This is a genomic window from Roseomonas fluvialis (genome assembly GCF_022846615.1).
In the GTDB taxonomy this organism is placed as follows: Bacteria; Pseudomonadota; Alphaproteobacteria; order Acetobacterales; family Acetobacteraceae; genus Neoroseomonas; species Neoroseomonas fluvialis.
In genome coordinates this window covers 4,416,219-4,473,889 of the sequence record NZ_AP025637.1, presented here as the reverse complement: position 1 = coordinate 4,473,889, position 57,671 = coordinate 4,416,219, and the positions used below count along the sequence as shown (strand labels likewise).

The following is a 57,671-nucleotide window of genomic DNA, read 5'->3' as shown; positions in this document are numbered from 1 at the left end:
CGGCCCTGCAGGGCGTTCCGTCGTGAGCCGGCTCAGTCTTCCGGTCGGTCCCGGCGACCATGCGCAGGGGCCGGCCACGGCAGCCGTGACGCTCGTCGAGTACGGCGACTACGAATGCCCCTATTGCGGCGAGGCCTATCCGACCCTGAAGGACGTGCAGCGCGCGATGGGGGACGAACTGCGCTTCGTCTTTCGCAATTTCCCGCTGACGGAAATGCACGCCCATGCCCTGCAGGCAGCCGAGTTCGCCGAGATGGCGGCCACCGCAGGGATGTTCTGGCAGGCCCACGACCTGCTCTACGAGAACCAGGACGCGCTAAGCCAGCGCGACCTGGTGAGCCTTGGCCATCGGCTGGGCCTGCCGGAGCCGATGGTGGTGCAGGCCTTCGATGGTCGCTTCGATCGCAAGATCCGCGACGACTTCCGCGGCGGCATCCGCAGCGGGGTCAATGGCACGCCGACCCTTTTCATCAACGGCCTGCGCTACGACGGGCCGCGCGATCCCGAGGCACTTCTCATCGCCCTGCGCCAGGCAGCACGCATCCGACAGGCCGCCCCGGCCGACGGCGGGACCTGACCGAGCAATCCAAGCCACCCTTTCACCCTCAACCGAAAGTCCATGCAGCCATGACCACCTCCTTCGTCACCACCTCAGACGGCGTCTCGATCTTCTACAAGGACTGGGGCCCGAGGGACGCCCAGCCCATCGTGTTCCATCACGGCTGGCCCCTGTCGTCGGACGACTGGGACGCGCAGGTCCTGTTCTTCCTTCAGGCGGGCTACCGCGTCGTCGCGCATGACCGCCGCGGGCATGGAAGGTCCCAGCAGGTGGATTCCGGTCACGACATCGACCACTACGCGGCGGATGCGGCGGCCGTGGCGCAGCACCTCGACCTGCGCAATGCCGTCCACATCGGTCACTCGACCGGCGGCGGCGAGGTCGCGCGCTATGTGGCGCGCTTCGGCGAGCCGCACGGGCGCGTGGCCAAGGCCGTGCTGGTCAGCGCCATCCCGCCGCTGATGGTCAGGACGACCAGCAATCCGGGTGGCCTCCCGATCGAGGTCTTCGACGGCTTCCGCAGTGCGCTCGCGGCGAACCGCGCGCAGTTCTTCGTCGATGTCCCGGCAGGACCCTTCTACGGCTTCAACCGCGACGGCGTGGCGACGCTCACGGGCGTCGTGAACAACTGGTGGCGGCAGGGGATGATGGGATCCGCGAAGGCCCACTACGACGGCATCAAGGCATTCTCCGAGACCGACCAGACGGAGGATCTCAAGGCCATCGGCGTTCCGGTTCTGGTGATGCACGGCGAGGACGACCAGATCGTTCCGATCGCCGCCAGCGCCCTGCTCTCGGTGAAGCTGCTCAAGGCGGGGCAGCTCAAGACCTATCCCGGCTATCCCCACGGCATGCTGACCACGCATGCCGAGGTGCTCAACGCGGACCTGCTCGCCTTCATCCGCGGCTGACCCGCCGCGGGACCTGGCCTGGCATGACACGAAGGCCGCGACGGCAGCGCCCGTCGCGGCCGCGGCATCAGACTTCCGTATAGTTCCACCAGGCCGGTGCCTGCGGCATCATTCCGGAAGGGGCCTGCCAGACCGGGTCCTGCAACTGGGACCCGGCATCGACCCCTTGAGCGAACCGCGAACACCTGAGCCGCAACCCGTCCGATCGCCGGCCGATCCGCCGATCGCGCGGCAGGCGGAGGATGCGCACAGCCGCAACGCGCTGTTGGCGACGGCGCTGCTGCTGGCGATCGCCATCTTCATCTTCGACACCTTCTCGCCGCTCGAGGGCGCGGTGGCCGTCCTTTATGTCGTGGTGGTCGTTCTGGCGGCGCGCACCGGGCGGCGCCGCGACATCGTCGTGGCCGCCGCCGGCACGCTCGCACTTACCCTGTATGCCTATTTCGACACCCATGGCGCGCGGGAGGCCGGGGCATGGACGCTGCGGGCCATTGTCAGCATCGCGGCGATCGTCATGACGGGCGTGCTGGCGTTGCAGGGTTGCGCGGCGACTGCGGCCCTGGTGCGGAGTGAAAGCCGCTACCGCCGAATCTTCGATGCGAGCCGGATCGGCATCATCGAGCAAGATTGGCGCGCCCTGCGCAGCGCCGTCTCGGCCCAAGGGCTGCCGTCATCGATACATCGTGGGGCGCGCGATGTCGCGCAGTTGCGCAGCTTGGTCCGGACGATCGACACCAATCCTGCAATGCTTGCCATGCTGCGCCGCGGCGCGGACGCGGAGGGCCTGCGCGCAGTCAGCGACAGGTTCTTCGCGGATACCCGGGACGCTTTCGTGCGGGGCGAAATGTTCGTCGAAGGCGAGTCCGAGCTGCTGCGCAGCGACGGCAGCCGCACGCCTTTCCTCTACACGGTCATCTTCCCGCCGCCGGACGATCCCGATGGCAGCGTGCTTGTCTTCATCGTCGACATCACAGAGCGGCGGCAGGCACAGGACGCACTGCTGGCGGCGCAGGCCGACCTGGCCCATGCCGCCCGCACGGCGACGCTCGGCGAGCTCTCCGCATCCATCGCGCATGAAGTGAACCAGCCGCTGATGGCCGTCGTCACCGATGGGCAGGCCGGCCTGCGCTGGCTCCGGCGCGCGACGCCGGATCTGGCGGAAGTCGAGCAGGCGCTGACGCGCATCGTGGCCGAGGGCAACCGCGCCGGCCAGATCGTCACGCGAATCCGGTCCTTCGTGAAGAAGATGCCGGCGCAGCACGAGGTGCTGAGCATCGCTACAATCATCGAGGATGCCGTCCTGCTGGTCGAACGAGAGCTGCTCGCAACGCAGGTCGAGCTGAAGGTAGAGATCGCACCGGACCTTCCCATGCTGCGCGGCGACCGGATCCAGCTCCAGCAGATCCTGGTGAACCTGATGGTCAATGCGGCCCAGGCTCTCGCCGCATCAGACACGCCACGCCGGCTGCGCGTGGCCGCGGGGCTCGAGGACAGTGGCCGGATCGCGGTCTGCGTCGAGGATAACGGGCCGGGCATCGGCCCTGGCGAGCAGTCACGGATTTTCGAGCCGTTCTTCACCACGCGGCAGGCCGGCATGGGGATGGGCCTCGCCATCTGCCGTACCACCGCCGAGGCGCATGGCGGGCGGCTCTCGGTCGACAGCGTGCCGGGCGCCGGAGCCGCCTTCCACCTGATCCTGCCCGTCGCAGCCCTCGAGGATGCCGAGACATGATGACGCAAGGTCGGGCCCGCAGCGGCGAAGATGCGACGGCCGCGCACGGCATGGTGATCATCGTCGATGACGATCCGTCCGTACGCGCCTCTCTCGACAGCCTGCTGCGCTCCGTGGGCTTTGTCACGCGGCAGCATGCTTCCCCCGCCGAGCTTCTGGCCATGCCCGTGCCGGACATGCCCGGCTGCATCATCCTCGACGTGCGCCTGCCGGGTATCAGCGGCCTCGACCTGCAGCGGCAGCTGGTGGCGAGCGGCGTCGCGATGCCGATCGTGTTCATGACCGGCTACGCCGACGTCCCGATGACCGTGCGGGCGATGAAGGCGGGAGCGCTGGATTTCCTGCCGAAGCCCTTTCGGGACCAGGAGATGCTGGACGCCGTGGCGGCGGCGGTGGCCAGCGACCGGGAACGCCGCAAGGCGGCTGCGGCGACCGATGAGCTGCGCAAACGCTACGAGACGCTGTCCCAGCGGGAGCGGGAAGTGATGGGGCATGTCGTCGCCGGGCTGATGAACAAGCAGGTCGCCGGCCGCATCGGCCTCAGCGAGATCACGGTGAAGATCCATCGCGGCAACGCGATGCGAAAGATGAAGGCCCGGTCGCTCGCCGAGCTCGTCCGGCAGGCCGAGGCGCTCGGGTTGCCGTAGCCACACGCCAAACCTGTGTATGATTCACGGCAGGCTTCGCGGCCGCGATAGTACAAGCGACGCACGGACGACCACTCGCCCTGCACAGCGTACGAAGGTTTCCTGTTCTGATGAGCCATGCCGCTCAGATCGCCATCGTCGACGATGACGACGCCGTACGAAATGCGCTCTCCAGCCTGCTGCGGTCCTTCGGCTACGCCATCCGGGGGTACCAGTCGGCCGAGGCATTCCTGGACGATCGAGATCATCCCGATCCCGCCTGCATGATCGTGGACGTGCAGATGCCGGGCGTGAGCGGGTCCGACCTTCAGGCGCAGCTGCTGGCGCATGGCAGGCGCTTCCCGATGATCTTCATGACCGCCTTTCCCACCGACGCGATCCGGCGCCAGGTGATGGAGGCGGGCGCACACGCCTACCTCAGCAAGCCCGTGGACGGGGATACGATGGCGCGCTGTGTCGACCTGGCGCTGTCGACGACCCCTGGCCGAAAAGGGTCTATCCGATCGTCGCCGGAATCCTCGGCATGAGGAGCGCGACCCTCCCCCCAGCACCGCTGTCGAGGCGACACGCGCCTAAGCGTCGTCCGCAGGATCGACGTCCGGGTACCGTGGCCGTCCTGCGGAACCGGCCGTGCGGTGCCAATGCGCGGGATGTCCGCGGCCATCGCGGAATCACATTGGAATGGAGTTGATCATGACCGTACGATCCAACGACGGATCCGCGTCGGCGCAGGCAGGGCAGGCACGCGTGTCTGCCGACGATCGTCGCCTTGACGAGGCGCTCGACGAAACCTTCCCGGCCAGCGATGCCGTCTCGTTCGTGCAGCTTGCGCCGGACAGGGGCGAGGCCCATGGCACCGACAGCGTTTCCGGCGCATCGAAGGCTTGTGTCCGCGCGACCCTGTCCTGCCCGCCTGAAGGAACGACGGACGGGAGCCGCCCGCCGCGGTGGCAGGGCGCGCGTGGCCGATCCGTCGTGAATGACGCGCCGCAAATCACGTCGACCCGTGCATGAGCCATCGCGCCCTGAAGTGATGCGGGCGCGTCATATGTCGGCTGCCGCCGGCATCGCATCCAAGATCGACGCCTTCCATCCAATCCAGGACCGGCGGACGCCGGGGAAACTGGGCCACGGAATGGGGCGGCACCTGCCGATCGTCTCATGACAGCCGGCGGAGAGGCTCCATGGTTCTGGTACGTCCTGACGATACGGCCCCTGTCTTGAACGGGAGGGGCGACGGGGACGCCACATGCCGCCCGGCGGCCGCGCCGGATTGCCCCCGCGCGACTGCCCAGGTGGCGGATGCGATGACCGTGATCGCGCTCGGCATCGACGCGGCCCGTCATTGGCTCAGCCGGTCGCCCGCGAATGTCTGCGAGGCCCTGCAGGCATTGTCGCTCGTGCGCACGGCCGCCGGCACGGTCGGCGAAGCGATAGCGCGGCAACTGACAGGGGACGAGCGAGGAGATGGGTCGTCACTGGTTAAGGGGCGGCATCGCCCATTCGATGCCCCCGCTGCAGACACGGAATCCTGCGTCGGATGATTCATGAGTGCCGCGCGACTCTGTCGTCGATGCGCATGGTCTCGTGCGCTGGCGGGCACGCGGCAAACCAAGCGTGTGGGCACCGACCGGCGACATCGATGCTAAAGTGGAGTGGCCAGCAGGCCGGCGAAGGGCCGCCCGCCGAAACGCGCGTACGATGCTGACGAAAGGACAAACGCGATGCGACGGGTCGCGCTGATCATCGATGACGGCTTCCAGCCGATGGTGCTCGCCGCGCTGACGGCGTTCGAGTTCGCGAATCGCGAGCTCGGCCCGAAGGGATATGCCGTATCCGTTCACTCGGAACGCGGCGGCCCGGTTCGAACATCGCTCGGCATGACCTTGGAAACGGCGCCACTGGGGGCGATGCCCGACACGCTTCTGGTGGCCGGGCTGATCGCGCCGCCGCAGCCGGCCGCGCCCGCGGTCATCGCCTATATCCAGAGCGCTGCCGCACAGGCGCGACGCGTCGCGGCACTCTGCACGGGCGCCTTCGTGTTGGCGCAATCCGGCGTGCTCGAGGGGCGCGCGGCAACCACGCATTGGGCCCATGCACGCCATCTGCAGCAGCTCCATCCCGGCATTCATGTCGATGACGACCGCATCTTCATCAAGGAAGGGAACATCTGGACCTCGGCGGGTATGTCGGCCGCCATCGACCTCTCCCTCGCCTTGATCGAGGAGGATCACGGCGCAGCCCTGGCGCGCACCGTGGCGCGTCGGCTCGTCGTCTATCATCGCCGTCCCGGCGGCCAGTCGCAGTATTCGGCCCTGCTCGATCTCGAACCGCGATCGGACCGGGTGATGCGGGCACTGACCTATGCGCGTGAGAACCTGCGGAATCCGCTCACGGTCGAGGAGCTTGCGGACGCCGCCAGCCTGTCGCCCCGGCAGTTCAGCCGCGTCTTTCGCGACGAGACCGGACGCTCCCCGGCCAAGGCCGTGGAGTTGCTGCGCCTCGAGGCGGCGCGGGCGATGATGGAGGATGGCCGCCACCCGCTCGACATTGTGGCGCGAGAGGCCGGCTTCGCGGACCGGGATCGGATGCGTCGCGCCTTCCTGCGCACCTTCGGCCGGTCGCCCGCGAGCCTGAAGCGCAGCCCGCAAGGCGAGGAAGCCTCGAATGCGGCATGACCGAAATTGCCGCTTTTGTGTCATTCTGGACGCGCGTCTTCCCCGCTAGCCTCCGCCCACCCTCGACGATCGGAGATGAGCGATGGCGGGTGCGGCGGCATTGCAATGGCTGGACACGGAGCTGGGCCGCATCGCCATCGCGTCCGATGGCCCGCAGGGCGGCGTGCCGCTGCTGCTCCTGCAGCGCTTCCGGGGCACCCTCGACGATTGGGATCCGGACTTCATCGCGGCTATCGCCGCCAACCGCCGCGTCATCCGCTTCGACAGCCTTGGCATCGGGCGCTCGGGCGGCCAGGTGCCGGAGACGATCTCCGGTATGGCGGGCGTGGCGGCCCATCTGATCCGGGCGCTGGGCATAGAACAGGTCGACATCCTGGGATGGTCGCTGGGCGGCGCGGTTGGTCAGCAGCTCGCGCTCGACTGGCCAGCGCTGGTGCGTCGCCTGGTGGTGGCGGGATCGAGCCCGGGCACCATCACCGAGGGACCGCAGCCCCACCCGCGCGTTGCGCAGGTCATGACGAAGCCGGCCAACGGCCCGGAGGACTTCCTCTTTCTTTTCTACCCGGAGACGGACTCGGCGATCGCCGCCGGCAGGGCCTCCCTCGGTCGGATCGCGGGACAGCCCGACCGCGGACCGCCCGTCACCGCCGAGGCCCTCATGGCGCAGGTCAGGGCGATCGCCGCGTGGCCGGGCGTGCTCCATCGCGCGACAGAGCTGCGGATGCCGCTGCTCGTCGCCAATGGGGCGCATGACGTGATGCTGCCCGCCTATCGTTCCTTCGTCCTGTCGCAACAGGCACCTGACGCGAAGCTCGTGCTTTATCCGGGCGCCGGCCACGCATTCCTATTTCAGGAGATCGACGACTTTGCGGCGCAGCTCGATCTGTTCCTGGCCTGATCCGGATCGCGCAACCGCCTCAGGCCGGATCACGCAGCAGGAGACGTCCGATCATGTGCGCTGACCATCGGGGATACTGGTGATGCGGTGCATTCCCGGCATCCGGAAGGCAGCGAACGTCGATACCGGCATTGCAGGCACTTATCGCCTGCCAGTTCTCGGCCGGAAAGCCGATATCCCTTGCGCCGCACAGGCAAAGAACCGGCTGCCGGCATCGCAGCATGGCGTCGCGCACCTCAGGTGCCGGGAAGATGGGATTGCGCGGCTCATCGCCGAGCTGCGCGGCGGCCCATGCTGGCGGGACCGGCACCATGCCGGTCGTGTCCCAGCGCGCCAGGCGTTGCATCGAACGTCGTGCCGCGCGCCGGCTCCGCTCGGAGGACGGGTCGAAGGCGATCGCCAGCTGCGCCCGCTCATCCCCTTCAGGTGCGGCCGCGAGGTCGAAAAAGAGCTGCTGCGCGGCGGACCTGCACGGTCCGGGCGGTGCCGTCCCGATCAGCGCGAGGTGCGACAATCGCGGGCTGAGCGTCGTCAGCGCGGCCTGCGCGACCATGCCGCCGAGCGACCAGCCGAGCAGCGCCACGCGATCCAATCCAAGGCCATCCAGCAGATTGCGCACATCATCGACCATCTCGATCGGATTGTAGCGGCGCCGGCCCTCGGAATATCCGAGACCGGCGGGATCAAAGAGGATGACGCGGCAGCCCTGCCGCGCCAGCACGTCGAGGAATGCGGGATCCCAGCTCGCCATCGTCCCTCGGAAACGCGTGCACAGGACGATCGGCTGGCCCTCTCCGAAGCTGCGCCACGCCAGTCTCGCGCCACCCGTCTCGATAAACCGCACTGTCGTTCGCAACGCGCGATACGCAACCGCCTCCGGCAATCCTGCCATGTCCACCTTCAAAGGATGCCTGGCGCCTGCCCGGTGCATTGGAACGCCATCCGGTTCCGCTGCCATGTCGCCTGCCCAAGATCTAGGCGAGATCACACATCGCGCCTTGGACCCACGGAGCGCGATTTGGCGATGACGCGCGCCCTCAAGGCCGCCCGAGATTTTGCATCGCTTTACTCACGGACCGCCCCTGCATCGATGATGAATGGTCTCCGAAGCCACAAGCCCCGGCTCGCGAGCCCGGACCAGGAGATCGAGATGCACGCCGCCATACCCCCCGTCGCTGCGGCGGCGTACGTCCCGCGAGGGTTCAACGCGGCAGTGGAGCTCGGTCGGCTGCAGAAGGTCCTGGAGCAGGTCCAGGCACGCCGGCTCGTGCACGCGCCGGCCTTGATGGACGCGGTCCTCCCGGCGATCGTGGCGCTCGAGGGAATTCTGAGCGCCGCCCTGCCAGCCCGGCAGGAGCAGCTCGCCGGCCTAGCGCCCTGGCAGAGGCGCAAGGTGGCGCAGATGGTCGAGGAGCACCTGCATGGTCCGCTTGCCGTTTCGGACATGGCGGCGACGGCGCGGCTCAGCCGCAGCGCCTTCACGCGGGCCTTCACCGCCTCCTTCGGCCAGCCCCCGCATTCCTACGTCGTGGGCCGTCGCATCGCCCGCGCGCAGGACCTGATGGTCACCACCAACGAGCCCCTGGCGCAGATCGCGCTCGCCTGCGGCCTCGCCGACCAGGCGCACCTTTCGCGTGTTTTCCGGCAGCGCATCGGTACGACGCCGCGCTCGTGGCGCCGGACGGCAAGCGCGGCCGACATGGCTGCGTGATGCGCGGCGCGGTGTGCCCAGGTGCCCACTCGCGCGCCGCGCGCCGACCCGGTGGACCGCTGGTGCCCATGACCGTGCGTGATCCGACGGGGCGCATGACGCATCAGGCGGGACATCCCGGCTTCCGTCGCCGGGAGGGTGTCGCGCTGCGTGCGCGGCCGCGCCGCGCCTCGATGACGCGGCGCTGACGTGCCTGATACCCCCCTCCAGTTCGGCCCCTTCGTGCTGCGCCCCGGCCGCGGCAGCCTCACGCGCCAGGGTGTTGCCGTCCCGCTCGGCGCACGCGCCATGTCCATCCTCCATCTGCTGGCCCGCAGCGCGCCCCGGACGGTGAGCAACGCCGACATCCTCGCCACGGTCTGGCCGAACCTCCATGTCGAGGAGGCGAACATCAGGGTGCATGTCTCTGCCCTGCGCCGCGCGCTCGGGCAGGGCCATGCCATCGTCAATCGTCCCGGCGAGGGCTATTCGCTTGCCACCCCGGTCGTGCCGGCGTCGCAGGACGATGACGCGCTGCCCGCGCCGGCGGTGCCGCTCATCGGTCGTGAGAGCGATCTCGTGCGGCTCGACAGGATGCTCGCGGAGCACCGCCTGGTGACACTGGTCGGCGCCGGCGGCATCGGCAAGACGAGCCTTGCCGTCGCGGCAGCTGCCAGGTGGATCGGAGCGGCATCTGCAGGTCCAGCCTTCGTCGATCTTGCCCCGCTGATCGATCCCGCCCTCGTGGCCGATGCGGTCGCGCGGGCGCTCGGCGTCTCCATGACGCAGGCAGCGCCCGTTCAAGCGCTGGTCGATGCGCTGCGCGAACGCCCCCGTCTCCTCGTACTGGACAATTGCGAGCATCTTTCGGGAAGCGTCGCGGATCTCGCCGAGCAACTCCTCACCGAGGCTCGCGAGGTGCGCATCCTGGCCACCAGCCGCGAGCCTCTGCGGATCGCCGGGGAAGCCCTCCACCGGCTCCGACCGCTCGAACTGCCGGTCGCCGGCCTGCCCGACGCCACGGCCCGTGACACGCCGGCCCTGCGTCTCCTGCTGGACCGGGCCGCCGCCAACGATCCGCCCTTCGAGCCGGCGCCGGAGGAAATCGGGGACCTGGCCCGCCTGTGCAGCGCGTTGGACGGGTTGCCGCTTGCCATCGAGCTCGTCGCGGCGCATCTCGGCCCGCATTCCGCGGCCGAGGTTCTCGTGAATCTCGGCGAACACTTGGCCCGGCCGCGACCCTTGCCGGACCAGCGACAGCCACGGCACCGCTCGCTCCAAGCCGCGATCGATTGGAGCTTCGAGCTCCTGCGCCCGGCAGAGCGCTCGCTCTTGCTTCGCCTTGGGGTGTTCCGCGCCCACATGTCGCTCGAAAGCATCGTCGCCGTCGCCGGCGCCGGCGACGGGGTGGATGTCGATGCGTCGGCGCAGGACGGCGCGCCGCTCCCTCCCCCTCTGGCGCGCGAGTCGCTCGCCGAGCTTGTCGACAGGTCGTTGGTCGCGGTGACGCTGGATGGCGCGGCACCCACCTACCGGCTGCTCGACACCATGCGCGATTATGCGTCGCGACGGCTGCGCGAGACGGTGTGGGAGGATGACGTCAGGCGCTGCCACCTCCAGCGTGTCCACCAGCGCCTCGATCGCCTCAGGACGGCGGGGCCTGCGGAGTACGCGCAGGCATGGCGCGACAGCCTCCTCGATGACCTGCGCGCCGCGCTCGACTGGGCCTTCTCGCCGGGCGGCGATCCGGCTCTGGGCGTGCGCCTGACGGCCGCCGCCGGGCAGTTCTTCATGCAGACATCGATGGTCGCCGAATTCCGGCGCCATGCCGAACGCGCGCTTGTCGCGCTCGCCGCCACGCCCGATGCGGCTGCCGAGATGCAGCTGCTCGGCACGCTCGGCATGGCCCTCTTTCACGCGGAGGGGCCGGGGACGGCGATCCTTGCAACCCATGAACGCGCGCTCGAACTCGCCGGGCAGTTGGGCGATCTCGCGGCGCGGCGACGCAGCCTCTGGGGCATCTGGCTGTATCACTTCGGCCAAGGCCAGTACGCGGAAGGGCTATCCTTCGCCGCGGCCTACCGCGCCTGCACGCCGGCCGAGGACGACCCGCTGCATGTGGCCGATCGATGCACCGCGATGTCGCTCACCTATCTGGGACGACTGGCCGAGGCACGCGTCTACATGGATCGCGTGCTCGCACGACCGGCGCAACCCCAGGAGAGAGTGGTCGGCCAGTTTCAGTTCGAGCCCCGCGTCGCGACGCGCGCATTGCTGGCACGGACCCTATGGCTCCAAGGCCTGGCGGATCAGGCGCGCGCCGCTGCCGAGCAAAGCCTGGAGGAGGCCCTGGCCGGCGGCCATGCGCTTTCCATCTGCTTCTCGCTCGTCATCGGGCGCTGCTTCGTGGCGCAGATGACGGGCGATGCCGCAACGCTGAAGGACGGCATCGCGCGGTTGCTCGCCACGGCACGTCTGTACGCGCTGCCGCGCTGGGAGGGGCATGGGCTGATCCTGGCGGAGGCGAGCGCATTCGAGGGGCGGCGCGGGCACATCGATCTTGACGATGCGATGAAGGGCGGCGCGGCGCACCGCGAGGCGCTCGCCTGGCTCGGGCTAAGGCTCCCGCCAGATGACGAGATCCTGCTCCCGGCGCCGATCTGGGCGACGCCCGAGATGCTCCGCCTCGCGGCCCTGCGCGGGCCGTCCGATCGCGCGCCGGGCCTGCTTGATCGCGCGGATGCCCTCGCACGCGACCAGGGCGCCTTGGCGTGGCGGCTTCGGATCGCGCTCACGCGCCGGCGCCTGGCGCGGGATGCCGGGGAACGTGCCGATGCGGCCCGCGCGCTGGACGCCGTCCTGCCGTGCTTCACGGAAGGCTTCGACACCCCAGATCTCATCGACGCCCTGCACCGCCCATAGCCCCGCGTCACCAAGGCATCCTGGAGCCCCGTCATGCCCTCGATCGCACATCGCCGGCGCGACCTGCTCGCCACCGTCCTGTGCTGCGCCGCGCCAGGTATCGCCCGGGCCGCCCATCCGCCTATCCGCATCATCGTCCCGGCGGCGCCCGGCACCCAGATCGATGTCCTTGGCCGGGCGCTCGCGCTGCAACTCGGGGAGATCCTCGGCCGCACGGCCATCACCGATGCGCGCCCCGGCGCCAATGGCGTCGTCGCCATCGAGGCGCTGAAGCGCCTTCCCCGAGACGGCAGCGCGATGCTGATCGCCGGAGGCTCGCTGATGACCTACGGACCCGCGCTGAATCGGTCGCTGACCTACGATCCGACGCGTGACTTCGCGAGCATCGGGCTGATCGCCACCACGCCGCTCGTCCTGGTGTCCAGTGGACGCAGTCCCATCGATTCGCTTGCCCGTCTTGTCGATGCCGCGCGCGCCGAGCCCGGGCGCCTGACCTACGCCAGCGGCGGCCATGGCCATGCCAGCCATGTGGCGACCGCCATGCTGGCCGATGTGATGGGCATCTCGCTGACCCATGTGCCCTACGCGACCCGGCTGCCCTTCCCGGACCTTGTGGCAGGAACGATCGACCTGCTCGCGGCGCCGGTCGGCGCCGTGCTGCCGTACCTGCGCGACCGGCAACTGGTGCCGCTCGGCTTGCTCGGCGCCGAACACGATCCGGATCTTCCCGGGGTGCCCTCGTTTCGCGACGCCGGCTACGATGCGCCGGCTTTTCCGGGGTGGTACGCCCTGTTCGCGTCATCGGGCACGCCGACTGAGAAGGTAACGCTTCTCAATGATGCGCTGCGCCAGGCCCTGGCTAGGCCCGCGTTGCGCGACTGGTTGGCACAGGTGCGGCTGACACCGCTGGGCGGGCCGCCCACGGCGGTCGACCGGACACGCCACGCCGATGCCGAGGCCTGGATTCCGGTGATCCACAGGCTTGGCCTCGGCAACGGATAGGCGCGCCAGTGCACCTCTACGCGCATCCATCGAGCAGGGCTTGCGCGATGCGGAAGTCGGGCATCGCGAAACCTTCGGTGACGCGCGCCATCACCGGCTCGAGCAGCCGCCGCGCCGCGGCGTGCTCGCCCTTGAGACAAAGGACGCGGGCAAGGCTGGTGGCGCTGCGCAACGCCCAGCCCCGCATGCCACGGTGCTCCGCCAGGTCGAGCGCCTGGCGCAGGATCCGTTCGGCAGGGCGCAGCACGCCGGGTTCGCTTGCAGCGCGAATCAGCAGGCGCTCTGCCTTGGCGCGCAGCAATTCCGGCGCGCACCAACCCGCCTGGCCCGCATCCACGCGCGCAATGGTGGCGGGCTCGGCGAGGGTGGGATGGAGCGTGCCCAGCATCTCCAGGTGGAACGGCGTCGGGTCGATGTCCTTCGGGAGTCCCGGCGGCAGGCCTCCAGACAGGGGTACAGCGCCTTCGAAGCAGCGACCCCAGTCGCGCCAGTATGGCATGCGATGCGACTGCCCGATCGCGATGAGGTCCCGGACATGCGTCATCGCCGTCGCCTCGCCATTCCATAGTGCGATCGGGCACAGGGCGAAGCAGAGCGCGAAGGCCAACGACAGCGCATGGTCCACGGCCCTGGCGGAATGATGGGCAACCTGCGCGGCCTCCCACGCCTTCTCGGGAAAGCCCTCGACCCACAGCAGGCGTGCCTCAAGGGCGCGCGTGACGACCGTGTGATCGATCAGCGTGCCCGGCAGCATCACGTCGGGCGCATGACGCAGGGTCACCCCAAGGCGGCGGCGTGATTCCTGGATGTCGCCGGCCATGAAGCGGGTCAGGCCAACCATCCGGCCATGCACCACCACGACCGGATCGTCGTCGGGCGTGCCAGGGGCAATGCGGCGTTCGACGTCTTCGGCCAGGCGTGCGGCGGCGGCGCCATCGGCTTCCATGACCGTTGCCATCCAGAGCAGCACCGTCGCACTCAAGGCGGTCGCGTCGTCGCCATGCGCATCGGATACTTCCACCGCACGGCGCAGATGCTCGCCGATAACCAGGACCTCGCCCGTATTGTGCAGGATGGCAATGGCCGCGCTCAGATGCAGCCGCGCGACCTCGGGCGTGCCGCCGACCCCTTCCGCATCGATGGCCCGCTCCACGCGCCGACGGAACTCGGCTGCATGCCCGAGCGCAAGCCAGGCCGGCGCGGACTCGGCGATCAGGCCCAGCGCAAGCCGGCGATCGCCATCCGGCCCCAGCGCCCAGTCGACGGCCACGCGCAGGTCCTCCGGCAGCGCCTGGTGCGCCGCGCGCCACGCTGCAGGATCGGTGCGCTGCCGCTCCGCCAGCGCCGCGCGCACCTCCCGCAGCATGTGGCGCGCATGGCGCTCGCGCAGCTTTGGCGCTTCCCCGGCTTCCGCCAGCAGCTCGGCCGCGAAGGCACGCGTGATGTGCAGCAGACGCCAGCGCGGGACACCGCCCGCATCCTCGGCCCGGCTGATGAGCGACTTGCGCTCCAGTCGTTCGAGGCCGCGCAGGAGCGGCTCCTGGTCCTGCTCTGCCGCCATGATCGCCGCGGTGGCGGCGGTAAAGGGGCCGTGCAGCACGGACAGCCGCCGCAACCGTCGCTGATCCGTCGGCAGCAGCGCCCGGTAGCTCCAGTCCAGTGTACTGCGCATCGTGCGGTGGCGGTCGCTGCGGCCACGCCTCGCGAGGTTCTGGACAGAGAGCAGGCTGCTCGAATCGGCCGCAAGTCCCGCAATGCCGAACATGTCGATCCGCGAGGCCGCGAGCGTGATCGCCAGCGGCAGACCGTCGAGCCGATGGCAGAGCCGCGCAAGGTCCGCCGCATCGGATTCGCGCGGCTGGAAGTCGCCAAGGCGCGCCGCCGCCCGCTCGACCAGCAGTTGCGCGGCCGGGTAGCGAAGGACCTGCGCCAGGCCACCCGGCGCGTCGACCGGCGGCAGCCGCAGGGGGCGCAGGAGCTGCACGCACTCGCCCTCCGACTGCAGCGGCTCGCGACTGGTGACGAGGATGCGCAGGCGCGGCAGGCGCTGCAGCAAGGCGCGCGTCAGCTGCGCCGTCGCGGGCAGCAGGTGTTCGACATTGTCGAGCACCAGGAGCGTCCCGGCCTGACCCAGGGCGGCGGCCATCTCCTCCACCGGGTCGAAGCCTGGGGTGCCGAGCCCCACCGCGCCAGCCACCGCGGCAGGCAGCAGGGATCCGTCCGCAATGGTGGTGACGTCGAGGAAGCGCGGACGCTCGCCGGTGTCCGCCGCCCAGCCATGGGCCGCGGCGACGGCGAGGCTTGTCTTGCCGATGCCACCCACGCCGACCAGGGTGACCAGGCGATGACGTGCGAGCCGCGCATGCAGGCCGGCGAGTTCCTCGTCCCGTCCGATCAGCCCGCCCAGCATCGGCGGCAGCCGCCCGGACGACTCATCCGGTGCACCGGACATCGCCTGCACCGTTCCCGCCGGCCGGACCGGCAGCACGAACTGGTAGCCGCGGCCGGGAATGTTGAGGATAGCCCCGCGCATGTCCGGCGCAGTACCCAGGACTCGCCTCAGGGCGGAGATCTGGACGCGCAGATTGGCTTCCCCGCGGACCTGGCCGGGCCAGGCGCGCTCCGCAAGGTATTGCGCGCTGACCACCGCGCCGGGGTCTTCCATCAGGGCCGCCAGCAGGGCGCGTGCCGGACCACCCAGCGTCACCGGGACACCGTGGCGGGTCAGCGTTCCGGACTGGGGATAGAAGGCGAAGTCGCCAAACAGCAACGCGGCTCGGCTCCCGGAGCGACCAGCCCCGTCAGGCATGGCAATATGGCGCGGCACGGCGGGAGATCAGCACAGTCGAGGGTCGGCGGCCAAGCCAACGCCGCAGCAAGGCCTGGCACGGCGCAGTCACGCCGCTTCCGGGCGGGGCAGGCTGTATCGCGGGGCCGGCTGCGCGTGACCCAGATGCGGCGCCATCGCGACCCGCTGCGCTTCGTAGCGCGTCCATTCCGTCCCATCCTGCAGGGGCGGGATGGTGACGACTTCGCCTGAGTCGAGGCCCGCCAGTGCGGCATCGACGAGGTTCTCGGCGGTCATCACGATGGCCGACGGAAGATCACTGGAATCGCCCAGCCCCGCGGTGCCCCAGAACGCGGTGGCGGTGGCGCCCGGCAGCACGGCCTGGATGCGCAGCCCCTGGTTGCCGAGCTCGTGCTGCAGGGATTGTGTGAAGGCAAGGACATAGGCCTTGGTGGCCCCATAGACCCCGTTCAGGAGTTCCGGCGCGAGGGCCGCGATGGAGGCGATGTTGACGATGGTGCCGCCACCGCGGGCCAGGAATGCCGGCGCCGCGGCGTAGGTCAGGCGCGTCAGTGCCGTGACGTTCACCGCGATCATCGCTTCCATCCGGTCGACGTCGCTCTTGGCCAGCGAGGTGACGCCGCCAAAGCCCGCATTGTTCACCAGCATGCCGATGCGCGGCGCGTCCCGCAGCAGCGCCTCGACGCGGTGAAGGTCAGAGGCATCGCCGAGATCCGCGACGACGATGGTCACGTTCCGGCCCGAGGCGGCCGCGACGCGATCGGCCACTGCACGCAGCGGCGCTTCCTGCCGCGCCACCAGGACAAGGTCGTATCCGCGGCGGGCCAGGCGATCCGCATAGACGGATCCGATGCCACCGGACGCCCCGGTGATCAGGGCCGTACGCGGTGCATTCGAAACATGTGACATGGGTTCTACCTCTGCTGGATCCGTGGGGCGTGCGGCCGACCTGTCAGGGCGCCTGCGTCGTCGCGAGGAACGCGATCAGGTCGTCGCGGTCGGTCGCGTTCGGCACGCGGTTCGTCATCCGCGACCCGCGCACCTTCACCGCGGGGTTGGCGAGGAACTCATTCAGATCCTCGGCCGTCCAGGTGATGCCGGATTGCCGCATCGCGGGCGAGTAGTTCGCACCGCCGACGCTTGCTGCGGGACGCCCGACCACGCCTTGCAGATAAGGGCCGACGCCGTTGCGTGGCTGCGCGACCTGGTGGCAGGACGCGCATTGGCGCTGGAACAGCGTCCTGCCGTGATCGGCGTCCGCTGCCGAGGCGGGTGTCGCGGCGAGCAGTGTCGTAAGCGTGGCAAGGATGGGAAAGGGTCGCATCAGCTGGCTCCGAGGCGGGTCTTCGAGAGGGGAAGCGAGCGCACGCGCTGGCCGGTCAGGGCGGCGACCGCATTGACGACGGCGGGCGGCACGCCGGGCAGGCCGGGCTCCCCGATGCCGCCCATCGGCGCACCGCTCGCAACAATGCGCACATGCACGCGCGGCATGCGGTCGCGTGCCATGATGGGATAGGCATCGAAGTTGCGGGCCTGGGGCGCGCCATTCTCGTAGACCACCTGTTCGAGCAGGGCGGACGAGAGGCCGAGCGTCACGGCCGACTGCACCTGCCGCTCGATGATGGCGGGGTTGACGATGGAGCCCGGGTCGATCGCGACCCAGATGTCATGCACCACGACCTCGCCATCCTTGACCGAGACCTCGGCGATCGTCGCGACCTCGCTGTTGAAGGGCGATGCCATGGCGACGCCGCGCGCACGCTGCGCGCCATCGACCGCGAAGGGTCCACGGCGCCAGCCGCCCGACAGATCCGCCACCGCTTCGAGAAGGGCGCGCTGGCGCGGCTTGTCCTTCAAAAGCTCAAGCCGCAGCGCATAGGGGTCCTGTCCCCCGGCAGCCGCCATCTCGTCGAAGAAGCATTCGTGGAAGAAGTCATTCATCGAGTGGCCGACCGACCGCCAGAAGGCGATCACCGCCGGCTGCGGATGCTTCACGTAATCGGTACGGCGGTTGGGGATGGCGTAGTGGCGCCCGACGATGCCTTCCACGGCCGAGGAATCAACCGGCGGATTCCCCATGGCCGGGCCGAAGTAGCGGCCGAGCGGCCCTTCGCCGATGACCCGCGCGTGAAAGGCGACCGGCTTGCCCTGCGCGTCAAGACCGGCACGGAAGCGCGCGTAGCCGATGGGGCGCACGGCGTCGCGGGCGAATTCCTCCTCTCGGCTCCAGATCAGTTTGATCGGCAGGCCCGTAGCCTTGGCGAGGAGGATCGCCTGCGGGAAGGGGCTTGCATTGTTGTAGAGGAAGTGGCGGCCGAAGAAGCCACCCAGCATCGGGGAATGCAGGACCACCTTGGACGGATCGATCCCGGCGACCTGCGCGGCCACACCCTGGAACAGGTCCGGCATCTGGTTGGGCAGCCACAGGTGCAGGCGCCCATCGGCGTCGAACCGCGCCAGCGCCGAAGGGGGTTCGAGCTGCGCGTGTGACAGGTAGGGGGCGTCGTACTCGGCCTCGATGACCCGCGCGGCGCCGCGCAGCGCGGCATCGGCATCGCCGATCGTCTCGGCGGCCAAGCCGGCGCCGGTATCCGCCTTCAGGGCGGCGAGCATGCCGGCCGAGGAGAAATCCGCCGGAATGCCGCCCTGGCCAGCAACCCAATCGACCTCCAGCGCCTCGACCGCCTTGCGGGCCCGCCACCAACTGTCGGCAACGACGGCGACGGCGTCGCCCAGCCGGTGCACGGAATGCACCCCGGGCATGGACTTCACCGCAGCCTCGTTGCGCAATGCGCCGGCGACTGTGCCGATGCGTGGGGCATGCTGCACCGCTGCCAGCTTCATGCCCGGCACCGCGGCATCGATGCTGTACTGCGCGCGCCCGGTCGATTTGTCGCGGACGTCGAGCCGCGGATACGGCTTGCCGATGTAGCGGAAGCTTGCCGGGTCGCGCAGCGGCACATCCGGTGACTGCGGCAGCGCCATGGCGGCGGCGGCGAGCTCGCCATAGCTCAGCAGACTGTTGGTCGCGGCATGGATGACCATGCCGTTCTCAGTGCGGAGCTGCGCCGCCGGAACTCGCAGCCGCGTCGCGGCCGCACGGATGAGCATGTCACGCGCGGTCGCGCCGAGCCGGCGCATCGCATCATAGGAGTAGCGCGTGGAGGAAGATCCGCCGGTCACGCGGAGGCCATCGACCAGCACGTAGTCCGGGCCGGGCGGCGCGCATTCGACCGTGAAGCGCGCGGGGTCGAGATCGAGCTCCTCGCCGAGGATCTGTGCCATCGCGGTGTTGATGCCCTGGCCGCCTTCGACATAGGGGCTGAGCAACTTGAAGCCGCCATCCGGGTGGATCTCGAGGAAGGCTGTGACGCGCGTGCCAGGTTGCACGGCCGCCGCCTGGGCGCGGGCCAACCGGCCACCGCCGGGGAGCGCGACGCCAAGCACCAGCGCCCCGAGCAGCGCGCGCCGTGGCAGCGACGGATTGAGCGGCATGCCATCCATGGTGATGCTCCTCAGCCTTGCGCGGCGGCGCTGCGAATGGCGTCCGCGATGTTGTTGTAGGTTCCGCAGCGGCAGAGGTTGGTCATCGCGGCCCCGATGTCCTCCTCGGTCGGCTTCGGGGTCTGTTGCAGCAGCGCCGTCGCCGCCATCACCTGGCCCGACTGGCAGTAGCCGCATTGCGGCACCTGCTGCCCAACCCAGGCCTCTACGACGCGGCGGCCGACGGGATCCTGCTCGATCGCCTCGATGGTCGTGATGCGGGCGCCGACCACGCTGTCCGCCTGGGTCACGCAGGATCGCGTCGCCTGCCCATCCACCAGGACGGTGCAGGCACCGCATTGCGCGATGCCGCAGCCATACTTCGTCCCGGTCATGCCGAGCGTATCGCGGATCACCCACAACAGCGGAGTGTCCGGCTCGACGTCGACACGACGAACGGTTCCATTGATTGTCAGCTCGATCATGCGGCCTCCATCTGGCGGCGCACGGGCCACCACCTTGTGCGACAGCATCATCGTTCGCGGTTATCGCGGCTTGTCGATTTGGTGCGCCGCGGTGCGTCGCGCGGTGAGGCGATCGATCGTGGCTTCGCGCAGAGGGCGGGGACCGAACGTCCAATCCTCGCTGCGGTGTCGTCGGCATCCTCGCCGCTTTCCACGAAGCAGCGGATGACCCGATCCATGGACACGAACATCACATCACTGCAGCGATCCAGCGCGGCAATGCCTGAGCGCACGATGCGCCCGATCCTGCAGCTCGCGCTCGGCACCTTCGCGGTCGGGACGGAGGCCTTCATGATCGCCCCGCTACTGCCCGACATGTCGCGTGATCTCGGCGTCGGGCTCGGCGCGGTCGGACAGCTCGTGACCATCTACACCTTCGCCTACGCGATCGGATCGCCGGTGCTGACGGTCCTCACCGCGGCCATGGATCGCCGCCGCATGCTCTTCGGCGCGATGCTCGTTTTCGCGCTCGGCAATTTCGTCGCAACCCTGGCCGGCAGCTTCGAGGCCCTGCTCGCTTCACGCGTGCTGCTTGCGCTGGCAGCCGGGCTGTTTGTTCCCAATGCCAATGCGCTCGCCGCGACCATCGTGCCGCCGGCGCGGCGCGGGCGGGCGCTTGCCATCGTCAATGGCGGCTCCACCATCGCGATCGCGCTGGGCGTGCCGATCGGCGCCTTGCTGGGGCATCAGCTCGGCTGGCGCACGACCTTCGCGGCCGTCGGCGCGCTGGCCATCGTCGCGGCGTTCGCCGTGCGCTTCGGGTTGCCGCGTGATGTGGGCGGCCCGGCGCAGCGGAGCCCCGATCTCGGCGCCCGCCTGGCGCTGCTCGGCCGCGCCTCCGCGGTGCCGACGCTGCTGGCGACGATGTTCTGGGCCATGGGCGCCTACAGCGTCTACACCTACCTCGCGCCGATCGCCGCGATCACAGCCGACGTGCCGCCAAGCTGGGTGCCGGCCCTGGTGCTGCTGTGGGGCGCGTCGGCCGGGCTCGGGCTGGTTATCGGGGGGATCGGCACGGATCGCTTGGGAACGGCCGCGATCATTGTGCCAAGCCTCGGCATCCTCTCACTCGTCTTCGTCTCGCTTTCGGCGATGGCAGCGTGGCTACCACCCGCAACGGCGCTGCTGCCCTTCATTGTCGCGATCGCGGTGTGGGGGATCTCGGTCTGGGCGTTCTTCCCGGCACAGCAGTCGCGCCTCATCGGCATTGCCGGCGCCGAGAATGCCGCGTTGATGTTGTCGCTGAACGCAACCTTCATGTTCCTCGGCTTCTCGATCGGCGCCGCGCTGGGCGGCCTGACCGTGGAGCATGTCTCGGTCCGCGCGAACGGCGCACTTGGCGCGGCCTGCGAACTGCTGGCGCTGCTGCTTTCCTGGCTCGCATTGCGACGCCATGTGGCAGCGGGGTCGGGGCGCTGAGCCCCGACCCATGGCGTCAGGAGCGGATGGCCAGACGCAAGGGCCGCCGCTCGAGGCCCAGGCCGCTGCCGAGGATCCGCGCGAGCGTGCCGACCACGAGCATGAGGATGACCAGCACCGAAGCGCCAAACAGCCAAGGCGCCAGGGTGGGGACGGCACCAACGGCACCGCGTTCCGTCATGATGAGGCTGGCGTTGGCGAGCGCCGTCACGCCGAAGCTGAACGCCCAGTAGGACGGAGCGAAGGGCTGCTCCAGGATCCACGGCAGCAGGCGCAGCAGCAGCAACGCCTGCATCAGCCCGTAGCCGAGCATGGCCTGCGCCATGACATCGGGCGGACCGGGATGGACGGACAGGTAGCTGATCGCTCCGACAACCGGCGGAGCGAGTTGGATGCCGAGCGTCGGGCGCAGCGCGGGCGGCAAGGCAGGGCCGGTGTAGAGCCTGTGCAGCAGCACAGATTCGATCGCCAGCCAGGCGAAGAAGCCCATGCCAAAGGCGAGCGCGCCCCAGTCGGCGTAGCCGAGCGTGCTTGCCACCGTGGCTGAGACGAAGCTGCCTGCGACCAGCGGCAGGTAGAGCACCGGCGTGCTCGTGGTGCCGTCCCGCCCGCCATGCCAGAGCTGCCCCGACCGCCACACGCCGAAGGCCAGGGTGAACACCGCTCCGAGGGCATAGAGGATCAAGGCGAGTTCGCGGCTCAGCGGTATTGCGGCGCCCGCGACCAGCATCGTCGCGACGCCGACCAGGCCGACGAAGCAGCACTGAACGGGGTGCGCGGCCTCGGCCAACGCCGCATCGCGGGCCAAGAGCCATTTGCCAACATAAAGGATCAGCAGGATGGCCCAGACGGCCGCGGCGAGCAGCAGGATGGCCTCGCCGACGATAGCAGGCAGGCCCCACAATCGGGTGGCGATGCGCCAGCCGGTGCCGAGGCCGACCAGGCCCAACACCATGCCGAAGAAGGAGGCGGGGACGAGTGGCATCACACGCCTCACGCCGCGACCTTGCCACGCGCCAGCGTGGCGATGCGATCGACGGCGTCCCGCGTGTACCAGAGTCCGTTCGCGAACCAACGGAAGTTGACGAGGGCGGCAAGGTAGCCGTCGCCCTCCGGCACCTTGCTGCCGGCGGTCGCGTCGCGCACGACGGCGACCTCGAACCCCTTCTCGACCAGGTCGCGAAGGTGGGATTCCACGCAGAAGTTCGCGGCCATGCCTGCGAGAATCACCTGGTCGACGCGCTTCTTCCGCAGCTGGAAGACGACGTCGTTGGTCTGCGGGCCGGCGATCTTGTGCGGGGAGCAGACCACGGTGCGGCCATCCTGAATGTAGGGCTTGTACTCGGGCACCCAGTCGGCGCCCGATCCGTCGAAGCCCTTGAGTGACAGGGGATCCGGCCGGTCGAACATGCGCAGCTTGTGCATCAGCGTCTCGCCGCCGGCGGCGAAATCCCAGCGATGATCGTAGGGATAGTAGTAGTGAGGCGAGATCATCACCGGCATGTCCGCAGCCTTCGCCGCCTCGAACAGGCGGCCAAGGTTGGCCACGGTGTCGTGCTCGACGATGCTTTGCCCGAAGGCGCCCCAGCCGACGCCCTTCGGACTGAGGAAGTCGATCTGCGGATCGATGACGAGCAGCGCGGCGCGCCCGGGCGCCAGCGCGACATCCGTCGGTGGCAGGGCCGGGTTCGGCGGGTCGGCATAGATCGGATTGATGGCGGTCATTGCGCGCTCCTTCATGGTGGTGGCAATGCCGCAGTCTTCGCTGGGCCGAGGGCCGCGCGATTGAAGATCTGTCCGCGTACCGCGCGACGATGACGCTCCAAGGCAGCGGATAATGCTCCAAGACCCGTGGCGGGCCCGCAGGGATAGATCGTGCGCCGTCTGACGGCAGCCCTCACAGGAGCCAGCCATGACTTCCTCACATCCCACGGACGACAGCGCGCACGCTCGACGTGAGCTGCTGATCGCCAGCGGTGCGATCGCATCCGCCCTGGCGGTGCACGGAGCACGACCGGCCGTCGCGCAGCCGCGTTCCAACGCGCGGCCCACCGCAACCCACGGAGAGACCCACATGAGCCGATTCACCACCGCCGATGGCACCGAGATCCTCTACAAGGACTGGGGGTCCGGTCAGCCCATCGTCTTCCATCACGGCTGGCCGCTGAGCAGCGACGACTGGGACGCCCAGATGCTGTTCTTCGTGTCCAAGGGCTATCGCGTCATCGCGCATGACCGGCGCGGGCACGGGCGCTCGACCCAGACCGACAAGGGCAATGACATGGACACCTATGCCGCCGATGTCGCGGCGCTCGCGGCCCATCTGAATCTCCGCGACGCGACCCATGTCGGCCATTCCACCGGCGGCGGTGAGGTCGCGCGCTATGTCGCGCAGCACGGGCATGGCCGAGTCGCCAAAGCCGTTCTGATCGGCGCCGTGCCGCCGCTGATGCTCAAGACCGCGGCCAATCCGGGCGGGCTGCCGATGGAGGTCTTCGACGGCTTTCGCAGCGCGCTTGCCGCGAACCGCGCGCAGTTCTTCCGGGATGTGCCAAGCGGCCCGTTCTACGGGTTCAACCGGCCGGGCGTGGAGATCATCCCCGGTGTCGTCGACAACTGGTGGCGCCAGGGCATGATGGGCGGCGCCAAAGCGCATTATGACTGCATCAAGGCCTTCTCCGAGACCGACTTCACCGAGGATCTGCGTCGTATCCAGGTGCCCGTGCTCGTGATGCACGGCGAGGACGACCAGATCGTGCCCATCGCCGATTCTGCACGCCTGTCGGCCCCGCTTCTGCGCCGCTCGGTGCTGAAGACGTATCCGGGTTTTCCGCATGGCATGGCGACCACCCATGCCGATGTGATCAACGCCGACATTCTTGCCTTCATCCAAGGCTGAACGTCGCTGAAGTGAATCTCGATCAGCACGGAGCGGGCGGGGACGCTCCGTGCCGGAGAGAGATGCCTCCATCAGCGCCACGCGGCGCTAAACCGTTGGTAGGCAGCGCGAGCCAAGCCATCGGCGAATGGATGCGACCAGCCTCCGGATAGCGGACCGCACCTTCCTCCGACGTCAGCACGATTCGAACGCATTCTGGAGCGCACCATGAAGCAGGCCGAGCGTCCTGGCCGCAGTGGCCGCGGTTCGTTGGGATCATTGGCCGGCGATGCATCGCGAGTCAGTGATCCGCGACCACACTCGCGCCACGGCACCGGAGCCGATGGCCTGCGGATCCGGAGGGTCGCGCCGGCTTCGAGAAGCGATCAGTCATGGCTGCGCCTGAGGTCACCAGGCTGGCGCGTTGCGCTCCTGTTGTGGCTCCACGTGCTCGTGGGTTGCAGCACTGCGGCGCCGGTCACCAACCTCCCGCTGCCGCACGGCGTGCGCAACCGCCACTATGACCTCGCAGACCTGAATGCGGCGAGCGGTCGGCCAGATCTCCTGATCCTCGTGTCGTTGTCCGGCGGCGGCAAGCGGTCTGCCGCCTTCGCGCATGGCGTTTTGCGGGGGATGCGCGCGGTGCCCGTCCGGGCAGGCGGCCCGCCATCCGATCTGCTGGCAGAAGTCGACCAGCTCGCCGCTGTCTCGGGTGGCAGCTTCGCCGCGGCGCACTACGCGCTGCACGGCCAGCGCTCCTTCACCACGTTTCCCGAGGAGTTCCTGTATCGCGACATCGCCAGTTATGTCTGGGGTAGCTACCTCCTGCCCTGGCACTGGCACGGCCTGTTCAGCCCGTTTGCCGCGACCAACGACCGCATGGCGGAGGTGTACGACGCGCTGATGTTCCGTGGCGCGACATTCAGCGACCTGTTCGCGCGTGGCCGACCGCGCCTATCGATCAATGCGACGGATCTTGCGAGCGGCGTGGCCTTCCCGTTCCTCCCGAGAGTCTTCGACGCGATCTGTTCGGATCTTGGACGGTTTCCCCTGGCGCGCGCCGTGGCGGCGTCGAACGGCTTTCCGCTGCTTTTCACGCCGATCACGCTCACCAACCACCGAGGAGCGGATTGCGACGTGCCGCTACCGCGCGAAGAGCCTGCCATGACAGCCACCACAATGGACGATCGGGCTCGGCTCCGACGGATCGCGCAAACCATGGCCGACCGCGAGCGTACGCCATGGATTCATCTTCTCGATGGCGGCATTGCCGATAATCTTGCGATGCGGGCCATGCACAACTTCACACTCCTCGGCGGTACGGATGAGCCACGCTTCGCCGCGCAAGCGATGCCAGTCAGGAGGATCCTGCTGATCAGTGTCGACGGCCAGTCCACGACGGACCCCGCGATCTCGCGACAGCCGCGCGTCAACAGTCTGTCACAGATATTCGACGCGGCATCGGGGGCCCAGATTGACAACTACAACGCGGAGACGATCGCGGTGACGTCCGGGGAACTGGCTCGCGCCGTTCTGCGCCAGCGCGAAAGACGGTGCCGCAGTGCCCCGATGGTGGATGGCAAGCCATGCCATGATGTGCGCGGATTGCTTGCGCGGGTGTCATTGTCGGACGTGCAGGATATTGATCTGAGGATAAGGCTTGGGCGTATCCCGACCGGCCTGTCCTTGCCGCGCGCGGATGTCGACACGCTGGTCGCAGCCGGCGAGGGAACCATCCTGGGCAACCGGTCCGTTGCAGCGTTTCTCAACGACTAGAAGGGGCGGGGAGAACGTCCTCGATGATGCGCCATGACCGAACGGGCCGGCAATACTCCACCTCTGCTGCAGCAATGCGATGGGTGGCGATGCGATTGGCGTAGCGACTGCAGCGCAGTACGCGTCATCGCCGGCTGCTGCTGAAGTCCAACCTGGGAGCGGCCCCCGTCGGCCTCCAGCGTGATGGTCGCCGCCACGATGCTTGGCGCGACGGCCAGGCGGGCCTCCTTGGCACCAGAGGCATGCTCGCCCTCCGCCAAGCCGAGGCGCCAGCGATCGCGGTGGATCACAACGGCGACATGGTCGGGCTTCGTGAAGGCACGGGCCGATAGCTGGGAGGTGGCCTCTTCGAACCTCCAACGCGGCGAGGCACCCTGGCAGATCGGCTGCGCGAAGGTCTCACGATGAGCATGATAGGCGGCACGCCTGCGCTCGGCGGCGGAATAGAACTAGTAGCACCATTGGTGTTCGGCCGTCGGCGGCAGCGGGGTCCGGCCAGCAGCCTGGCTACTGATCCTGTAGCCGCTGACCGAGACCGTCGCCGTGCAGCGGCCAGGCTGAAGCGTAGCGAGGACATTGGCGGCGCGTGCTCCCTGGTCGAAGCCCGCGACGGTCGCCCGCTCGATGTGTAGGGCATCCATCAGGGCGAGACTGTCGGCCGCGATGACCGCCTGCCGGCCGTTGCGTGGCGGGGAGTCGGACAGGCAGCGCGTGGCGCCGTGGTCTCGCGGGTATGGCGCAATGACTCGGGAGGCCAGCGGCAGGGAGAAGCGGCGTGACATCATCGAAGGCATGGCTGTCATAAGACCAGTCGTGCAGGAGGATCACCAGCTGCCCTTCGGCAGGCATTCGCTGCACATTCCCCTGAGCGGCCCGAAGGATGGCGCTACACGAACGGGCCTTACCCCTGTGGCGTCGGCCTTGCTGAGATGGTCACCGATGACGGCTGCAGCGGCAAGTTCGGAGCCAGTTGCGGCGACCATGGTCACCGTGTTTCGCGGCGGTGCCGGTGGGCAGAATGGCGATGTAGATGTGCTCGTTTGGATGCGGTGTCTTTAGTGATGTCCCGGCTGCGAGGGGAGCGTCTCGTTTCCGCGGCGAATCGCCTTCACGTGGCATCGTCCGGTCAGTCCGTTGTGGCGGCCAGCGCCAGCGATTCGCCGCCACACGACATGGGGTGCGAGCGGCAGCCGCGGGGGAGGCGACTGCCGCTCGCATGCAGGGGCCGGTGGGTAGTGGCGGGCGGGGGGACGGCCCGGGACCGGCGCCCCTGCAATCAGGTCTCGATCGCAGCGCGCTGAATGATCTCTGCCACGGCGTGCGGGTGGGAGATCATCGGCACATGCGACGCGCCCCGCACCACGACAGTCCGGCGGCTGCTCGCGCGCTCGGCCATGAAGGCAAGCGCCTGTGGCGGGATATTCCGGTCGCGGTCGCCGTAGATGAACCAGCTCGGAATGCTGGTCCAGGCTGGCTCGCCTGCCGGATCGCTCAGCGCGGTATCGGTGACCGGCCGCTGCGTCGCTGCCATCAAGCCGGCCATTGCTGCCGGCACATCCGCGGCAAACTGTTCGTGGAAGCGGTCGTGCCGGACATACAGATCGTTGCCGCCGCCAGGCAGGGGAACGGGCTGAGCGAGAGCCGAGCCGAGCGTACTGCCGGGAAATCTGCCGGAAAGCGCCGTTGCCGATTCCCCCCTGGTGGGCGCGAAGGCACTGACGAAGACGAGCGCCTTGACGTTGGAGCGGCCCCGGGCCGCCATGCTGATCACCGAACCCCCATAGGAATGGCCGACCAGCACCACCGGCATCGGAAGGCTCGACAGCGCTGCGTCAAGCGCATCTGCATCGCCTGACAAACTGCGAAGGGGATTGGCAGCGGCCATGACAGGATAGCCTTCGTCCGTGAGGTGGCGGATCACCCCGTTCCAGCTCGATCCGTCAGCGAAGGCGCCGTGTACGAGCACGACGGTCGGTCTCGCTGGCTGCGCAAAAGCACGCGAACCGGCGATCATCGTGGCCGCGGCCAGAAGTCCGGTGGTGCGTCGCTTCATCATCTGACATCTCCTTGCCGCGCGGGTGGGAACACGGCGTGTTCTGCCCGCTTTTGGATCTCGCGCCGCCGGCGCTGCGCGGGCTCATCCCGCGGTGGCCAAATCATGCCGTGTCTGGCCCGCTGCTGCAGTCATCCGGAGGTATGGTCGATCTAGGCGATGGGTTGGGGCGGAACAGCTCGATCGATCGGGTCGTTAGGACCATGATCTCGGCGTCTCCGAACGACGCCGGGGCGCCTCCAGTTGAAGCCCTGTTCGGAAGGCGGGGTGCTATTGCCGCAGCAGCTAAGGATGCGCGGTAAGCGTCCTCCCTCGGTTGCCTTGCGGAGCGTGGGGTTGGTCGGCTGACCTTCGCGGCGGCCGGGAGGCGCGCTGTCGGTTGTCGCCCTTACGCATTGGGGTATGGGCGTTGCCGGACGGTTAGAGGCGAGAGAGGTGATCAGCCTGGTGCAGTGGGGACGCGCTGGACGACGGAGCAGAAGCTCGCGCTGGTCTAGAAGGCGATGCGTCCCGGTTCGTCGGCGGCGGGCGTCGCCGACCGCCACGGCATGAGCCGGAGCCTGCTCTTCGAGTGGCGGCGTCAGGCCTGCGTGGGGATTTTGCCGGGTCTGGTGCGGATGGAGCCGGAGGTCTCGCCCACCCTGGTGCCGGTTCGCGTCATCGAGGATCAGCCGCCGCGGCCGCAGGCTCGTGCATCGTCGCGTCGTGAACGGCCTTCGCGGTCCGGCGCGACGATCGAACAGGTGCTGCGGAACGGCCGCGTGCTGCAGGCGTGAGGGGCGATCGTGCCGGAGGTACTGGGTTGGCTGGCGGCGGCGCTGGACGACTGATGCTTTCGCTGCATGCCGGAATGCGCGTGCACCTCGCGCTCGGCGCGACAGACATGCGCAAGGGTTTCGACGAGTTGGCGGCGCAGGTGCAGACGTTGCTGAAGGCCGACCCGTTCACGGAAGCACGACGGAGCCAGATGGCACGGCCTAAGCCGACCCCACCACCTTCAGCCTCTCAACCGTCGCAAAGACCGCCGCCGCGCATTCCAAGCAGACGTGGGTACGCAAGTCGGGCCTCTCGCGCTGATCAGGTGAGCGCTGGCTCCTTCGGCTCGATCAACGGCCGGCTGGGTGGATTCCTCGGAGGCGCACGGCCCCCTCGGTCATCGCACGATTGGTCGCGGCGTGGCGTCCTCGTCCGACGGGTTCAGCCCCTGGTCCGCTTGAGTAGGGCGGCGAGGCGAGGTTCGGCCGCACGATGGGCCGCCCGCTCGATGGCTCGATAGTCCGCGACCAGATTCCGCCCCGCATCGGTCAGCGTCGCACCGCCGCCGCGATAGCCGCCCGTGCTCGCCGCGACGACCGGTTCGCCGATCAGCTTGTTCAGCGCATCGACCAGGTCCCACGCGCGCTTATAGCTCATGCCGAGCGCGCGTCCTGCGGCCGAGATCGACCCTTCGCGATCGATCGCCTCGAGAAGGTCGATCTTCCCGGGTCCGATGCGTCCCTCTGGCAGGTCAATGCGGAGGCTGAGCGCACCGGTCGCCACCCTGTCCGTGCCACGCTGCTTTGGTGTCGCCCCCATCCGTTCCTCCCAGCAGCCGCCGATACGATCCCATGGCGCGACGAGGTTGCCAACGACGTGAAGGCTGGCAGGCCGGGCCGTGTGCCCAGATCAATCGACATCGACCTATCGGTCAGATCCTTTCAGCACGACGTTCGGCATCATCCTGACCGCGAGTGCGCGTTCTTCCGCCGCCTCGGTCGTGATGGCCGCGCCGACCACGCGGTGATCGAAGGTCACGGCCTTGATCAGCGCCCAGACCGCCATGCCATGGCGTAGCTGCAGCCGAACCACGCTTTCGCGCGTCACGCGCGCCAGGAGCGAGGTCGGTCCGGCCGTGAGGCGCAAGAACACCTCGCCCACCTCGCTGCCCTCGTCGATCGCGACGAGCGTCACGGGGATGATGTTCTGCGTCGAGATGCCGCGCGGCTGCTCGATCGCCACCGCCACGTCGCGCGCGCGCAGCCGCACCCGCAGCCGAGTGCCCGGCGGACCGGGGCGCGAGGTCGTGACCAGCACGCCGCCATCGAAGTCCAGCGTAGCGAGGCCCTCATGCGCGCTGCGTACCGTGCAGGCGACCAGCACGCCGGCGTCGCGCCGTGCCGCGAGCGGCAGGTCGGTGCGCGCGGTGAGCGCCTCGACGCTGCCCTCGGCCAGCACGCGCCCGGATTCGAGCAACACCATCCGGTCAGCCAATGCATCGACCTCGTCGAGCGCGTGGGTGACATACAGGATCGGTGTTCGCGCCACATCGCGCAGCCGCGCAAGGAAGGGCAGCACCTCGCCGCGCCGCGCTGCGTCCAGCGCGGCGAGCGGCTCGTCCATCAGCAGCAGGCGCGGGCGTGACAGCAGCGCGCGGCCCAGCGCGACCCGCTGCCGTTCGCCACCCGAAAGCCGCCCCGTACGACGCGGCAGCAGCGCCGCGATGCCGAGCAGCGCGACAACCTCGTCGAAGCCCGGCCCCGTCGTGCCGCGCGGCGCGCGCTTCAGCCCGTAGCGCAGGTTGGTCTCGACGCTGAGATGCGGGAACAGCCGCGCTTCCTGGAACACGAGGCCGCAACGGCGGCGCTCCGGCGCCACGAAGACGCGCCGGGTCGTGTCGAGCAGCATGGTGCCGTCGAGCGCGACGCGCCCCTCATCCGGCCGCAACAGCCCCGCGACGGCCGCAAGGATGGTGGACTTGCCGCAGCCCGAAGGGCCGAACAGCGCGGTCACGCCATCGCCCGGCGCGGTGAAGGCGGCTTCGATGGCGAAGCCCTGACGTCCGAAGCGATGGCGGAGTGCTACCTCCAGCATCAGCCGCGCCCCAGCAGCAGGTGCATGCGTCGCGCGATCAACTCTGCCAGCAGGAGCCCGCTGATCGCCAGCGTGAACGACACCAGGGCAAGGCGGGCCGCGGTGGCCTCGCCGCCGGGCGTCTGCGTCGCGCTGTAGATCGCCAACGGCAGCGTCTGCGTCTCTCCGGGGATGTTCGAGGCAAAGGTGATGACCGCTCCAAATTCGCCCAGGCCCGCCGCGAAGGCCGTAATTGCCCCGGCGAGGATCCCCGGTGACATCAGCGGCAGGGTCACGGTGAGGAAGCGGTCGATCGGCCCGGCGCCGAGCGTGCGCGCAGCCGCTTCCAGCCCCTGGTCCACGTTCTCCAGTCCCAGGCGCACGGAGCGCACAATGAGGGGGAAGGACATCACCGCGGTGGCGAGCGCCGCGCCATCGGTGGTGAAGACCAGCCGCACGCCGAACCACTCATGCAGCGGGGCGCCGATCGGCCCGCGGATGCCGAACAGCATCAGCAAACCCCAGCCTACCACGACTGGCGGCACGACCAGCGGCAGGTGCACCAGCGCATCCAGCAGTGCGCGGCCCGGAAAACGATAGCGCGTAAGCACCCAGGCCGCGGCGATCGCCGGCAGGAGCGACCCGATCACCGACCGTGTCGCGACATCCAGGCTCAGCCGGACGGCCTGCCATTCCTCCGGGCTCAGCCAGGTGGTCATCGCGCGCAGTGCCTGCCGCGCCTCACCGCGCGAGCATGAACCCGAAGCGCTGCCAGGTCGGCGTGGCCTCGGCGCCCGTCAGGAAGGCGAGCAGCGTGCGGGCCTGCCCATTGCCGTCCGCGCGGCGCGTCAGCGCGAAGGGATAGGTGATGGGCTCGTGGCTCTCGGCGGGGAAGGTGCCTACCACGCGCACACCCGGGCTGGCGGCCGCGTCGGTGGAATAGACGATGCCAAAGGGAGCTTCCCCGCGCTCGACGAGCAGCAGCGCGGTGCGGACATTGTCGGCGCGCGCCAGGCGCGGCGCGATCGCCTCCCACTGCCCCATCCAGGTCAGCGCCGCCTGGGCATAGCGCCCGACCGGCACGTGGGCGGGATCGCCGGCGGCGACGCGCCCGGTCGGCCCGAGCAATGCAGCGAGGTCGGTGCCGCGCGCGAGCGTGACCGGCCGTGCCGCATTGGCCGGCGCGATCAGCACGAGGGCATTGCCGAGCGGTGAACTCCGTGTGGCGTTCACGAGCAGGTTGCGCTCCTGCAGGTAATTGGCCCAGGCCTCGTCGGCCGACATGAACAGGTCGGCCGGCGCGCCCTGTTCGATCTGTCGCGCCAGCGCAGACGACGCAGCGAAGGAGAAGCGCGGCGCCGGATTGCCGCGCGCCGCCCATTGCGCGCCGAGGTCGCGCAGCGCATCCGTCAGGCTCGCTGCGGCGAAGACGGTGACGGCCTCCTGCGCGCGCGGGGCGCCCATGCTGCCGAAGCCGACCGCCAGTGAGGCGAGGAGGGACAGATAGCGGCGGCGCATCGCATGTCTCCCGAGGACGTTGTATGTATCAGGAAATAGCGTAAGCCGGTGACGCCGTCTATCACTCCGCCCTGGCCGGGGTCTCCCGCAGTGCCGCGAGCAGACTGGCCACGCCGGTGACTCGCAGTGGTTGGAAGGGCCGGCCCAGCTGCTGGCACAAATCGCTTTCTGCCGACGGCCGCGTCGTGACCAGCGCAGTCGACAGGAAAACCCACGAGGTTGGCGCGTCCGTCCCGGCCCGGCAGCAACGCCGCGCCCTGCTCCGCATCGAAGTGCAGCACTGCGGCGCCGAGCCTCTCGGCTATACGTCGCAACTGCGCGGTTCGGCCGGAACGACCGCCGACATGGAGAATCGTGGCGTAGCGCGACGTCGCGGGTCTGCCAGCCTCTGGTAGGTCGAGCGCGGCCTCCATCGCGGCGACCTGCGCTTCGAGCCGCAGTCGTGCGGCGTGTTCGGCCCTGAGCGCCTCGCGGGCCACGGCCGCGCGAGCCTCTGCCGCTTCGCGGCGCGTGGCCTCGCGATTCAGGCGCGACGGCAACCCGACGATCAGCCGATCGACTTCGCCGCGCTCACTGGCCATGGCCGGCGCACTCGCCTGCACGCGCGCGACCAGCATGTCCTGCAAGGCCTGGATGCGCCCGTCGCGCTTGGTCAGGCGGTGCGCAGGCGCTACTGCTGGCGCGCTACTGTCTCGCGCAGCGCGGTGATCTCGCGATCCTGTGCGGCAAGCTGCCGGACGTCGGCGCGCTTCGCGGCGCCGACCGGGTGCGAGGGCATGTGCATGTCGCCGAATACCTCGCTGATCAGCGCCTGGTCCGCGCCGGGATGCGTCAGCACCGCCCAGTAGGCGCCAGGGATCCCGCCTTCCGCCAGGGCATAGCGCCACGCGGCGCGCAGGCCCTTGGCATCCGTCGCCGCCCCGAGACTCCGGATCGCCATGCGATTGCGGTCATCGAGCGCCGTGTTGACCAGCTTCGCGCAGACACCCTGCTGCGCCGTCAGGTCGACAGCGATGCCGTACAGCGCGTGGTCGCTCGCCTCCGCGGTTCCCGCGCCGAGCTTGCGCACGACGCGGCGCAACTCGTCCATGGTCGGACAGGTGTCGACGATCGAACAATGCAGTCTCGCGCCAAGATCCCAGATGCGGCGGAGGCGGCGCGTCCTGCAGGATTTGCGCGGCACGTGGCACGGATGCCGGGCGCGGCAGGTTCAGGGAGGGAAAGGCACCGTCGCAGTCCCGCACCGGCAGGCGCGGCGTTCTGAACGCGGCTGCCGCTGTCTTGGCCAGGACGCCGTCGCGCAGTGCCATCATGTCCCGCCTTCTTGCATCTCGATATATACTTAGAGGTATAACGCCACATCGTTGCGAGAGCGCAGACCTAAGGTGCAGGCCGATGAATCCTCCGAACGGACCCAGCCTTGCGGCCTGACCATCGCAGCGGCGATTGGCGACGCCGTCGCGGCCTGTGCCACTGCCGTGCTCCTCGATGACCTGGCCGCGTAGGACGGCGAGACAACACTGACCCTACCGGCCACCTCGTGGCGCGGACAACGGTCTGGCGCTGCTTCCCCCACGCCCGAGGGCGGTGCGGCTCGCGCGCTTCGCGCTCTTGCCAGCCGCATGGTCAAGCCTCGCGCGACATCGCGTCGCGCCGGTGCCCGACCCGTGCGCGATTGGATCAGGCGCGCATCGCGCCCGCGGCGCACCCTCTTGTTGACGCTGGCAACGGGAAGGTGGATCGAACCCGTGACACCTTGGGGAAGCCATCCGCGGGACGGGGACACGCAGGGATGAGTCCCGCCCAGCAGAAGGTCGTTTGGCTACACCGAGCCCAACCCGCCGATGCCGCCCGACGTCGCTTGCGAGACGCGCGACGCGTCCTGGACTGCGGCCTCCAACTGCACGCGGCGGCCCGGACCGATCATCCGTCGCCGTTCAGTGCATTTCGCCTGCACACTCCGGGAGCCGGGCCGGCATTGGCGCTGTGGGCTACGCCGCTGATGAAGCCCCGCAGCGCGACCTGAGCGTGCTGCGCGTCACGGCACCATGGCGGCCGCGCCGTCGAGAACGGACTCAAGCGTCGAAGCCCGCCCGATGTCGCCGACCAGGTCCGCCAGGCCCTCCCGCCGCAGCAGGTCGCGCACGGTGCCATGCGCCCCCACCACGGCCAGGCGTGCGCCGTGGCGGCCCACCTCGGCGTGCAGCTTCCGCAGCATCGCCGTGGCCGCGAGGTCGAGGTGCGGCGCCGCGGACAGGTCGCAGACCAGGAGGCGTAGCGTCCCGGGCGCTGCGGTGCCGAGCCGCGCGACGACAGCGTCAAGCACCGCCTCCGCATTGACGTACAGCAGTGACCCTTCCGGGCGGAAGGCGACGACGCCCGGGATCGGCTCGTTCTCCGGATGGCGCGCCATGTCGCCGTAGCGCGACGTTCCCGGCACCCTGCCGAGGAAGGCCACATGCGGCCGGCTCGTCTGCACCAGCATGATCAGCACGGACGCCAGGGCCGCGAGCAGGATGCCCTGCAGGATCCCGAACAGCAGCACGCCCGTCAGCGCGACCGCGGCGGCCGCGAAATCCGGGCGGCTGACGCGCCACAGGCGGATCAGCGCCGGAATGTCGATCAGTCCGGCGACGGCTGTCAGCACGACCGCCGCCAGCACGGCCTTCGGCAGGTTCGCGAGCAGCCCGGTCAGGAACAGCAGGCAGAGGCCGAGGGTCACCGACGCCAGTATCAGTGCGAGCGGCGTGCGCGACCCCGCCTTCTCCGCCACGGCGGATTGCGACAGGCCGCCCGCCACGGGATAGCCCTGCCCAAGCCCCGCCAACAGGTTCGCCGCGCCGATCCCGAGGAATTCCTGACGCGGGTTGAGAGCATAGCCGTGCTTCTCCGCGAAGCTGCGCGCGGCCGAGATCCCTTCGATATAGGCCAGCAGCAGGATGCCGGCCGCCAGCGGGAAGATGCCCTCCACATCCGAAAGTCGCAGGGCGGGCAGGGCGATCTCGGGCAGTCCGGAGGGCACCAGGCCGGTCACGCGCACGCCGTGGTCTGCCAGATCGAAGACGGCCGCCACCAGGATCGACAGCGCTACCACCGCGAGGGCGACGGGGCGGCCGGGCAGCACCCGGCCACCCACGACGAGCAGCCCGAGCGCGACGAGGCCGACCGCGAGCGTGGGCAGGCTGAGCCCCGGCACCTGGCCGACCAGCACCATGGCGCGCTCGATGACGTTCTGCCCGCCCCCGGCCACGCCGCTCAGCGCCGGGAGCTGCGTCATCGCGATGGTGATGCCCGCGCCGGCCTTGAAGCCGACCAGGATGCTGTCGCTGATCAGCTTCGTGAGCACGCTGAGCCGCAGCGCCCAGGCGACCAGGCACAACAGGGCGACGGCGAAGGCGGCCAGGCTCGCGATCGCTGCGTAGCGCGCTGGGTCGCCACCCGCCATGGCGCCGACATTCGCCGCGAGCATCAGCGAGATGGCCGAGGTCGGCCCGATTGCGAGATGCCGCGACGATCCAAGCAGCGCGTAGCCGATCCCGCCGAGGATGTACCCGTAGACCCCCACCTGCGGCGGTAGCCCCGCGAGTGTCGCATAGGCCAGTGCGACCGGCACGGCATAGGCCGCGAGCGTCACGCCGGCCACCAGGTCGCCGCGCAGCCACGGAAGGGAATAGCCGCGCAGCCAGGACAGCGGCGGGAAAAGCCCCTGGAGCCGGTGCTCGTCTGACCGTGCGTCGCTCATCGCCAGTCGCGCCTGCGCGACCGGCGGCCACAGGGCACCGCACGGCCCTCCGGGGACCGACCGCTGACCACCGGCCGATGCGCCACACGGGCGCGGCGCCGGGTTTGCGGTGGTGAGCCGGCACGGCGTGGCATGGCACGCGGGACCATCATCGGCGTTCCGCGCCCCGGTCCGTCGATGCGTCCTCGCCGAGGCGTGTCGGGGCAGGCGCTCCGCTGTCCTCCACCGCCAGTTCGCGCTGCAGGAAGTAATTGAGGAACGTGCGGATCGCGGCCACCGCCGCCAGCTTGCCGATCTGGTCCCAATCGGGTGAGATCGCGGTACCGACGATATCGGCGGCGAGTTGGAATTCCAGCGCCAGCGACAGCACCCGCGCCAGCCCCCGCCGCACATCGCAGGCCGGCCGGCCGATCGACAGCGCGAACAGCCGCGCCAGCGCGAGCGCCATGCCGACCAGGATAATGCCGACGCTGACTGCCTCGATCCCGAGCTTCAGCCAGGAGGCCGCGGCGCTGACGGCGGCCTCGAGGCCTTCGGGCAAGGCGGCGTCATGCATGCGGGCGGCCCCGTCGCCTGGGGGCGGGCGGGGCCATGGCGTCAGGCCCGCCGCGCCGCCGGCCGGATCCGGCGCGCCGCGACCTTCGGCGAGTCGGCCACTGGATCGCCGACAAACATCCGCTCCACCACCGCCATCCGCCGCGCGACTTCCTCCGGCATGTCGCCGGCCGCCTCCACGACGCTGCGCAGCACCGAGAGCATTTCGGCGCGGATGGCGGCGTCGTCGGGGAGCAGCGCGGGCAGGGTCTCGATCGCACGCGCCTCGTCGATCAGCAGCATGAAGAATTGCTGGCGGATCACGCGCTTGAACTCCGCGAGCGGCAGCTTCTCTCGCCCGACCGCGGCACGGATGCGGCGGATGATCGCGAAGGACCGTTCATCCGCATTCGCCGTCGGCAGCCGCACCCACAACAGGGCGCGCAGTAGCGCCTCGTGCAGCCCGCCCTCGGTCATGGCACCGCGCAGGCGCTCCGTGGCCAGCGCCACGAAGCGGTCATGGTCCGGGCTGCGGCCGGGCCGCGCGCGTGGCGGTGCGGTCTCGGCGGCCAGGCCGGTCAGGGCCTGGATCGCGGGCGATGCGTAGATCTCGCGGAACATCCGCTCGGTCAGCGCATCCCGCTGGCGGCCATAGCCCTCGAGCATGCGCGTGATGGCCTCGGAGACCTGGCGTTCGGCCGCGCGGCCGGGATTGTCCTCGGCGCTTGGCTGGCGATTGGCACGGGCCTGCTCGGCCGCCCAGCGCACCCAGGCCATGGCGGGGTTGCGGTCGGAGAACAGCGTGTAGGTCAGCCGCGCCGGATGAAGTTGCGCCAGCGCTTCGGCCACCGGCGGCGTCGCCAGCGCGCGGATCGCCGGCTGGGCGAACTGCCGGTACAGCGCGACGTTGGTCTCGGACAGGCGGCGCACCGCGGCGAAGCGCTTCTCGTCCTCGGCGTCGGTGCCGCCATGCTGCGCGAGGTCGGCGAAACCGCGCGACTGGAAGTTCACCAGCCATTCGCCGCGCACGAGGTCGGACCGTGCCTCGTCCTTGGCCGGCCGCAGCACCGCCTCATAGAGGCCGGGCGGCAGCACGTCGATCATGTCCATGTTGGTGGCGAACTCGTTGTGCTCCTTCTTCGCGACGCCGCCCGACACGAAGATGCCCAGATGCCCGATGCTGCCATGCACGGAATAGACGATGGTCTGGCCGTGCGTGCGCAGGTCGTCGACGTCGCCGTACAGGTCGCTGATCCAAGACAGCGCCTGCGCCGGCGGCGTGATGTCGTCGCCCTCCGAGCAGAACACGATGATGGGCGAGGCGATCGCCCGCAGGTCGACGCGCGTGCCGTCCGAGAAGGTCAGCTCGCCCGTTGCGAGCCGGTTGCCGACGAAGAGCTGGTCGACGATGAAGTTCATCTCCTCGGCGTTCAGCGTGACGTGGCCGCCCCACCATTTCTCGAAGCCAAGGTAGCGATCCGCGGCGTGGTCGACATCGGCCCAGACCTCGTACTGTTTGGTCCAGTAGGTATTCGCCGGGTTGCCGCTCTCGAAATTGCTCACCAGCCAGGCGCCGTCGAAACGCCCGGCGCCGAGATCACCGGTCATGTGTGTGAGCCAGGATCCGCCGAGCAGCCCGCCCAGGTAGCGCATCGGAGCGTGGCCCTGCCGCCCGGCCCAGGTGGAGACGGGCGATCCTGCGACCATCAACGGGCCGAACACTTCCGGCCGGATCGCGGCGGCCATCAGCAGCGCCCAGCCGGCCTGGCAATTGCCGATCGTGACGGGCTTGCCCTCGGCGTCGTGGTGGCGGCGGCCGACTTCCCCGGCGAAGGCGACGATGGCGCGGACGACGTCCTCGATGGTCTGCCCGGGTTCGGGCTGCGGGCGGAAGCCGACGAAGTAGCAGGGATGGCCGGCGGCGATCGCGACGCCGATCTCGCTCTCCGCCTTGAAGCCGCCGATGCCCGGGCCATGGCCGGCGCGCGGGTCGATCACGATGAAGGGGCGGCTGAGCGGGTCGGTCGGCGTTGCGCCGGGCGGCGGCGTCACGCGCGCCATCCAGTAGTTGACCGGGCGCGGCAGGTCGCGCCCGTCCATCACGACATCGAAGCCGAAGGTGAGGACGTTCCGCATCGGGTCGTCCTCGCGTTCCAGGAAGGCGTTGCCGCGCTGGCGCAGCACATCGAGGAACATCACCGAGCGCTGCCAGGCGTCGATGCCATAGGCAGCCCAGGGAAGGAGCGTCATGTCGGGGGTCATCGGCGTTCTCCTGCCGCGCGCGACCAGCGGGGCGTGGGGGGTGGCCAAGATGCGAGGAGGGCGGCCCGCCCCGCTGACCGGCACGTTGGCCGTCCACCATAGCAGGGTCCGGGCCGATGCCGCCGCGCGACGATGTCCGGCCGGCGTAAGTTACGGTGACATTCTGCGGGCTCCACCACCATGGCAGGGTCACCAGGGAGGTGCGGGCAGGCCCGCCTGTGCCGGCAGGCGGCATGTGCTGCCCCGCGCGACGGGCGCGGCCGCAGCGTGCCCGGCGACGCAGGACGGTGACAGGCAGCGGGCAAGCCCATCCATGATCTCCAGCCGAAGGCCTGCAAAGTCGGGGGCGGGGAGGGTGATCTCGCGCCTCGCAACCGGCGGCGCAGGAGACAGGGGAGCAGACGTGCGCGCTTCGGGCGTTGATCCTGATCAACGCACGGGTCGGTAATGTCGGTGTCACATTCCACCTGAAATCTGCGATGATCCCAGATTGCGTCTCGTGTGAGGCTGAGGAGCATTCCGATGAAGAGGGGCACCAAGCACCGCCCGGCTCAGCAGGCGGCGCAGGCGGGAGGAACGCCACAACCGGCACCGGCGGCGACCGGGGCGCATGGCGCCTCGATCGTCGAGCGCATGGAAGCCGGCAAGGCACTCCGCGCCACCATGCCGCGCACGGCCCACGCGGCCTGGAAGCGACCGGCCGACCGCCAGGACCCGATCGCCCTGCTGCAGGAATCGGATTCCGAGCGCCTGCCGGAACTGGTGCCGATCCGCTACGGCCGCATGCTGCAATCGCCCTTCGCCTTCTTTCGCGGCTCGGCCGCGATCATGGCGGCGGACCTCGCGCGGACGCCGACGACCGACCATCGCGTACAGGCGTGCGGCGACTGCCACCTGATGAACTTTGGCGGCTTCGCCACGCCGGAGCGCAACATCCTGTTCGACATCAATGATTTCGACGAGACCTTACCGGCGCCCTGGGAGTGGGATGTGAAGCGGCTCGTCGCCTCCTTCGTGCTGGCGGCGCGCTCGAATGGGTTGTCCGACAAGGTGGGGCAGGAGGCGGCCGAGACCTGCGCGCGCAGCTACCGCAAGCGCCTGCGCGACTACGCGAAGATGGATCCGCTCGAAGTCTGGTACGCGCGCCTGACGGCGGAAGATATCATGGACATGGTCCCGGCGGAGGTCCAGGCGCGCATCAAATCTCGCCTGGAGAAGGCGGCTTCGGGCAGTGGCTCGGAACTCGACTTCCCGAAGCTCGCCGGCGTGGTCGGCGGGCGTGCTGCCATTCGCGACACGCCACCGCTGATCTTCCACCCGGATGTGACGCGCGCGAAGGATTTCAACGAAGCGCTGGACTCGGTCTTCGCCGCCTACCGCGCGACGTTGAGCGAGGACCGCCGCGCCCTGCTCGACCGCTACCGGGTGGTCGATGCGGCGATCAAGGTGGTGGGCGTGGGCAGCGTCGGCCGGCGCTGCTGGATCATGCTGATGATGTCGGCCTCGAACGATCCGCTCTTCCTGCAGTTCAAGGAGGCGGTGGCCTCGGTGCTGGAACCCCATGCCGGCCCGAGCCACCATGCACACCATGGCGAACGCGTGGTGTTCGGCCAGCGCCTGGCGCAACCGGCCTCGGACGTGTTCCTGGGCTGGGTGACGGCGCCGAACGGCCGGCACTTCTATGTGCGCCAGTTGCGCGACGCGAAGATCAAGCCGCTGGTGGAGACGTTCGACGAGGAACTGTTGACGCTCTACGCGAAGCTCTGCGGCTGGACGCTGGCGCGCGCCCACGCCAAGAGCGCTGAGGTGAGCGGCATCGCCGGCTATCTCGGGGCCGGTGCCCAGTTCGACGAGGCGATGGGGCAGTTCGCCCTGTCCTATGCCGACCAGGCCGAGCGTGACCACGCGGCGCTGAAGGCGGCGGTGCGCAAGGGCACCGTGCAGGTGCATACCGAGGCGTGATGCTCGGACCGCGGATCGTCATCGATCCGCGGTCCGCCTGCCTGGGCCGGCCAGTGGATCCCGCGCGCGCACCGCGAAGCGCATGCCAGGTTGCGCCTCATGACCCGGCATGCGGGCTTCCCGCATCCGCCGCGGGTCACCCGCTGCTCGGCGGCGCTCCCAGCGTGTCGGCGATCACCTTCCAGGGGTAGTCCGGCTCGACGTAGTCCCCCGGCTTCTGGCGCTTGGGCAGCGCCACCTTGTCGCGCCTGGGCGCCTGGTAGGGGATGTGGCGCAACAGGTGGCGGATGATGTTCAGCCGCGCGCGCTTCTTGTCGTCCGAATGCACCACGTACCAGGGGGCCCAGGACGAATCCGTCGCCTTGAACATGTCGTCGCGCGCGCGCGAATAGTCGTACCAGCGGCTGTAGGACTTGAGATCCATCGGCGAGAGCTTCCATAGCTTCCGCCCATCGTCGATCCGCGCGGCGAGCCGGCGCGTCTGCTCCTCCATGCTCACCTCGAGCCAGTACTTGAGCAGGATGATTCCGGAATCGACCATGGCCTTCTCGACCCCGGGCGCCATGTCCAGGAAGTACCGCACATGCTGGTCGTCGGCGTATCCCATGACGCGCTCGACGCCGGCACGGTTGTACCAGGATCGGTCGAAGATCACGATCTCCCCCGCGGCGGGCAGGTGCTGCATATAGCGCTGGATGTACATCTGCGATTTCTCGCGCTCGGTCGGTGCGGGCAGGGCGACGACACGGAAGACGCGGGGGCTGACGCGCTCGGTGATGGCCTTGATGCTGCCGCCCTTGCCGGCGCCGTCGCGGCCTTCGAAGACGATGCAGACGCGCGCGCCCGCCTCCTGCGCCCAAATCTGCAGTTTCACCAGTTCGACATGCAGGTCGGACAGCGCGGTCTCGTAGGCCTTGCGCCTGAGCTTGCCGTCCGGCTTGAAGGGCGGGGCGTCCTTGCCCCGGGCCACCTGCTTCGCGGGGGCCGGCGGGTGCGTCGGCGCGGCGTCCTGGGCGCGCCTGTCTTTCTTGTCCTTCTTGGACATCGCGGCGTCCTCCTGGTTCCGTGGCGTGGCCGAGGGGCGCGCTCAGTCTTCCTCGGGGTGCTTCCAGCTCAGGAACCAGCCGCAATCGCCCGGCATGCCGCCGGGCCAGTCGACAATCTCGACCTGCAGCTGGAAGCCGCGGGGCTGCAACTCCTTCAGGTAGTAGTCGTAAGCGCGCTTCGGAAACCCATCGAGCCGCTCGTACCAATGGGGGTCGTGGCTGGTGATGCCGCGTCCGGAATCCGGAAGCCATTCCGAGGGGAACTGCAGCACCTGGACGCGCTTCTCGCCGTTCTCGACGGCGCGGCGGACCACCGCCGCCAGGCGCTCCAGCGCCTCGGGCTGCACCTGGCGCTCGTTGAAGGCCTCGCGCAGCGCTTCGCGCTCGGCCTTTGCCGCGGCCTCGGCAGCCAGCCGTTCGTCCGTCGCGTGCTTCCGCTTCTGAGCGATCGTATCCCAGATCGCCTGGACACTCAGGTTCGATGCGTCGAGAGCCATGTCGGCAGTTCCTTCCGTGTCACCCTGCCGGCCGGTGACCGGTGGAGATCATCCTGCGAACATCCTAGCGGCGGTGGCAGCCGGCGTGCTGCGAGGCGTGTGGCCGGTTGCGGTAAATTACGGTGACGTGCGCGGCAGCTCCCGTCATCCGGTGCCGGTCAGGGGCTGTGCTGCATCGGCCGCGGCTGCCTTCGCCAGGCCGTCGGTCATCATCCGTACCAGGCGCGGATGGAGGTTGCGTCCCACCAGGTCTGCCTCAGCGCGCGAAAGGTAGTCGGGCTGGATGCGGCGCAGCGCGTCGATGGCGCGCGCCGCTTCCTCCCGCATGCCGAGTTCGGCAGCCGCGACGGCCACCGCGACATGGCCGTAGGCGACGCTCGGCGCATCGACCTTGCGGGCCTCCTGCAGCGCCGCGTCGAAGCGGCCATGCCAGAAATGCCAGAGCGCCAGCCCCATCCGATAGCCCGAGGGCTGCGCCGGATTGCGCGCATAGGAGCCCTCGAGCAGGGGAACGGCCCTGTTCCAGTCGGCGAGGATCGCGCAGCGGATGCCGAGTTCGGCCATGACGTCGGTGTCGTTCGGATTGAGGTCGAGCCCGGTCTCGAGCGCCGCCAGCGCGCTCGAGACGTCGCGCTGAAACCAGTACGCCATGCCCAGCGCGTGGTGACTGCGGCTCGACAAGGGCGCGAGGTCGACCGCACGGCGGGCGAGGATGAGCGCGCGCGAGAGGGACCCCCCGCCTTCGTGTGGCGTCGCGTAGCCATAGCGGTAGCCGTCGACATAGAGCAGCGACAGGCAGGCGAAGGCATCGGCGAAGCCGGGCTCGCGCTGCGTCGCGCGTTCGAGGTCGTCGCGCAGCAGGTCGAACATCGCGCGGTCGAAGGTTCGCCAGTACTGGTAGAAGCGAATGACGCAGTGATGCGCGGTCAGATCGCTGCCAGGCCGCCCCTCTACCTCCTGTGCCTTGTGGGCAAAGAGCGCGCCATAGGGCTGCGCGAGATGGCGCACCACGGCCGAGGCCACGTCGTCGCGTGCGTGCAGGATCTCGGCGGGGTCGAGCCGGCGCGTGAAGGATTCACCCCACACGCAGCGGCCTGTCCGGACCTCGGTCAGCAGCAGATCCGCCCGGAAATGATCCGCCGCGAGGCTGGTGCCGCCGGTCAGCAGGTAATCGGGGTCGAGCCCCGCGGCGCCGGCCTCGCCGGACAGGGCTGTCTCGGCACCGAAGACAAAGAGTTCGGTGTAGCGCGTCAGGCCAACCAGGATCTGGCGCGCGAAGCCGCGCGTGAAATGGGGGTATGCCGACTGGTCGCCTTCCTCGTCGAAGGGGCGGACGAGGATGGCGGGCGCGCGCCGGCAGAACGCCAGGCCCGGGCCGCCCGTTGCCGGCCAGGGGTCGGCGTCGAAGACGGGAACATAGGACCCACGCGGAATGCTGATCCGCGGTCCCTCTCCCGGTCCCGCCATCAGGTAGAAGCGTTCGAGTGCGCGGCGCAGCCGCCCGGCCTCGATGCGCACGATGGAATCCACCTGCGGGTCGAAATCGGCCTGGCGACTGAACACCGAGGTCGCGACGGTGTAGCCCTTGATGCGCTCGGCCCGGCCAGCCAGCGTTTCCTCGACGACGTAGCGCAGGAACTGCCGGTTTCGCGGGGACGCATCGAAGGCAGCGGAGGCCAGGATCCGCTCCAACTCCGCGCGAACCGTGTCTGGCGCGAGGACGCTCATCTCAGTGCTTCCCCGATGATGGAACGTCGCGTTCCTTGAGGCCACGATATCGTGAATCGCGGGCCGTGTCGCCATTTGCGGCGTCGCCCAGGGCGCGCGCCAAAGCCGTGAATTGTTGCGCGAGTGCGTCGGGCCGCCCCATGCGCCGTATGTCACTGTGACGTACTCCCGGTGCCTGCGCGGGCAGCGCGATACATGGGCTGCGCTGCGGAGGAACCATGGCGATGGGGTCTGCGACCGCTCCCTGCCCGGACCTGGCGAGTGCGCTCGCCGCCTTCCCCGAGCATGTCGCCTTCATCCGGCGGCTCTTTCTCGCGGATCGCGCCTTTCGCAGTGCCTGCGAGGACTATCGTCTGGCGTGCGAGGGTCTTGCGACCTTCGGGCGCCTCGCCTGCGAAACGCCACGGCCTGAGGTCGCGGACTACCAACGCCTGGTGCGGGAGCTGGAAGCCGAGATGCGCAGCATGATCCACGCTGCGCGAGGCCGCGCATGAACGACCTCCGGGCCCGTCCGGCATCCGCGCGCGATCCAGGACCGCAGCCGGGCGCGTTGGCGTACCGGGGGGCCGTCGCCGCCGCATCGTCGCTCCCGCTCCGCGTGCGACTGCTGGCGATGGTCTTCTGCATGGGCCTCGGGGCGGTCACCACGCTGGGGCCGGCGGTGCCTCCGGCGGCCGCCCAGACGCCACCGGCTGCGGCGCCGCGCCCCGTTGTGCCGACAGCGCAGGGGGACCGCCTGACCCAGGCGCAGCTCGAGCAACTGCTCGCGCCGATCGCGCTCTATCCCGACGACCTGTTGATGCAGATGCTGATGGCGTCAACCTACCCACTGGAGGTGGTGCAAGCGAAGCGCTGGCTCGGCCAGGGGCAGAATGGCGCGCTGCGTGGCGAGGCGCTCGCGCAGGCGCTCGTCGCACAGTCCTGGGATCCGTCGGTCAAGTCGCTGGTGCCGTTCCCCGACGTCCTGACGCTGATGAACGACCAGCTGGAATGGACGCAGCAGGTTGGCGACGCTGTGCTGGCGCAGCAGCAGGACGTGATGAACGCGATCCAGGTGCTGCGTGGCCGTGCCCAGGCGAACGGCGCGCTGCAGTCGGGACCGCAGCAGACGGTGAACGTGACCCAGAACGTCGCACCGCCGCCGGCGCCCGGCGCGGCGGCGCCAGCGGTTGCGCCGCCGCCGCAGGTCATCACCATCGCGCCGACGCAGCCCGACACGGTCTATGTGCCGGCCTACGATCCGAACCAAGTCTATGGCACCTGGCCCTATCCGCAGAGTCCGCCGTACTCCTACCCGCCACCGGTCGGCTGGGGCCTGGGCAGCGCGCTGCTGACCGGCATGGCCTTCGCGGGCGGGGCGGCGATCGTCGGGTCGCTGTGGGGCTGGGGCAGCGCCAACTGGGGTGGTGGCGACATCAACGTCAACGCCAACCGCTACAACAACATCAATGCCAATCGCGGGCAGATCAGCGGCAATACATGGCGGCACGACACGACGCATCGCCAGGGCGTGGCCTACCGCAATGACGAGGTGCGCAACCGCGTGGGCGCCGACCGGGCCGGCGGCGACCGCGCCCAGTCGCGCGAGCAGTTCCGCGGTCGCGTCGACCAGGCGCAGCGCGGCGAAGGGATCGGCGGCCCCGGCGACCGCGGCGGCGTCGGCGACCGCGGACCGGGTGGCGCAGGCGGACCCGGGGGTATCGGCAGCGCTGGTGGCCGCGGCGGCGTTGGTGGTCCGGGTGGCGCCGGCGGGGCTGGCGGGCTTGGCGGCGCAGGCGGTCCCGGCGGACGTGGTGGCCCAGGTGATCGTGGTGGCGTGGGTGACCGCAGTGGGGCCGGCGCGCAGCGCCCCGGCGGGGGCCAGGCGGCCGAACGCGGTGGCGCCGCCCAGCGCGGTGGCACGCAGCGCCCGGCCGCCCAGCACAATGCCGCCGGCCGTCCGCAGGCGCGCCCGGCCCAGCAGCCAGCGCGGCAAGCCCCGCAGGGCTTCCAGGGCATGGACGATGGCGGGCGTGAACGTGCCGCGGCCAACCGCGGTGCGGCCAGCCGGCAGGGTCAGCCCGCAGCCCGCGCGCAGGCCCATCAGCGCGCGGCCGCGCGACCGGCCGGCGGTGGTGGCGGCGGTGCCCGCTCGGCAGGCGGTGGCGGCGGTGCGCGTGCCGGCGGCGGCGGTGGCCGCGGTGGCGGCCGTGGTGGTGGGCGTCGGTGAGGAGACACGCCATGCTGCGGACCAGCATCCTCGGCGGCATCGCTGCCGCGCTTCTTGCCACCGGCGCCATGGCGCAGGCGCCCGCGCCGGCGGCCCCGGCCGAGACCCAGCAGCCGGCACAGGCCCCGCGGCCGATCCCGCCGCAGGCCTTCCGCACGCCGGAGGAGGGCTTCGCGGCCTTCGTCGCCGCGCTGCGTGCGCGCAGCGAGGCGCAGGGCGTGCGGATCCTCGGCAGCGCCGGATATCGCTACCTCCGCTCCGGCGACCCGGTCGCGGACCGCACGGCGCGCACCCGCTTCCTCGAAGCCTATGATCGGAAGAACGAGATCGTCCGGCCGTCCCCCGACCGCGCCATCCTGCAGATCGGTGATGACGCCTGGCCGTTTGCGTTCCCGATGGCGCAGCGTGGCGGCGCCTGGCGCTTCGATGCCGTCGCCGGCGGGCAGGAACTGGCCGACCGCCGCATCGGGCGCAACGAGCTCGACACCATCGAGACACTGCGCGCGGTGGCCGACGCGCAGGCGGACTACGCCCGCACCGCCGGGCGGCACGGTGCCTTCCAGGCCTATGCGCGGCGCTTCTTCTCGACGCCCGACCAGCGGGACGGACTCTACTGGCCGACCCGCGAGGGCGAGGCGCCAAGCCCGCTCGGGCCCCTGGCCGCGGCGGCCAGTTCCGGCGGCTATGCGCGGCGCCAGGGCGACGCGCCGCAGCCCTACCACGGCTACACCTTCCGCATCCTGGAAGCGCAGGGCCCGGACGCGCCGGGCGGCGCGATCGACTACGTGGTGAACGGGCGGATGATCGGCGGCTTCGCCGTCATCGCCGTGCCGGCGCGCTACGGCGTCTCCGGCATCATGACCTTCATGATCAGCCACCACGGCACGGTCTGGGAGCGAGATCTCGGCCCGGATACGGCGCGCGAGGCAGCGCGGATCACCGCCTTCGACCCCGGTGAGGGTTGGACCCGGGTGGCGGAATGAGCCCGCCGCCGCCCGCTTTCCGGTCGCCCGGGACGCCGATCCCTTCGTGCCGCATCCGTGACGCGCCGCATGACCTTCCGGAGCGGATGATGAGCCCGACGGACACCATGCTCACCGGCCTCTCGCAGGCCTCCGCGCCGGTCGGCCTGACGCGCGGCATGACGCATGGCTTGCGTGCGCAGGGCTTCGACCTCGCGGCGGCGCTGTTCGGTGCTCCCGACGCGGCCTTCGACGATCTGCCCAGCCAGGCGCAGGCACTTCTGCTGAGCGGGTTGGTGCTCGACTTCACGGCGCGTGCCCTGCCTGGCCCCGGTGCCACCTTGCGCAGCCTGGATCTGACGCCCGGGCTGCTGCCTTCGCCCGAGGAGAGGGTCGACATCACGGGCACGATCGTGGCCCGCCCCGACCCGGAGACGGCGGTGATCGCGATCATGGTAAGCGGACCTCGCGGCAGGCTGGCCGAAGCGTCGGCCACCTTCGCCCTGCCGGTCGCCGCGGTGACGGCCACGGCGGGCACCCGACCCGACATCCAGTTGCACACGCACCGTCACCTCGCCGCGCTGATGGCGCGCAGCGCCACCTTGCCGGCGCTGACCGCCGCTGTGGCCTGGCCCTGCGACCGGGACAGCTTGGTCGGTCCTGTCGAGGCGGCGCTGCGCGGCGCGCTGCGGCCCATCCTGGTCGGCCCGCCGGCGCTGATCGAGGCGACCGCTGCGGCTGCCGGGGCGTCGCTCGCGGCGTGCGATATCATCGAGGCGGCGACGCCGCACGAGGCCGCGGCCGTTGCAGTGCGGCTCTGCCGCGAAGGCCGCGCCGCCGCGCTGATGAAGGGCAGCCTGCACACCGACGAACTGATGTCCGCCGCCGTGGCGCGCGACGGCGGGCTCAGGACAGCCCGGCGGCTGAGCCACGTCTTCGCCTTGGATGTGCCGAGCTACCCCAAGGCGCTGTTCGTCACAGACGCGGCGATCAATATCCTCCCCGACCTGAAGACCAAGGCCGATATCGTGCAGAACGCGGTGGACCTGCTCCACGCGCTCGGCGTCACCGTGCCCAAGGTTGCGATCCTTTCGGCGGTCGAGACCATCAACCCCGCGATCCCGAGCACGCTCGATGCCGCGGCGCTGTGCAAGATGGCCGACCGCGGCCAGATCACCGGCGCGATCCTCGACGGGCCGCTCGCCTTCGATAACGCGATCAGCAAGGCGGCAGCCGCGATCAAGAACATCGCATCCGCGGTGGCGGGTGACGCCGACATCCTGCTCGCGCCGGATCTCGAGGCCGGCAACATGGTCGCCAAGCAACTGAGCTACCTGGCGGGCGCGGACAGTGCAGGCATCGTGCTCGGCGCGCGGGTGCCGATCATCCTCACCAGCCGGGCAGACAGCGTGGCCTCGCGCCTCGCCTCGGTCGCGCTGGCGCAGGTCCTGGCCGCGGCCCGGCAGGAACGCGTGGCATGACCGCGGGCGTCGTCGTCGTGCTGAATGCCGGATCCTCCTCGCTCAAGTTCTCGCTGTACGAGGGCGATGCCGTGCTGCTCTCGGGGCAGGTGGATGGCATCGGCGTGCGTCCAGGCGTCACGGCGCGCGACGGCGCCGGCACGAAGCTTACCGCGCCCGATCTCGCCGCTGGCCCACCCGGCACCCCGGCCGAGGCCCTGCTCGCGCTGCTGCCCTGGCTGCGCGAGCATCTTGGCGGCCGGCCGCTCCTGGCGCTCGGCCATCGCGTCGTGCATGGCGGCCCGAACCACGACAGGCCATGCCTGGTGACGGCGGCGCTGCTCGACGACCTCGCGGCTCTCTCGCCGCTCGCGCCGCTGCACCAGCCGCACAATCTTTCTCCCATCCATGCCGCCATGGAGCGCACGCCCGGCCTGCCGCAGGTCGCGTGCTTCGACACCGCCTTCCACCGCACCATCCCCGAGGTCGCGCAGGTCTATGCCTTGCCGTTCGAGATGGCCGCGCGCGGCATCCGCCGCTACGGATTCCACGGGCTGTCCTACGAATACATCGCATCGGTGTTGCCGGAGGTGGCGCCAGGCCTCGCGACGGGGCGGGTGGTGGTGGCGCATCTTGGCAATGGTGCCTCGCTCTGCGCTCTGCAGGGCGGGCGGAGCGTGGCGACGACGATGGGGTTCTCCGCGCTCGACGGCCTGCCCATGGGCACGCGCTGTGGCGAGATCGACCCGGCCGTCGTGCTCCACCTCATGCGCGAGGACGGGCTCGATATCGCGGGTGTCGAGGCGCTGCTCTACCGGCGTTCGGGCCTGCTCGGACTGTCTGGGGTTTCATCGGATTTCCGCGACCTGCTGGCCAGCGAGGATCCGCGTGCGCGCTTCGCGATCAAGGTGTTCGTCTATCGCGTCGCGCGCGGTATCGGCTCGCTGGCAGCCGCACTGGGTGGGCTGGACGGGATAGTGTTCACGGCGGGGATTGGGGAGAACGCAGCGTCGATCCGCGCGGCCATCTGCGAGGCCTGCAGCTGGCTCGGCGTCGAACTCGATGCGGTGGCGAATGCGGCGACGGGGCCGGTCATCTCGCGCGCCGGCAGCCGTGCTGCGGCCTATGTCATCCCAACCGACGAGAATCTGATGATCGCGCGCCACACACGCGCGCTGCTCGCGGACACAGCCGAATGACGCACAACGCGGCCTCGCCTGGCACGTTGCGAGGCCGCCCAGAAAGAACGGAAAGGGAGAGACGCTCATGGAAGGCGTGAACATCGACATCGCCGCGCTCAAGGAAGCGCGCTGCTGGCGCGGCTTCGAGCAGGGCCGTTGGACCGCCGTCATCGATGTCCGGGACTTCATCGTCCGCAACATGGCCCCCTATACGGGTGACAAAGCCTTCCTCGTCGGCCCCACGGCGCGCACGATGGCAGTCTGGGCGGCGCTCCAGCCCTTCTTCACGGCCGAACGCACCAAGGGTGTTCTCGACGTCGATGCCACGACGCCGTCCCACGTGCTGGCGCACGCCCCTGGCTACATCGACCAGGCCAACGAGGTCATTGTCGGGCTGCAGACCGACAAGCCCTTCAAGCGCGCGATCTTTCCCGCTGGCGGGCTGCGCATGGTCGAAGCCGGCCTGAAGGCCGCCGGCTTCCCAGCCGATCCTGCGGTGCACGAGGCGTTCACGAGGTATCGCAAGACGCACAATGACGGCGTCTTCGACGCCTATACGCCCGAGATCATGCGCTGCCGGAAATCGGGCATCATCACCGGCCTGCCTGATGCCTATGGCCGCGGCCGCATCATCGGCGACTACCGGCGCGTGGCGCTCTACGGCATCGACCGCCTGCTCGCCGCCAAGCGCGAGGAACGGGCCCAGGTCGACGAGATGTGGCCGAACGACGAGGTGATCCGCACGCGCGAGGAACTCGCCGAGCAGATGCGCGCGCTGGCCGATCTGGCCGAGATGGGTAGGCGCTACGGCTGCGACATCGCCCGCCCCGCCGAGACGGCGCGCGAGGCGGTGCAGTGGACGTACCTGGCGTATCTCGGCGCCATCAAGGAAGCAAACGGCGCGGCGATGTCGATCGGCCGCATCTCGACCTTTCTCGACATCTACATCGAGCGCGACCTGAAGGAAGGCACGCTGGACGAGGCTGGCGCGCAGGAGCTGATGGACCAGCTCGTGCAGAAGCTGCGCATCGTGCGCTTCCTGCGCACGCCGGACTACGACGCGCTGTTCAGCGGCGACCCGTACTGGGCGACCGAATGCGTGGGTGGCATGGACCTGGACGGGCGGCCGCTGGTGACGCGCAGCAGCTACCGGATTCTGCATACGCTGACCAACCTCGGCCCGGCGCCGGAACCCAACATCACGGTGCTCTGGTCGAAGAACCTGCCCACGGCCTTCAAGCGCTACTGCATCAAGATCAGCCGCGACACCTCGTCACTGCAGTACGAGAACGACGACCTGATGCGGCCCTACTGGGGCGACGACTACGGTATCGCCTGCTGCGTCTCGGCCATGCGGCTCGGCAAGCAGATGCAGTTCTTCGGTGCGCGGGTGAACCTCGCGAAATGCATGCTCTACGCGATCAATGGCGGGCGTGACGAAGTGAGTGGCGAACAGGTCGGGCCGGCCTCGACGCCCATCACCGCGGAGGTGCTCGACTACGCGGAGGTCGATGCGAAGTTCGACGCCACCATGGAGTGGCTGGCGCGCACCTACGTGCACGCCATGAATTGCATCCACTACATGCACGACAAGTACTTCTACGAGCGGCTCGAGATGGCGCTGCACGACCGCGACATCCTGCGGACCATGGCCTTCGGCATCGCCGGCCTGTCGGTGGTGGCGGACAGCCTATCGGCCATCAAGCACGCCAAGGTGCACGTGATCCGCGACGACAGGGGCCTGGCAGTAGACTATCGGATCGAGGGCGACTTCCCGACATTCGGCAATGCCGACAGCCGGGTGGACGACATCGCCGTGGAGATCGTCTCCCGCTTCATGGCGAAGATCCGCAAGCACCCGACCTATCGCAACGCGGTGCACACGCAGTCGGTGCTGACCATCACGTCTAATGTCGTCTACGGGAAGGCGACCGGCAATACGCCGGACGGGCGGCGCAAGGGCGAGCCCTTCGCGCCGGGTGCGAACCCGATGCACGGGCGGGACGACCATGGCTGGCTCGCCTCCTGCATCTCCGTCGCACGGCTGCCTTATGCCGATGCGCAGGACGGCATCAGCTACACCGTCTCGGTCGCGCCCACGCTTGCGCGCCGGGACCAGGACGCCACCATCGACAACGCCGTGCGCGCCTTCGACATGTACTTCGGTCAGGGTGGCTTCCACATGAACCTCAACGTCCTGTCGAAGGAAACGCTGGAGGACGCGATGGAGCACCCGGAGAAATACCCGCAGCTCACCATCCGGGTCTCCGGCTACGCGGTGAACTTCGTGCGCCTGACGCGCGAGCAGCAGCTCGACGTCATTCGCCGCACCTTCCACGCTTCCTACTGAGGAAACGGCCATGCTCGAAGTCGAAGGCGACGGCATGGTGAAGGTCGGCAGCCGTTTCGACCTTCGCACCGGCCAGGCCCCCGATGCCCCGGAGACCCAGGGCTTCGAGGGGCCGCAGGAGACCCATGGCTGGGTGCATTCCTACGAGACGGGGTCGACCGTCGATGGCCCCGGCGTGCGCATCATGCTGTTCATGTCGGGCTGCTTCCTGCGCTGCCAGTACTGCCACAACCCTGACACCTGGCACTTGAAGGACGGCACGCGGATCGAACTGTCCCACGCCATTCGGCGCCTGCACGACTTCGCCCCGGCGTTGCGTGCAATGGGCGGCGGGCTCACCATCTCGGGCGGCGAGCCGTTGGTACAGATGGGCTTCACGAAGGGGCTGCTTGCGGCGGCGAAGTCGATGGGGCTGCACACGGCGCTCGACACCTCTGGCTTCCTCGGCCACCGCGCCGATGACGCCTATCTCCAGCACGTTGATCTCGTGCTGCTCGACATCAAGAGCGGGGACGAGGACACCTATCGCCGCGTTACCGGCTTCGAGCAACGGCCGACGCTCCGCTTCGCGGAGCGCCTCGCGACGATGGGCAAGGCCGTCTGGGTGCGCTTCGTGCTCGTGCCCGGCCTGACCGACGCGCCGGACAACATCCGCAAGGTTGCGGAGTTTGTGGCACCCATGACCAATGTGGAGTGGGTCGAGGTGTTGCCCTTCCACCAGATGGGCGCCTTCAAGTGGAAGGCGCTCGGGATCGACTACACGCTTGCTGACACACCGACGCCAACGGAGGAGCAGGTGCAGGCCGCACTCGGCATCTTCCGTGCCGCCGGTTGTCGTGCACGCTGACCGAGGGGAGCACGCCGCATGATGGCCTCCGTCAGCGAACTGATCGGCACGCAGCCGATCCTTGCGCTGTTCCTCGCGATCGGCTTCGGCTACCTGGTCGGGCAGATCAGCATCCTGGGTTTCTCTCTCGGCATCGGTGCGGTGCTTTTCGTCGGCCTGTTCCTCGGCGCCATCGCGCCGAAGGCCAACATCGCCGGGCCGATCGGCCTCATCGGCCTGATCATGTTCCTCTACGGCATCGGCATCCTCTACGGCCGCCAGTTCTTCGAGGGGCTGACGGGGCCGGGGCGCATCTACAACCTCCTTGCCCTCGTCGCCGTCGTGGCGGGGCTGGTGATGGCGCTGGGCCTGGGCTGGATCTTCGGCGTGCAACTCGGCCACACGCTTGGGCTTTTCGCCGGATCGATGACCAGTACGGCGACGCTGCAGGCCGCGCTCGACGTGACGAAGAACAACGAGCCCTCGATCGGCTACTCGGTCGCGTATCCCTTCGGCGTCATCGGTCCGATCCTGTGTTTCTACTTCCTGACGCGGAAGGTGAAGCCGAGCTTTCCGCCCAAGCCGGCGCGGTTCCACATCGGCGAAGTCACGCTCGAGCGACTGCCCGACGGCAGCACGCTCGGTCAGGTGATTGCGATGCTCCCGGAAGGCGTGCAGGTGTCGACCGTGCGCCAGGACCATCGCAATCGAATGCCCGACGCCAACCTCGTGCTCGGCGTCGGCGACGCGCTGCTGATTGCCGCCGACCGCGCGGAATCGATCCAGGAGACGGCGGCATTGCTCGGCCGGCTCGATCCCGGCCGTATCGCGAAGGACCGCGCGGACCTCAGCTACCAGCGCTTCTTTGTCTCCAAGGCGGGCCTCACGGGCCGCAAGTTAGACGAGATCCCCATGCCCGCGGGCACCGAGATCCGCATCCTGCATGTCCGCCGCTACGACGTGGACCTGGTGCCGACGCCCGATCTGATGCTCGAGATCGGCGACCGTGTTGGCGTGCTGGTGCCAACCGACCAGGTCGCGGCGGCACGGGCGCATTTCGGTGACACGGTGAAGTCGGCCGCCGAGTTCTCCTACGTCTCGGTCGGCTTCGGCATGGTGCTGGGCGTCCTGCTGGGCCTGGTGCCGATTCCGGTGCCGGGCGTCGGCACGGTCACGCTTGGCATCGGCGGCGGTCCGCTCATCGTGGCGCTGCTTCTCGGGCGGCTGCGGCGCACCGGACCGATCTCCTGGGTCATGCCACTGCCGGCCAACATCGTCCTGCGCAATTTCGGCCTCACGCTGTTCCTGGCTGCGGTTGGCATCAATTCGGGCCAGGCCTTTGTCACGACGGTGGCGTCGCAAGGACCGTTGCTGTTGATTATCGGTGCGCTGGTGCTGCTCACCACCGTCGCGATCGTGCTCGGGGTCGGTGTTTACGTGCTGAAACTGCCCTATGACGACCTGCTCGGAGTCGCCTCCGGCGCCACGGGCAACCCCGCCATCCTGGTCTATGCCACGCGCATGGCGCCGACCGAGCGTCCGGACATTGGCTACGCGATGATCTTTCCCTCTGCGACGATCGTGAAGGTCATCGCCGTGCAAATCATCGGCCTGATCGCGCTGGGCGGGTGAGGGCCCCACAGGTGGCCCGATGCCCGGGCTCGCATCGAAGAGCGATTGCCGCTCGACAGCGTGTCCCGTGCGGAGGCGGATGGCATAGCGACGGCCGGGTAGTACAGCGTCACGCTGCTCACGCTTGGCGGTGGCTGCATCTCCTTCTGCGCGATCGTCGCGAATCTCGCGCTGACCGGCGCCGAGGCTTCGTCGCAACTTCCTACGAATTGGCTGGCCGGTGACATGTTCGAGCACTTGATTGATGCGGATCAACCTTGGCCACATCGCGATCGCTATGCGTGAGGCCAATCCGGCGGCCGACGCACTCCCGGCTGCCCAGCGGAGGATGCCATGTCACGTAGCCCGGATCGCAGCTCCGCCACATCGCGACCGATCCCGCGCCGCCTTGCTCTCGCGGCGCCATTCCTCCTCGCCGCCTGCGGTACGGTCGAACGCGGCACCGCGGTGCCGCAGACGCTGCAGGATCACACGCAGATTCTCGGCATACCGAATGCCCGCTTCTTTCCCGACACCCAGGCTGTCGCGCTCTTTGAGGAATTCGCCGCCGCCAGCCGGCGCGAGGCGCTGCATCTGGGCCTGCCACCGGATACGGATCCGCGTCGCCTGCCGCCGGCCAATCTGCTGGCGCTGTCCGGCGGTAGCGATCACGGCGCCTTTGGTGCCGGCATACTCGTGGGCTGGACCGAACTCGGCACCCGGCCGGAATTCAAACTCGTCACGGGCATCAGCACCGGCGCGCTGACCGCACCGCTTGCCTTCGTTGGATCCTCGAAGGATCCCGTGCTGCGGGATGTCTATACCGCCGTCGGGCCGGACCAGATCTTCCGGATGCGCGATTGGATCAGCATCCTGTTCGCCGATGCGCTGACCGACACCCGTCCCCTGCGCGAGATGCTTGCCCGCCACATGAACGAGGCGACGGTGGGGCAGATCGCCGAAGGCTATCGCCAGGGGCGTCTGCTGCTGATCGGCACCACCAATCTCGACGCGATGCGGGGCGTGATCTGGAATGTCGGCGCCATCGCCGCGAGCGGCCGGCCTGGCGCCGCCGATCTGATTCGCGACCTTATGCTCGCTTCGGCCTCGGTACCAACCTTCTTCCCCCCAGTGATGATCCAGGTGGAGGCCGAAGGCCGGACCTGGCAGGAAATGCATGTGGATGGCGGTGCTATGGCGCAGACCTTCCTCTATCCGCCTGCATTGACGCAGGGCCGCAACCTGCGCGCCGGTGCATTGGCACGCGCACGCCGCGCCTGGGTCATCCGCAACGCCCGCCTCGGTGGTGAGTGGCAGCAGACCGAACGCGGCCTGCTACCGATCTCCGGTCGTGCCATCTCGAGCATGATCGCAGCGAGTGGCCAGAACGACATCCTTCGCCTGCAGACCAACGCGGTACGCGACGGAATAGACTTCAACCTGACGTATATCGGTGAGGACTTCACTCTGCCCTGGGTGCGCCCCTTCGACCGCGAGTGGATGCGCGCGCTGTTTGAATACGGGCGCCTGCGCACAGTTGAGGGGCGCACGTGGCAGAGCAGCCACCCTGCCCTGGCTGTGCGACCTGCCGGTTCCTCCACCGGTGCCACCGCCGATCGGCGGCCACGGTAGGTCGCTGCGCTGGCGAACCGTCAAGCCCAGCTTGGTCGCTGGGCACGCGGGGAAGGCGGAGCTACCCACAGACGCGGTTCACCCCCGGGGCGGCGCGCTTCAGAGGCCCCCGCCCCAGCGGTACTGCAGCGCGATCCCGAGCAGGTCGTAATTGTTCCCCGTGCGCGCGGAGATGCCTCTGCTGCCATACAGCCGAACCGAATAATGAGGGCTGAGCGGGATGGAAAAAGTCGCCCCGAGCCGCCAGTTCCTCAGCAGGTCGTCGTTCGCCTCTCCATTGATCGTGGTCCGCCCGCCGGTGAAATAGGTCGCGTCGACCGACCCCCAGATGCCCCTGCCGAAGCTGTAGATGGCATGGCCCTGGAGGGAATAGAGCGGATCCTGGGATCGAGTCTGGCCGCGCAGGAAATCGTTGTTGTCACTGAAGAAGGTGACAGCGGCGGTCGCCTCGAGCGTCAGCGGACCGAAGCGCTGAGACCCACCGATCTCCGGCTTCACGAACCAGCGGTTGGTCCCGAGGTTCACCGCGCGCGACGGATCGTACTGCCCCACCGGGACGGATACCTGCACGCTTGCGCCCAGGATCAGGTCTTGCTGCCACGTGGCGAATTCCTCGAGTGTCAGCGCCGGCGCGCCGAACAGATTGACCGAGAGTCGGAAGCGCGGATCACCGGGACCACTGACCGTGCGCTCCACCGGCTGGCCGGCGAAGGTCGCCGAGCCTGATAGCCAGCTGAAGGGTGCGATCACGTCAAACTTTGCCGACATGCCCAGGATGTCGAAGGATCGGGCGTACGCAAGGAGCAGGCCCGATGTCTCGAGCCGGGCGTCGGCGACCGGGACGGCCGGGTCGAAGGACAGGCTGCCGCGCGTGAAGGCATAGCCACCGACCAGGAAATTCACGCCGACCGGCGTGTTCGCGAAGGCGCGCGGCTCGATGTCCTGGGCCGATGCACTGGATGCGGTGGTGACGAGCGCGACGGCCGCCGCGATCCGCAGGCAGGCGCGCGGCAGGCCGGCGCTGCCCGCCACGGCCGCGACGTTGGTCGTGCGCACACTCACGGCTGGAGTTTCTTCGCAGCCGTCGTGGGGTGCAACCGCTGCGTGACATGTCTGCGGCAGTGCCGCGACAGCGTCGGCGCAACGGTTCGGCCAGATCGCCGGCACATCTTCGCAGAGCGCTTCCACCTGGCCGGCGATGCTCAGGCCGAGGATGTGAAGCCTCCCCGCGGTTAGCTTCGCGCGCAGACGCTCGCGTCCAATTCGCGGAGCCGGCCAGGGATGGACTTCAAGGCGGGCGGCGCATCGCGGTCGCGTTGTTGATGCATATCAACGCCTCCG

The 57,671-nt window shown here is 69.3% G+C and carries 50 protein-coding genes (1 of these 50 only partly in view); 28 read left to right on the top strand and 22 right to left on the bottom strand.

Going from position 1 to position 57,671, the window contains the following annotated elements:
• From MWM08_RS21445 to MWM08_RS21400, 10 genes are all read left to right on the top strand, one after another.
• Positions 1-26, top strand: the end of a protein-coding gene (locus MWM08_RS21445) for a redoxin domain-containing protein (protein WP_244408545.1). Its footprint begins 520 nt before the window's first position; the window shows 26 of its 546 coding nt (coding positions 521-546); its start codon lies off the left edge, out of view; it ends in the stop codon at positions 24-26.
• Complete coding sequence (locus MWM08_RS21440; protein ID WP_423815990.1) at positions 23-577, top strand: DsbA family protein; 555 nt, start codon at positions 23-25, stop codon at positions 575-577. Before MWM08_RS21445 ends, MWM08_RS21440 begins: the two co-directional genes overlap by 4 nt.
• A gap of 50 nt (positions 578-627) precedes the next feature.
• The gene (locus MWM08_RS21435) at positions 628-1,470 is read left to right on the top strand and encodes an alpha/beta fold hydrolase (RefSeq protein ID WP_244408543.1); all 843 of its coding nucleotides are present in this window, start codon (positions 628-630) and stop codon (positions 1,468-1,470) included.
• A complete protein-coding gene (locus MWM08_RS21430) occupies positions 1,424-3,202 on the top strand; it encodes a sensor histidine kinase (RefSeq protein WP_244408542.1) in 1,779 nt (592 codons plus the stop codon). Before MWM08_RS21435 ends, MWM08_RS21430 begins: the two co-directional genes overlap by 47 nt.
• Positions 3,199-3,849 carry a response regulator transcription factor gene (locus tag MWM08_RS21425; protein ID WP_244408541.1) on the top strand — a complete coding sequence of 217 codons (651 nt, stop codon included), beginning with the start codon at positions 3,199-3,201 and terminating at the stop codon, positions 3,847-3,849. The genes MWM08_RS21430 and MWM08_RS21425 overlap by 4 nt, the downstream gene beginning before the upstream one ends.
• Positions 3,850-3,959: 110 nt before the next feature.
• Positions 3,960-4,376 (top strand): response regulator transcription factor, encoded by a 417-nt coding sequence (locus MWM08_RS21420; protein ID WP_244408540.1) that lies wholly within the window; start codon positions 3,960-3,962, stop codon positions 4,374-4,376.
• 154 nt (positions 4,377-4,530) lie between these two features.
• The gene (locus MWM08_RS21415; RefSeq protein ID WP_244408539.1) at positions 4,531-4,863 is read left to right on the top strand and encodes a hypothetical protein; all 333 of its coding nucleotides are present in this window, start codon (positions 4,531-4,533) and stop codon (positions 4,861-4,863) included.
• 293 nt (positions 4,864-5,156) lie between these two features.
• A complete protein-coding gene (locus MWM08_RS21410; RefSeq protein WP_244408538.1) occupies positions 5,157-5,393 on the top strand; it encodes a hypothetical protein in 237 nt (78 codons plus the stop codon).
• 180 nt (positions 5,394-5,573) lie between these two features.
• Positions 5,574-6,527 (top strand): GlxA family transcriptional regulator, encoded by a 954-nt coding sequence (locus tag MWM08_RS21405; RefSeq protein ID WP_244408537.1) that lies wholly within the window; start codon positions 5,574-5,576, stop codon positions 6,525-6,527.
• Positions 6,528-6,609: 82 nt separating this feature from the next.
• The gene (locus MWM08_RS21400; protein ID WP_244408536.1) at positions 6,610-7,425 is read left to right on the top strand and encodes an alpha/beta fold hydrolase; all 816 of its coding nucleotides are present in this window, start codon (positions 6,610-6,612) and stop codon (positions 7,423-7,425) included.
• Positions 7,426-7,444: 19 nt separating this feature from the next.
• Here the strand turns inward: MWM08_RS21400 and MWM08_RS21395 are convergent, their stop codons facing one another.
• Positions 7,445-8,317, bottom strand: coding sequence for an alpha/beta fold hydrolase (locus tag MWM08_RS21395; RefSeq protein ID WP_244460003.1), 873 nt, complete (start codon positions 8,315-8,317; stop codon positions 7,445-7,447).
• A gap of 132 nt (positions 8,318-8,449) precedes the next feature.
• Between MWM08_RS21395 and MWM08_RS21390 the strand changes: the two genes are divergently transcribed.
• From MWM08_RS21390 to MWM08_RS21380, 3 genes are all read left to right on the top strand, one after another.
• The gene (locus MWM08_RS21390; protein ID WP_244408535.1) at positions 8,450-9,136 is read left to right on the top strand and encodes an AraC family transcriptional regulator; all 687 of its coding nucleotides are present in this window, start codon (positions 8,450-8,452) and stop codon (positions 9,134-9,136) included.
• Between the two features lie 189 nt (positions 9,137-9,325).
• Positions 9,326-12,037, top strand: coding sequence for an ATP-binding protein (locus MWM08_RS21385; protein WP_244408534.1), 2,712 nt, complete (start codon positions 9,326-9,328; stop codon positions 12,035-12,037).
• Between the two features lie 33 nt (positions 12,038-12,070).
• The gene (locus MWM08_RS21380) at positions 12,071-13,039 is read left to right on the top strand and encodes a Bug family tripartite tricarboxylate transporter substrate binding protein (protein ID WP_244408533.1); all 969 of its coding nucleotides are present in this window, start codon (positions 12,071-12,073) and stop codon (positions 13,037-13,039) included.
• Between the two features lie 16 nt (positions 13,040-13,055).
• Here the strand turns inward: MWM08_RS21380 and MWM08_RS21375 are convergent, their stop codons facing one another.
• The 5 genes from MWM08_RS21375 to MWM08_RS21355 all read right to left on the bottom strand — a co-directional run bounded on the left by MWM08_RS21375 (position 13,056) and on the right by MWM08_RS21355 (position 19,753).
• Positions 13,056-15,809: an ATP-binding protein gene (locus tag MWM08_RS21375; RefSeq protein WP_244408532.1), complete on the bottom strand. Its 2,754-nt coding sequence runs from the start codon at positions 15,807-15,809 to the stop codon at positions 13,056-13,058.
• Positions 15,810-15,935: 126 nt separating this feature from the next.
• Entirely contained in the window at positions 15,936-16,757 is an 822-nt protein-coding gene (locus MWM08_RS21370; protein WP_244408531.1) for an SDR family NAD(P)-dependent oxidoreductase, read from the bottom strand.
• Between the two features lie 43 nt (positions 16,758-16,800).
• Positions 16,801-17,172, bottom strand: a complete 372-nt coding sequence (locus tag MWM08_RS21365; RefSeq protein WP_244408530.1) for a c-type cytochrome — start codon at positions 17,170-17,172, stop codon at positions 16,801-16,803.
• Positions 17,172-19,352, bottom strand: a complete 2,181-nt coding sequence (locus MWM08_RS21360) for a xanthine dehydrogenase family protein molybdopterin-binding subunit (RefSeq protein ID WP_244408529.1) — start codon at positions 19,350-19,352, stop codon at positions 17,172-17,174. Before MWM08_RS21360 ends, MWM08_RS21365 begins: the two co-directional genes overlap by 1 nt.
• An 11-nt stretch (positions 19,353-19,363) precedes the next feature.
• Entirely contained in the window at positions 19,364-19,753 is a 390-nt protein-coding gene (locus tag MWM08_RS21355) for a (2Fe-2S)-binding protein (RefSeq protein WP_244408528.1), read from the bottom strand.
• On the opposite strand from MWM08_RS21355, the gene MWM08_RS21350 reads away from it, so the two are divergent.
• The gene (locus tag MWM08_RS21350) at positions 19,691-21,274 is read left to right on the top strand and encodes an MFS transporter (protein ID WP_244408527.1); all 1,584 of its coding nucleotides are present in this window, start codon (positions 19,691-19,693) and stop codon (positions 21,272-21,274) included. The genes MWM08_RS21355 and MWM08_RS21350 overlap by 63 nt on opposite strands.
• Before the next feature lie 16 nt (positions 21,275-21,290).
• Here the strand turns inward: MWM08_RS21350 and tehA are convergent, their stop codons facing one another.
• Positions 21,291-22,259: a dicarboxylate transporter/tellurite-resistance protein TehA gene (tehA, locus tag MWM08_RS21345; RefSeq protein ID WP_244408526.1), complete on the bottom strand. Its 969-nt coding sequence runs from the start codon at positions 22,257-22,259 to the stop codon at positions 21,291-21,293.
• An 8-nt stretch (positions 22,260-22,267) separates the two neighbouring features.
• The gene (locus tag MWM08_RS21340) at positions 22,268-22,999 is read right to left on the bottom strand and encodes a cysteine hydrolase family protein (RefSeq protein WP_244408525.1); all 732 of its coding nucleotides are present in this window, start codon (positions 22,997-22,999) and stop codon (positions 22,268-22,270) included.
• 349 nt (positions 23,000-23,348) lie between these two features.
• Here MWM08_RS21340 and MWM08_RS21335 point away from each other — a divergent pair, with 349 nt between their 5' ends.
• Together MWM08_RS21335 and MWM08_RS21330 are read left to right on the top strand one after the other, a co-directional pair.
• The gene (locus MWM08_RS21335; RefSeq protein ID WP_244408524.1) at positions 23,349-24,173 is read left to right on the top strand and encodes an alpha/beta fold hydrolase; all 825 of its coding nucleotides are present in this window, start codon (positions 23,349-23,351) and stop codon (positions 24,171-24,173) included.
• Between the two features lie 207 nt (positions 24,174-24,380).
• Positions 24,381-25,928: a patatin-like phospholipase family protein gene (locus tag MWM08_RS21330; protein ID WP_244408523.1), complete on the top strand. Its 1,548-nt coding sequence runs from the start codon at positions 24,381-24,383 to the stop codon at positions 25,926-25,928.
• A 449-nt stretch (positions 25,929-26,377) separates the two neighbouring features.
• Here the strand turns inward: MWM08_RS21330 and MWM08_RS21325 are convergent, their stop codons facing one another.
• On the bottom strand, positions 26,378-26,713 hold the full coding sequence (locus MWM08_RS21325; RefSeq protein ID WP_244408522.1) for an alpha/beta fold hydrolase: 336 nt from the start codon (positions 26,711-26,713) through the stop codon (positions 26,378-26,380).
• 491 nt (positions 26,714-27,204) lie between these two features.
• A complete protein-coding gene (locus MWM08_RS21320; RefSeq protein WP_244408521.1) occupies positions 27,205-27,984 on the bottom strand; it encodes an alpha/beta fold hydrolase in 780 nt (259 codons plus the stop codon).
• A gap of 545 nt (positions 27,985-28,529) precedes the next feature.
• Between MWM08_RS21320 and MWM08_RS21315 the strand changes: the two genes are divergently transcribed.
• Entirely contained in the window at positions 28,530-28,757 is a 228-nt protein-coding gene (locus MWM08_RS21315) for a hypothetical protein (protein WP_244408520.1), read from the top strand.
• Between the two features lie 53 nt (positions 28,758-28,810).
• Complete coding sequence (gene tnpB / locus MWM08_RS26355; protein WP_341482827.1) at positions 28,811-29,257, top strand: IS66 family insertion sequence element accessory protein TnpB; 447 nt, start codon at positions 28,811-28,813, stop codon at positions 29,255-29,257.
• On the opposite strand, the gene MWM08_RS21310 is transcribed toward tnpB, so the two are convergent.
• The 8 genes from MWM08_RS21310 to MWM08_RS21275 form a co-directional block, all read right to left on the bottom strand.
• Positions 29,179-29,556 (bottom strand): winged helix-turn-helix domain-containing protein, encoded by a 378-nt coding sequence (locus MWM08_RS21310; protein WP_244408519.1) that lies wholly within the window; start codon positions 29,554-29,556, stop codon positions 29,179-29,181. The two genes, tnpB and MWM08_RS21310, sit on opposite strands and share 79 nt — an antisense overlap.
• A 105-nt stretch (positions 29,557-29,661) precedes the next feature.
• Complete coding sequence (gene modC, locus MWM08_RS21305) at positions 29,662-30,831, bottom strand: molybdenum ABC transporter ATP-binding protein (protein WP_244408518.1); 1,170 nt, start codon at positions 30,829-30,831, stop codon at positions 29,662-29,664.
• Positions 30,831-31,529, bottom strand: a complete 699-nt coding sequence (modB, locus tag MWM08_RS21300; protein ID WP_244408517.1) for a molybdate ABC transporter permease subunit — start codon at positions 31,527-31,529, stop codon at positions 30,831-30,833. Before modB ends, modC begins: the two co-directional genes overlap by 1 nt.
• A gap of 22 nt (positions 31,530-31,551) precedes the next feature.
• Positions 31,552-32,328, bottom strand: a complete 777-nt coding sequence (gene modA / locus MWM08_RS21295) for a molybdate ABC transporter substrate-binding protein (protein WP_244408516.1) — start codon at positions 32,326-32,328, stop codon at positions 31,552-31,554.
• 670 nt (positions 32,329-32,998) lie between these two features.
• On the bottom strand, positions 32,999-33,511 hold the full coding sequence (locus MWM08_RS21290; protein WP_244408515.1) for a hypothetical protein: 513 nt from the start codon (positions 33,509-33,511) through the stop codon (positions 32,999-33,001).
• A gap of 855 nt (positions 33,512-34,366) precedes the next feature.
• Positions 34,367-36,070: a SulP family inorganic anion transporter gene (locus MWM08_RS21285; protein WP_244408514.1), complete on the bottom strand. Its 1,704-nt coding sequence runs from the start codon at positions 36,068-36,070 to the stop codon at positions 34,367-34,369.
• 148 nt (positions 36,071-36,218) lie between these two features.
• Positions 36,219-36,626 carry a DUF1622 domain-containing protein gene (locus MWM08_RS21280; RefSeq protein ID WP_244408513.1) on the bottom strand — a complete coding sequence of 136 codons (408 nt, stop codon included), beginning with the start codon at positions 36,624-36,626 and terminating at the stop codon, positions 36,219-36,221.
• A gap of 41 nt (positions 36,627-36,667) precedes the next feature.
• Positions 36,668-38,866, bottom strand: a complete 2,199-nt coding sequence (locus tag MWM08_RS21275; RefSeq protein WP_244408512.1) for a DUF3141 domain-containing protein — start codon at positions 38,864-38,866, stop codon at positions 36,668-36,670.
• Positions 38,867-39,388: 522 nt separating this feature from the next.
• Here MWM08_RS21275 and MWM08_RS21270 point away from each other — a divergent pair.
• Positions 39,389-40,828, top strand: a complete 1,440-nt coding sequence (locus tag MWM08_RS21270; RefSeq protein WP_244408511.1) for a DUF2252 domain-containing protein — start codon at positions 39,389-39,391, stop codon at positions 40,826-40,828.
• Positions 40,829-40,964: 136 nt separating this feature from the next.
• Here MWM08_RS21270 and ppk2 read toward each other — a convergent pair whose 3' ends face one another.
• From ppk2 to MWM08_RS21255, 3 genes are all read right to left on the bottom strand, one after another.
• Positions 40,965-41,873 carry a polyphosphate kinase 2 gene (ppk2, locus tag MWM08_RS21265; RefSeq protein ID WP_244408510.1) on the bottom strand — a complete coding sequence of 303 codons (909 nt, stop codon included), beginning with the start codon at positions 41,871-41,873 and terminating at the stop codon, positions 40,965-40,967.
• Between the two features lie 42 nt (positions 41,874-41,915).
• Complete coding sequence (locus tag MWM08_RS21260) at positions 41,916-42,371, bottom strand: hypothetical protein (protein ID WP_244408509.1); 456 nt, start codon at positions 42,369-42,371, stop codon at positions 41,916-41,918.
• A gap of 144 nt (positions 42,372-42,515) precedes the next feature.
• Entirely contained in the window at positions 42,516-44,099 is a 1,584-nt protein-coding gene (locus MWM08_RS21255; RefSeq protein ID WP_244408508.1) for a tetratricopeptide repeat protein, read from the bottom strand.
• A gap of 224 nt (positions 44,100-44,323) precedes the next feature.
• Between MWM08_RS21255 and MWM08_RS21250 the strand changes: the two genes are divergently transcribed.
• The 9 genes from MWM08_RS21250 to MWM08_RS21210 all read left to right on the top strand — a co-directional run bounded on the left by MWM08_RS21250 (position 44,324) and on the right by MWM08_RS21210 (position 56,330).
• Positions 44,324-44,593 (top strand): hypothetical protein, encoded by a 270-nt coding sequence (locus MWM08_RS21250; protein ID WP_244408507.1) that lies wholly within the window; start codon positions 44,324-44,326, stop codon positions 44,591-44,593.
• A gap of 104 nt (positions 44,594-44,697) precedes the next feature.
• Complete coding sequence (locus tag MWM08_RS21245) at positions 44,698-46,308, top strand: DUF3300 domain-containing protein (RefSeq protein WP_244408506.1); 1,611 nt, start codon at positions 44,698-44,700, stop codon at positions 46,306-46,308.
• An 11-nt stretch (positions 46,309-46,319) separates the two neighbouring features.
• A complete protein-coding gene (locus MWM08_RS21240) occupies positions 46,320-47,291 on the top strand; it encodes a DUF2950 domain-containing protein (protein ID WP_244408505.1) in 972 nt (323 codons plus the stop codon).
• Positions 47,292-47,380: 89 nt separating this feature from the next.
• Positions 47,381-48,751, top strand: coding sequence for a bifunctional enoyl-CoA hydratase/phosphate acetyltransferase (locus tag MWM08_RS21235; protein WP_244408504.1), 1,371 nt, complete (start codon positions 47,381-47,383; stop codon positions 48,749-48,751).
• On the top strand, positions 48,748-49,929 hold the full coding sequence (locus tag MWM08_RS21230) for an acetate/propionate family kinase (protein ID WP_244408503.1): 1,182 nt from the start codon (positions 48,748-48,750) through the stop codon (positions 49,927-49,929). The genes MWM08_RS21235 and MWM08_RS21230 overlap by 4 nt, the downstream gene beginning before the upstream one ends.
• Positions 49,930-49,996: 67 nt before the next feature.
• On the top strand, positions 49,997-52,261 hold the full coding sequence (pflB, locus tag MWM08_RS21225) for a formate C-acetyltransferase (protein WP_244408502.1): 2,265 nt from the start codon (positions 49,997-49,999) through the stop codon (positions 52,259-52,261).
• Positions 52,262-52,271: 10 nt separating this feature from the next.
• The gene (pflA, locus tag MWM08_RS21220; RefSeq protein ID WP_244408501.1) at positions 52,272-53,108 is read left to right on the top strand and encodes a pyruvate formate-lyase-activating protein; all 837 of its coding nucleotides are present in this window, start codon (positions 52,272-52,274) and stop codon (positions 53,106-53,108) included.
• Between the two features lie 18 nt (positions 53,109-53,126).
• Positions 53,127-54,719, top strand: coding sequence for an aspartate:alanine exchanger family transporter (locus tag MWM08_RS21215; RefSeq protein ID WP_244408500.1), 1,593 nt, complete (start codon positions 53,127-53,129; stop codon positions 54,717-54,719).
• A 447-nt stretch (positions 54,720-55,166) separates the two neighbouring features.
• The gene (locus MWM08_RS21210; protein WP_244408499.1) at positions 55,167-56,330 is read left to right on the top strand and encodes a patatin-like phospholipase family protein; all 1,164 of its coding nucleotides are present in this window, start codon (positions 55,167-55,169) and stop codon (positions 56,328-56,330) included.
• Positions 56,331-56,429: 99 nt separating this feature from the next.
• On the opposite strand, the gene MWM08_RS21205 is transcribed toward MWM08_RS21210, so the two are convergent.
• Positions 56,430-57,518, bottom strand: a complete 1,089-nt coding sequence (locus tag MWM08_RS21205) for a transporter (RefSeq protein ID WP_244408498.1) — start codon at positions 57,516-57,518, stop codon at positions 56,430-56,432.
• Between the last annotated feature and the right edge of the window lie 153 nt (positions 57,519-57,671).

Coding starts and splice junctions, on each gene's coding strand:
- MWM08_RS21435 (WP_244408543.1), top strand. CDS start 628: ATGACCACCTCCTTCGTCACCACCTCAGACGGCGTCTCGATCTTCTAC.
- MWM08_RS21430 (WP_244408542.1), top strand. CDS start 1,424: ATGCCGAGGTGCTCAACGCGGACCTGCTCGCCTTCATCCGCGGCTGAC.
- MWM08_RS21425 (WP_244408541.1), top strand. CDS start 3,199: ATGATGACGCAAGGTCGGGCCCGCAGCGGCGAAGATGCGACGGCCGCG.
- MWM08_RS21420 (WP_244408540.1), top strand. CDS start 3,960: ATGAGCCATGCCGCTCAGATCGCCATCGTCGACGATGACGACGCCGTA.
- MWM08_RS21415 (WP_244408539.1), top strand. CDS start 4,531: ATGGAGTTGATCATGACCGTACGATCCAACGACGGATCCGCGTCGGCG.
- MWM08_RS21410 (WP_244408538.1), top strand. CDS start 5,157: ATGACCGTGATCGCGCTCGGCATCGACGCGGCCCGTCATTGGCTCAGC.
- MWM08_RS21405 (WP_244408537.1), top strand. CDS start 5,574: ATGCGACGGGTCGCGCTGATCATCGATGACGGCTTCCAGCCGATGGTG.
- MWM08_RS21400 (WP_244408536.1), top strand. CDS start 6,610: ATGGCGGGTGCGGCGGCATTGCAATGGCTGGACACGGAGCTGGGCCGC.
- MWM08_RS21395 (WP_244460003.1), bottom strand. CDS start 8,317: ATGGCAGGATTGCCGGAGGCGGTTGCGTATCGCGCGTTGCGAACGACA.
- MWM08_RS21390 (WP_244408535.1), top strand. CDS start 8,450: ATGACGCGCGCCCTCAAGGCCGCCCGAGATTTTGCATCGCTTTACTCA.
- MWM08_RS21380 (WP_244408533.1), top strand. CDS start 12,071: ATGCCCTCGATCGCACATCGCCGGCGCGACCTGCTCGCCACCGTCCTG.
- MWM08_RS21370 (WP_244408531.1), bottom strand. CDS start 16,757: ATGTCACATGTTTCGAATGCACCGCGTACGGCCCTGATCACCGGGGCG.
- MWM08_RS21365 (WP_244408530.1), bottom strand. CDS start 17,172: ATGCGACCCTTTCCCATCCTTGCCACGCTTACGACACTGCTCGCCGCG.
- MWM08_RS21360 (WP_244408529.1), bottom strand. CDS start 19,352: ATGGATGGCATGCCGCTCAATCCGTCGCTGCCACGGCGCGCGCTGCTC.
- tehA (WP_244408526.1), bottom strand. CDS start 22,259: ATGCCACTCGTCCCCGCCTCCTTCTTCGGCATGGTGTTGGGCCTGGTC.
- MWM08_RS21340 (WP_244408525.1), bottom strand. CDS start 22,999: ATGACCGCCATCAATCCGATCTATGCCGACCCGCCGAACCCGGCCCTG.
- MWM08_RS21335 (WP_244408524.1), top strand. CDS start 23,349: ATGAGCCGATTCACCACCGCCGATGGCACCGAGATCCTCTACAAGGAC.
- MWM08_RS21330 (WP_244408523.1), top strand. CDS start 24,381: ATGAAGCAGGCCGAGCGTCCTGGCCGCAGTGGCCGCGGTTCGTTGGGA.
- MWM08_RS21325 (WP_244408522.1), bottom strand. CDS start 26,713: ATGATGTCACGCCGCTTCTCCCTGCCGCTGGCCTCCCGAGTCATTGCG.
- MWM08_RS21320 (WP_244408521.1), bottom strand. CDS start 27,984: ATGATGAAGCGACGCACCACCGGACTTCTGGCCGCGGCCACGATGATC.
- MWM08_RS21315 (WP_244408520.1), top strand. CDS start 28,530: ATGAGCCGGAGCCTGCTCTTCGAGTGGCGGCGTCAGGCCTGCGTGGGG.
- tnpB (WP_341482827.1), top strand. CDS start 28,811: ATGCTTTCGCTGCATGCCGGAATGCGCGTGCACCTCGCGCTCGGCGCG.
- MWM08_RS21310 (WP_244408519.1), bottom strand. CDS start 29,556: ATGGGGGCGACACCAAAGCAGCGTGGCACGGACAGGGTGGCGACCGGT.
- modC (WP_244408518.1), bottom strand. CDS start 30,831: ATGCTGGAGGTAGCACTCCGCCATCGCTTCGGACGTCAGGGCTTCGCC.
- modB (WP_244408517.1), bottom strand. CDS start 31,529: ATGACCACCTGGCTGAGCCCGGAGGAATGGCAGGCCGTCCGGCTGAGC.
- modA (WP_244408516.1), bottom strand. CDS start 32,328: ATGCGCCGCCGCTATCTGTCCCTCCTCGCCTCACTGGCGGTCGGCTTC.
- MWM08_RS21285 (WP_244408514.1), bottom strand. CDS start 36,070: ATGAGCGACGCACGGTCAGACGAGCACCGGCTCCAGGGGCTTTTCCCG.
- MWM08_RS21280 (WP_244408513.1), bottom strand. CDS start 36,626: ATGCATGACGCCGCCTTGCCCGAAGGCCTCGAGGCCGCCGTCAGCGCC.
- MWM08_RS21275 (WP_244408512.1), bottom strand. CDS start 38,866: ATGACCCCCGACATGACGCTCCTTCCCTGGGCTGCCTATGGCATCGAC.
- MWM08_RS21270 (WP_244408511.1), top strand. CDS start 39,389: ATGAAGAGGGGCACCAAGCACCGCCCGGCTCAGCAGGCGGCGCAGGCG.
- ppk2 (WP_244408510.1), bottom strand. CDS start 41,873: ATGTCCAAGAAGGACAAGAAAGACAGGCGCGCCCAGGACGCCGCGCCG.
- MWM08_RS21260 (WP_244408509.1), bottom strand. CDS start 42,371: ATGGCTCTCGACGCATCGAACCTGAGTGTCCAGGCGATCTGGGATACG.
- MWM08_RS21255 (WP_244408508.1), bottom strand. CDS start 44,099: ATGAGCGTCCTCGCGCCAGACACGGTTCGCGCGGAGTTGGAGCGGATC.
- MWM08_RS21250 (WP_244408507.1), top strand. CDS start 44,324: ATGGGGTCTGCGACCGCTCCCTGCCCGGACCTGGCGAGTGCGCTCGCC.
- MWM08_RS21240 (WP_244408505.1), top strand. CDS start 46,320: ATGCTGCGGACCAGCATCCTCGGCGGCATCGCTGCCGCGCTTCTTGCC.
- MWM08_RS21235 (WP_244408504.1), top strand. CDS start 47,381: ATGAGCCCGACGGACACCATGCTCACCGGCCTCTCGCAGGCCTCCGCG.
- MWM08_RS21230 (WP_244408503.1), top strand. CDS start 48,748: ATGACCGCGGGCGTCGTCGTCGTGCTGAATGCCGGATCCTCCTCGCTC.
- pflB (WP_244408502.1), top strand. CDS start 49,997: ATGGAAGGCGTGAACATCGACATCGCCGCGCTCAAGGAAGCGCGCTGC.
- pflA (WP_244408501.1), top strand. CDS start 52,272: ATGCTCGAAGTCGAAGGCGACGGCATGGTGAAGGTCGGCAGCCGTTTC.
- MWM08_RS21215 (WP_244408500.1), top strand. CDS start 53,127: ATGATGGCCTCCGTCAGCGAACTGATCGGCACGCAGCCGATCCTTGCG.